Source organism: Nonomuraea sp. K271, from assembly GCF_009908215.1.
Classification (GTDB): Bacteria; Actinomycetota; Actinomycetes; order Streptosporangiales; family Streptosporangiaceae; genus Nonomuraea; species Nonomuraea longispora.
On the sequence record NZ_JAAAHR010000073.1, the window covers coordinates 1 to 41,596 of the forward strand.

The 41,596-nt window shown below is 69.7% G+C and carries 39 protein-coding genes and 1 pseudogene; 28 read left to right on the forward strand and 12 right to left on the reverse strand.

Features of this window, described 5'->3' with window-relative positions; all coding sequences use genetic code 11:
- A partial coding sequence (locus GUY59_RS24280; protein ID WP_161714668.1) for an aldehyde dehydrogenase family protein occupies positions 1–393 on the reverse strand: 393 nt, incomplete at its 3' end.
- A gap of 210 nt (positions 394–603) precedes the next feature.
- Here GUY59_RS24280 and GUY59_RS50815 point away from each other — a divergent pair.
- The 3 genes from GUY59_RS50815 to GUY59_RS24295 are packed head-to-tail and all read left to right on the forward strand — an operon-like array spanning position 604 to position 3,284.
- Positions 604–1,377 (forward strand): IclR family transcriptional regulator, encoded by a 774-nt coding sequence (locus GUY59_RS50815; RefSeq protein WP_252375279.1) that lies wholly within the window; start codon positions 604–606, stop codon positions 1,375–1,377.
- Between the two features lie 15 nt (positions 1,378–1,392).
- On the forward strand, positions 1,393–2,550 hold the full coding sequence (locus tag GUY59_RS24290; RefSeq protein WP_138208724.1) for a CaiB/BaiF CoA transferase family protein: 1,158 nt from the start codon (positions 1,393–1,395) through the stop codon (positions 2,548–2,550).
- Positions 2,547–3,284 carry a citryl-CoA lyase gene (locus GUY59_RS24295; RefSeq protein WP_138208723.1) on the forward strand — a complete coding sequence of 246 codons (738 nt, stop codon included), beginning with the start codon at positions 2,547–2,549 and terminating at the stop codon, positions 3,282–3,284. The genes GUY59_RS24290 and GUY59_RS24295 overlap by 4 nt, the downstream gene beginning before the upstream one ends.
- Positions 3,285–3,327: 43 nt before the next feature.
- On the opposite strand, the gene GUY59_RS24300 is transcribed toward GUY59_RS24295, so the two are convergent.
- Positions 3,328–5,469, reverse strand: coding sequence for an outer membrane protein assembly factor BamB family protein (locus GUY59_RS24300; RefSeq protein ID WP_161714669.1), 2,142 nt, complete (start codon positions 5,467–5,469; stop codon positions 3,328–3,330).
- 175 nt (positions 5,470–5,644) lie between these two features.
- Here GUY59_RS24300 and GUY59_RS24305 point away from each other — a divergent pair, with 175 nt between their 5' ends.
- Positions 5,645–6,586: a ThuA domain-containing protein gene (locus GUY59_RS24305; RefSeq protein WP_138202291.1), complete on the forward strand. Its 942-nt coding sequence runs from the start codon at positions 5,645–5,647 to the stop codon at positions 6,584–6,586.
- Here GUY59_RS24305 and GUY59_RS24310 read toward each other — a convergent pair.
- Positions 6,549–7,145: a M24 family metallopeptidase gene (locus GUY59_RS24310; protein ID WP_212746227.1), complete on the reverse strand. Its 597-nt coding sequence runs from the start codon at positions 7,143–7,145 to the stop codon at positions 6,549–6,551. The genes GUY59_RS24305 and GUY59_RS24310 overlap by 38 nt on opposite strands.
- Positions 7,146–7,174: 29 nt before the next feature.
- Here GUY59_RS24310 and GUY59_RS24315 point away from each other — a divergent pair, with 29 nt between their 5' ends.
- From GUY59_RS24315 to GUY59_RS24330, 4 genes are all read left to right on the forward strand, one after another.
- Complete coding sequence (locus GUY59_RS24315) at positions 7,175–7,333, forward strand: hypothetical protein (protein WP_442939007.1); 159 nt, start codon at positions 7,175–7,177, stop codon at positions 7,331–7,333.
- Between the two features lie 53 nt (positions 7,334–7,386).
- Positions 7,387–7,551, forward strand: coding sequence for a hypothetical protein (locus tag GUY59_RS24320; RefSeq protein ID WP_161714670.1), 165 nt, complete (start codon positions 7,387–7,389; stop codon positions 7,549–7,551).
- Positions 7,539–8,075: an NADPH-dependent FMN reductase gene (locus GUY59_RS24325; RefSeq protein WP_330849200.1), complete on the forward strand. Its 537-nt coding sequence runs from the start codon at positions 7,539–7,541 to the stop codon at positions 8,073–8,075. Before GUY59_RS24320 ends, GUY59_RS24325 begins: the two co-directional genes overlap by 13 nt.
- 80 nt (positions 8,076–8,155) lie before the next feature.
- Complete coding sequence (locus tag GUY59_RS24330; RefSeq protein ID WP_138202292.1) at positions 8,156–9,055, forward strand: hypothetical protein; 900 nt, start codon at positions 8,156–8,158, stop codon at positions 9,053–9,055.
- Between the two features lie 44 nt (positions 9,056–9,099).
- On the opposite strand, the gene GUY59_RS24335 is transcribed toward GUY59_RS24330, so the two are convergent.
- A complete protein-coding gene (locus GUY59_RS24335) occupies positions 9,100–10,050 on the reverse strand; it encodes a sulfotransferase family protein (RefSeq protein WP_138202293.1) in 951 nt (316 codons plus the stop codon).
- Positions 10,051–10,114: 64 nt separating this feature from the next.
- Between GUY59_RS24335 and GUY59_RS24340 the strand changes: the two genes are divergently transcribed.
- The 19 genes from GUY59_RS24340 to GUY59_RS24430 all read left to right on the forward strand — a co-directional run bounded on the left by GUY59_RS24340 (position 10,115) and on the right by GUY59_RS24430 (position 31,902).
- A complete protein-coding gene (locus GUY59_RS24340; protein WP_138202294.1) occupies positions 10,115–11,461 on the forward strand; it encodes a lanthionine synthetase LanC family protein in 1,347 nt (448 codons plus the stop codon).
- 339 nt (positions 11,462–11,800) lie between these two features.
- The gene (locus GUY59_RS24345) at positions 11,801–12,313 is read left to right on the forward strand and encodes a flavin reductase family protein (RefSeq protein ID WP_138202295.1); all 513 of its coding nucleotides are present in this window, start codon (positions 11,801–11,803) and stop codon (positions 12,311–12,313) included.
- Between the two features lie 15 nt (positions 12,314–12,328).
- Positions 12,329–13,108: a glutathione S-transferase gene (locus GUY59_RS24350; protein WP_138202296.1), complete on the forward strand. Its 780-nt coding sequence runs from the start codon at positions 12,329–12,331 to the stop codon at positions 13,106–13,108.
- A complete protein-coding gene (locus tag GUY59_RS24355; protein ID WP_138202297.1) occupies positions 13,105–14,421 on the forward strand; it encodes an NtaA/DmoA family FMN-dependent monooxygenase in 1,317 nt (438 codons plus the stop codon). Before GUY59_RS24350 ends, GUY59_RS24355 begins: the two co-directional genes overlap by 4 nt.
- Positions 14,418–15,584, forward strand: a complete 1,167-nt coding sequence (locus tag GUY59_RS24360) for an LLM class flavin-dependent oxidoreductase (protein ID WP_138202298.1) — start codon at positions 14,418–14,420, stop codon at positions 15,582–15,584. The genes GUY59_RS24355 and GUY59_RS24360 overlap by 4 nt, the downstream gene beginning before the upstream one ends.
- Complete coding sequence (locus tag GUY59_RS24365; RefSeq protein WP_138202299.1) at positions 15,581–16,615, forward strand: LLM class flavin-dependent oxidoreductase; 1,035 nt, start codon at positions 15,581–15,583, stop codon at positions 16,613–16,615. The genes GUY59_RS24360 and GUY59_RS24365 overlap by 4 nt, the downstream gene beginning before the upstream one ends.
- On the forward strand, positions 16,612–17,700 hold the full coding sequence (locus GUY59_RS24370; RefSeq protein ID WP_138202300.1) for an LLM class flavin-dependent oxidoreductase: 1,089 nt from the start codon (positions 16,612–16,614) through the stop codon (positions 17,698–17,700). Before GUY59_RS24365 ends, GUY59_RS24370 begins: the two co-directional genes overlap by 4 nt.
- A complete protein-coding gene (locus GUY59_RS24375; protein WP_138202301.1) occupies positions 17,697–19,295 on the forward strand; it encodes an ABC transporter substrate-binding protein in 1,599 nt (532 codons plus the stop codon). Before GUY59_RS24370 ends, GUY59_RS24375 begins: the two co-directional genes overlap by 4 nt.
- Entirely contained in the window at positions 19,292–20,197 is a 906-nt protein-coding gene (locus GUY59_RS24380; RefSeq protein WP_138202302.1) for an ABC transporter permease, read from the forward strand. The genes GUY59_RS24375 and GUY59_RS24380 overlap by 4 nt, the downstream gene beginning before the upstream one ends.
- 8 nt (positions 20,198–20,205) lie before the next feature.
- On the forward strand, positions 20,206–21,126 hold the full coding sequence (locus GUY59_RS24385; protein ID WP_138202303.1) for an ABC transporter permease: 921 nt from the start codon (positions 20,206–20,208) through the stop codon (positions 21,124–21,126).
- Positions 21,123–22,706, forward strand: coding sequence for an ABC transporter ATP-binding protein (locus GUY59_RS24390; RefSeq protein WP_330849201.1), 1,584 nt, complete (start codon positions 21,123–21,125; stop codon positions 22,704–22,706). The genes GUY59_RS24385 and GUY59_RS24390 overlap by 4 nt, the downstream gene beginning before the upstream one ends.
- Before the next feature lie 431 nt (positions 22,707–23,137).
- Positions 23,138–23,887 carry a GntR family transcriptional regulator gene (locus GUY59_RS24395; RefSeq protein ID WP_138202321.1) on the forward strand — a complete coding sequence of 250 codons (750 nt, stop codon included), beginning with the start codon at positions 23,138–23,140 and terminating at the stop codon, positions 23,885–23,887.
- Positions 23,884–24,111, forward strand: coding sequence for a 4Fe-4S dicluster domain-containing protein (locus GUY59_RS24400; protein WP_138202304.1), 228 nt, complete (start codon positions 23,884–23,886; stop codon positions 24,109–24,111). The genes GUY59_RS24395 and GUY59_RS24400 overlap by 4 nt, the downstream gene beginning before the upstream one ends.
- 14 nt (positions 24,112–24,125) lie before the next feature.
- Entirely contained in the window at positions 24,126–25,499 is a 1,374-nt protein-coding gene (locus GUY59_RS24405) for an ABC transporter substrate-binding protein (protein ID WP_201761282.1), read from the forward strand.
- Positions 25,496–26,260: an ABC transporter permease gene (locus GUY59_RS24410; protein ID WP_138202306.1), complete on the forward strand. Its 765-nt coding sequence runs from the start codon at positions 25,496–25,498 to the stop codon at positions 26,258–26,260. The genes GUY59_RS24405 and GUY59_RS24410 overlap by 4 nt, the downstream gene beginning before the upstream one ends.
- A gap of 1 nt (position 26,261) precedes the next feature.
- Positions 26,262–27,002 carry an ABC transporter ATP-binding protein gene (locus tag GUY59_RS24415; protein WP_138202307.1) on the forward strand — a complete coding sequence of 247 codons (741 nt, stop codon included), beginning with the start codon at positions 26,262–26,264 and terminating at the stop codon, positions 27,000–27,002.
- Positions 27,003–29,705 (forward strand): fumarate reductase/succinate dehydrogenase flavoprotein subunit, encoded by a 2,703-nt coding sequence (locus tag GUY59_RS24420; protein WP_138202308.1) that lies wholly within the window; start codon positions 27,003–27,005, stop codon positions 29,703–29,705.
- Between the two features lie 356 nt (positions 29,706–30,061).
- Positions 30,062–30,694: a carbonic anhydrase gene (locus GUY59_RS24425; RefSeq protein WP_138202309.1), complete on the forward strand. Its 633-nt coding sequence runs from the start codon at positions 30,062–30,064 to the stop codon at positions 30,692–30,694.
- A 200-nt stretch (positions 30,695–30,894) separates the two neighbouring features.
- Positions 30,895–31,902: an L-threonylcarbamoyladenylate synthase gene (locus tag GUY59_RS24430; RefSeq protein ID WP_171055446.1), complete on the forward strand. Its 1,008-nt coding sequence runs from the start codon at positions 30,895–30,897 to the stop codon at positions 31,900–31,902.
- A 605-nt stretch (positions 31,903–32,507) separates the two neighbouring features.
- Here GUY59_RS24430 and GUY59_RS24435 read toward each other — a convergent pair.
- The gene (locus GUY59_RS24435; RefSeq protein ID WP_138202311.1) at positions 32,508–33,539 is read right to left on the reverse strand and encodes a TerC family protein; all 1,032 of its coding nucleotides are present in this window, start codon (positions 33,537–33,539) and stop codon (positions 32,508–32,510) included.
- A gap of 750 nt (positions 33,540–34,289) precedes the next feature.
- On the opposite strand from GUY59_RS24435, the pseudogene GUY59_RS48920 reads away from it, so the two are divergent.
- Positions 34,290–34,519, forward strand: a pseudogene (locus GUY59_RS48920) (IS21 family transposase); the annotation flags it as partial.
- Positions 34,520–34,754: 235 nt separating this feature from the next.
- Here GUY59_RS48920 and GUY59_RS24440 read toward each other — a convergent pair.
- From GUY59_RS24440 to GUY59_RS24475, 7 genes are all read right to left on the reverse strand, one after another.
- Positions 34,755–35,513: an alpha/beta fold hydrolase gene (locus GUY59_RS24440; RefSeq protein WP_138202312.1), complete on the reverse strand. Its 759-nt coding sequence runs from the start codon at positions 35,511–35,513 to the stop codon at positions 34,755–34,757.
- Between the two features lie 87 nt (positions 35,514–35,600).
- Positions 35,601–36,059 (reverse strand): ATP-binding protein, encoded by a 459-nt coding sequence (locus GUY59_RS24445; protein ID WP_138202313.1) that lies wholly within the window; start codon positions 36,057–36,059, stop codon positions 35,601–35,603.
- A 333-nt stretch (positions 36,060–36,392) separates the two neighbouring features.
- Positions 36,393–37,349, reverse strand: coding sequence for an NADP-dependent oxidoreductase (locus GUY59_RS24450; protein ID WP_201761283.1), 957 nt, complete (start codon positions 37,347–37,349; stop codon positions 36,393–36,395).
- Positions 37,350–37,814: 465 nt separating this feature from the next.
- A complete protein-coding gene (locus GUY59_RS24460) occupies positions 37,815–39,722 on the reverse strand; it encodes an ABC transporter ATP-binding protein (RefSeq protein ID WP_138202315.1) in 1,908 nt (635 codons plus the stop codon).
- Positions 39,723–40,736, reverse strand: coding sequence for an MvdC/MvdD family ATP grasp protein (locus GUY59_RS24465; protein ID WP_138202316.1), 1,014 nt, complete (start codon positions 40,734–40,736; stop codon positions 39,723–39,725).
- A 3-nt stretch (positions 40,737–40,739) separates the two neighbouring features.
- A complete protein-coding gene (locus tag GUY59_RS24470; protein ID WP_138202317.1) occupies positions 40,740–41,042 on the reverse strand; it encodes a hypothetical protein in 303 nt (100 codons plus the stop codon).
- A gap of 39 nt (positions 41,043–41,081) precedes the next feature.
- Positions 41,082–41,375: a hypothetical protein gene (locus tag GUY59_RS24475; protein ID WP_138202318.1), complete on the reverse strand. Its 294-nt coding sequence runs from the start codon at positions 41,373–41,375 to the stop codon at positions 41,082–41,084.
- Positions 41,376–41,596 lie beyond the last annotated feature (221 nt).

Below are 41,596 nucleotides of genomic sequence, written 5' to 3' on the forward strand. Positions count from 1 at the left end.
GCCCCACCCCGCCACCGGCAGCACCTCGCCACCGATCATCCTGGCCTCCGCCGCGGCCACGGACAGGGTGTCGGCCACCCGGGCGATCTCGCCACGCCCGTCCTTGAGCGGCTTGCCCAGCTCAACCGCCAGCAGGCCGGCCAACTGGTCGGCCTGCGCGATGGCCGAGGCGGCGGCGCGTTCCAGGATGTCGGCACGGGTGGCCGGCGCCAGCCGCGCGATCTGCTTGGCTGCCTGCCCGGCGAAGGTTCGGGCCGCGGTGATGTCGCCGGGTTGGGCCGTTCGTGCCCGGCTGACGGTTTCCCGCAGGTAAGGGCCCATGCGGTCGACATGCTCGCCGCCGGTCAGCCACTCGCCGGCGACTAAGCACCCGGCTTCGTGGATGGTGTTCATGCTGATGACTCCCGTCGATCCGCGTAGCGGTTCTCAGATTCCGCACTGTGGATTGTCGCCTCACGGTATGAGCACGACTATGGGTCTGGCAAGAGGTCTTGGTAATCCGCTTGACGGAGCATATGGACCGCTTAGCGGACTGGGTGTTAGCGTACGGACCACATGAGAGGGTGAGCAGCAGGTTCACCTTCGACTCATTAGTGAGGATCCGTGCCTTCGAACATTCCCGCAGCGTCGGGGGAGAGCGGGGGTGTGCGCAGCGTCCAGCGTGCGTTCGACATCCTCTCCCTGCTCACCGAGGACCGGCGGATGTTGACGATCCGGGAGGTCGTCGACGAGACGGGCCTGGCCAAGACCACGGCGCTGCGCCTGCTGCAGACTCTGGAGCACATGGGGTTGCTATGGGCCACGTCCAAGGGATACACGGCCGGGCCGGCCCTGTGGCGCTGGGCGCATCTCGCGCGCTCGTCCTGGGAACTGCCGCCCGAGACCGTGCAGCTCATGCGTGAGCTCGGCACGCGGCACCGGGAGACCGTCAACCTCTACGTGCTGCGCGACATCCACCGCATCTGCATCGCCCAGCAGGAGAGCCCGCAGCCGCTGCGCCATGTGGTGCGGGTGGGCGACGAGCTGCCCCTGTGGGCGGGTGCCTCCTCCAAGGTCCTGCTGAAGGACGCGCCGGAGCGGTTGCTCGCGCGAGTGGCCCGCTCTTCTCCCCATGGGGCGGCACACGTGGCCACGCTGCGGGAGTGGATCGACGAGGCCGCGCGGGACGGGTTCGCGGTCAGCCATGGTGAACGCGAGCCCGGTCTGTCCGCGGTCGCCGTCCCGGTCACGAGCGGCTCGCGGGCGACCGTGGCGACGCTGACGCTCAGCGGCCCCACGGTCCGCTTCACCGACGACCGCGTCGAGCAGTTCGCCGCGGATCTGCGCGAGGCCGCCAAGCGCATGTCGGAGCGCGGGTTCGACCATCCTCTGACTTGACTCAATGGAGCGTGCATGCAGCAGTTGCCACTGGACGGCGTCAAGGTCGTGGACCTGACCAATGTGCTGGCCGGGCCCTATTGCAGTTACCAGTTGACGCTGTTCGGCGCGGAGGTGGTGAAGGTGGAGCTGCCCGGCGTCGGGGATCTCGCCCGGCGGCTCGGACCCGATCCGGAGCTCAACCGGGAACAGATGGGCGCCTCCTTTCTCGCCCAGAACGCCGGCAAGAGCTCGGTCGAACTCGACCTGAAGAGCCCCGCCGGGCGGGCCGCGTTCGAATCGATGATCGCCGGAACCGACGTCCTGCTGGAGAACTTCAGAGCAGGGGTGCTGGCCAAGCTAGGCTACGGCTGGGACCGGCTGCGCGAGCTCAACCCCGGCCTGGTCTACTGTGCGATCTCCGGCTTCGGCCAGAGCGGGCCGATGAGCGGGGCGCCCGCCTACGACCAGATCATCCAAGGGCTGTCCGGCATGATGAGTGTCACCGGCACCCCTGACACCGCTCCGCTGCGGGTGGGATTTCCCATTTGCGACACTATCGGAGGGCTGATGGCAGCCCTCGCCGTCTCCGCCGCACTGGCCGGACGTCGCCGCAATGGGCAGGGCTGCTTCCTGGACCTGTCCATGCTGGAGGCCTCCATCTCGGCCATGGGCTGGACCGTCTCCAACTACCTGATCAGCGGGGTCGAACCGGAGCCGATGGGCGACCAGAACGCCACCGCCGCCCCCTCCGGCACCTTTGAGACCGCCGACGGGCCTATCAACATCGCCGCCAACCAGCAGGCCCAGTTCGAGACCCTGTGCCGGCTCACCGGCCGGTCCGACCTGGTCACCGACCCCCGCTTCGCCGAGCGGGAAGCCCGTAAGGCCCACAGGCAGGCCCTTAACCAGGAGCTCAACCAGGCGCTGCGGGCCAAGACCGCGCTTGAGTGGGAGGAGATCCTCTCCTGCGAAGGCGTTCCCGCCGCCCGCATTCTCACCGTCCCGCAAGCGCTGGCACTCGACCAGCTACGCCATCGCGGCTTCCTGACCGAGGTGCCGATCGCGGGATCGGGCGAGCGGCAGGTCACCGTCACCGGAAACGGCGTGGTCGTGAACGGCGTCGCCCTGCGCCCGCGCGGGTCCGCCCCGCTGCTCGGCGAGCACAACGACGAGTTCGAGGGCGTCTCATGAGCGAGACGGCGGACTGGTGGGCCACCGCGGTGTCGAAAATCGAGCCCGACGTCATCGAGCTGCGAGGGCAGCCGGTCCAGCAGCTCATCGGGCGGATCAGTTTCGCCGAGATGATCTGGCTCATGCTCCGCGGCGAACGCCCGGATCCTCGCCGTGCGGCGCTGCTGGAGTCAGCGCTGGTCTCGTCGGTCGATCATGGGCCGCACGCGCCGTCCATCGCCGTCGCCAGGATGGCCGTTACATGCGGGGTGGGGCTCAACAACGCAGTCGCCACGGGTGTCAACCTGCTCGGCGATGTACATGGCGGCGCTGGCGAGCAGTGCGTCAGGCTGCTGGCGGAGGTGGTCGGGGACGGAGACGCGGCCGCGGTGGTCGCCCGCTGGCGCGCGCGTGACAAGTACCTGCCAGGCTTCGGACATCGCTTCCATACGCGCGATCCGCGCCGGGATCCGCTGCTCGACCTGGTATCCGAAGCCGTCGACGCCGGGGTGGTGACGGGCGAGTACCTGCGAGCCGCGATCGAGGTCGAGCGTCTGATCGTGCCGGTGCCGATGAACATCGACGGAGCGACCGCGGTGGTCTACGCCGAGCTGGGCTTCCCGGCGCCCCTGGCGCGCGGGCTCTTCGTGCTCAGCAGATCCGTCGGGATCCTGGCCCACGCCTGGGAGGAGGCAGGGCAGGGGCGGCGCAACAAGGGGCCGATACCGCCGTCCATCCTGCCCACCTGGCTCTGATACTGAAAGGGGAGTCCCGCCGAGCGGCGGGGCTCCCCTTTTCTCAGTAGACGACGATCTTGCCGGTGCTCTGCGGGAAGATCGCGTCGTTGTAGAAGTACTCGCCCGGGGTGTCGAAGGTGTGGGTGGAGGACTGGCCGGGCATCAGGACGCCGGTGTCGAATTCGTACTCGAAGAACGAGACGGCGGCATGTGCATTGGCGTTGTCGGCGGGGTTGACGAAAGTGACCGTCGTTCCCTTGGGCACGCGCAGGTGCTGCGGCGACATGGCGTTCTGGGCCACGGTGTTCTCAGTCGCTCCGGGCTGCTGGTTCGACGCATCCCAGATCCGCCCCAGCGTGATGGTGGTGCCGGTGAGGGCGGCTGCCCTGATGTCGTTGCGCTTCTTCGGCGGCGTCGGGGTGGGTGCGGGCGGGACTTTGCCGCCGAGCTTGAAGGCCCACAGGTGGTCGCCCTTGGGGATGTCCGGGTACGGCAGGCCGTTGCCGCCCGCCAGCACCGCGATGTACTGCTCACCGTCGATCTCATAGCTGATCGGGCTGGTGTGCACGCCGGCGCCGCACTGGAAACTCCACAGGATCGTGCCGTCGGTGTCGTCCATGGCGTGCAGCAGTCCGTCGGGACCGCCCTGGAACATGACCCGCCCGGCCGTGGTGAGGATGCCGTTGCCGTGCGCGAGCGACCACTCCCGGTCCAGTGCCCACACCGGGGTGTTGGTACGGGGATCGACGGCCGCGATGCCGCCGGCGAAGTACTCGCCGAGGGGGCGCGAGGTGTTGACCCGGCCGTCGCGACTGTTGGAGAAGCCGGAGTTGATCAGGCCGTAGCCGATGTAGACCCAGCCCGTATGCGGGTTGTATGACAGGTGCGCCCAGTCCGCGCCTCCACCCGCGCCGGGGAAGATGATCGTCGCCCGGTCCCAGTGCGGCGTGTAGAGCCCACCCCAGGCGTAGAACGGCACCGGCCGGATGGCCTTGCCGAACTCCGGGGCCTGCGGGGTGAACGGCTCTCCGCCGGGGAACGGTTGCGTGGCCGCGGTCTTCTGCTGCGCGTACTGCGGGACGGGACGCTCCTCCATGCCGTGAAGGGGCTCCCCGTTGCGCCGGTCGAGGATGTAGAACATGCCGACCTTGCTGCCGTAGACCACGGCCTTGCGCAGCTTGCCCTTGACGTTGATGTCCACGAGCACCGGTGCCATGACGTTGTCCAGGTCCCAGATGTCGTGGTGCACCGACTGGAAGTGCCACCTGCGCTCGCCGGTCTTGGCGTCGATCGCCACGATCGAGTTGGCGAACAGGTTGTCGCCGCCCCGGCTGGAGCCGTCGAGACGGGGGTAGGAGCCGCCGAAGGTCCAGTAGACCAGCCCCAGGTCCGGGTCGACCGCCGGGTGGATCCACGGAACGGCTCCGCCGGTCTTCCAGGACTCTCCTTCCCAGGTGTCGTTGCCGAACTGGCCCTCACCTGGGCACGACCAGAACATCCAGACGATCTCGCCGGTGGAGGCCTTCAGCGCGTAGGCCCGGCCGCGTGCCCCTCCTGTGCTGCCCTGCATGCCGACGTAGATGAGGCCGTCCCAATAGACGACGGCGCCGGCAAGGGTGCCGGTCAGGCCGCCGCACTGCCCGTTCTCCGGGTCGCAGCCGCCGGTGTCGCCCCCTCCTTCGCCGTCGGTGATGAGCTGCCGCTGCCAGACGACCTCGCCGGTGTCCTTGCTCAAGGCATAGACAATGTTGGCGCCGGAGGTGGAGAAGACCAGGTTTTCGCCGAGAGCGACGCCGCGCATGTTGGTCTTCTCGTCGCCCAGGTTCATTCTCCACTTGATCTTGCCGGTCTTGCCATCCACGGCGAAGACGTTCTGCTGGGTGGTCTGGACGTACAGGACGCCGTGTTCCACGACGCAGGTGCTCTGCTGGGCGGAGGACGTGCTGCCGCCCTCGAGGTTGACGTGCCAGGCGCCGCCGAGCCGGCGCAGCGTGCGGGCGGTGATCTGCTTCAGCGGGGAGTAGTTGTGGTTGCCGAGGTTGCCGCAGACCTTGGGGAAGTCCCTGCCCGTCACGCCTAAAGACACGGGCTGGCGTTCCAGCGGAACCGTGGCGGCCTGGGCGGGTTCGATGATCGCGCCTGTGATCGTGGCTGGGGCGGTCAGCGTGGCTGCCGCACCGAGGAGGAAATTACGTCGTTCCACTGGCACCAAGCCTTCGGTGGTCCACTTGATGGACCTATAGATCCATACGACGGACGCACCATAAATCCGATCAGTTGGCGAAGGCAAGGCTTGTTCTCATCGAAGATCCGTGGTTAGGCTCAAGCCCTTGAATGGACCAATCGATCCGCGTGGTGGATCGCAATGCGAGGTGCCCATGCGCAGCAAACTCTCCATCGCCACCGCCATCGGAGCGGCGGCCCTCCTGCTCACCGCCACCGCTCCCAGTTCCGCCGCCTCCCCTTCGGCGGCGCAAAACCTTGGTGATCCCGACTACGGTGTCTGCCGGGGCACCGATGCCCGCTGCTACCACGACTGGGGCAACTTCGACCCTGCCAACGGCTACAAGCTGCTCGTCTACAGCCGCACTGCCGGTCCCCGTCACGCTCACCTCGGCACTCCGCTCGGCCCTGGGCTCAATCCACCGCCCAACGACGACAACGTGGCCGTCAAGGCGATGATCAAAATGGGGCAGGAGAACGGCTTCACGGTCGACTACACCGAAGACGTCACCCAGTTGTCGTCGGCGGGTCGGCTGCTGTCGTACAACGCGGTGATGTTCCTCAGCACCACCCGCGACGCCCTGGATGACGCTGCCCAGACCGCATTACGCCAGTACGTCCGCGCCGGTGGTGGCTTCGTCGGCGTGCACAACGCGTTCGGCACCGAGTACAACTGGCCCTGGTACGAGGGTTTGCTCGGCAATGCCAACTTCTACGACCACGGCTCCAACCAGCCCGGCACCGTCGTCACGGTGGACCGCCGCGATGTCTCCACTCAGGGGCTGCCCCGGACCTGGGGCTTCACCGACGAGTGGTACAATCTCGTCCCTTACCCGACCCGGGTCCGCGTCCTGGCCGAGGTGGACGAGAGGAGCCTTGCCCAAGGGGTACGCGGCAACCTCGGACACCCCGGCCACGGCGACCATCATCCGGTGAGCTGGTGCCAGTACTACGACGGTGGCAAGGCGTGGCTCACCACTCTCGGTCACGACGTCAAGGCATGGACCGACGAACCCATGGACGGTGACCGATACTTCCTCCAGCACCTGCTGGGCGGCGTCAAGTCCGTGCTCGGGATGACACCGTTCTGCCGCTGACATCGGTCATGCCGGGGATCCCGGGAGGGTCGGTGTGTTGAGGTGGGACCGCGCCTCGCGTGGTGAAGTACCGTCGGCCGGCGACGAGCAGGTCCTCGGCGGGGAACTTGGTGATCACCTCGCAGCCGTCGGCGGTCACGAGGATTTCCTCCTCGATGCGAGCCGCCGACCAGCCGTCCTTCGCGGGCCAGTAGGTCTTCAGGGCGAAGACCATGCCCTCCTCCAGGACCTCGGGATGCTCGGGCGAGACCAGCCGGCTGAAGATCGGCTTCTCCCAGATGGACAGCCCGACGCCGTGGCCGTACTGGAGGGCGAATGCGGCCTCCTCGTCGGCGAAGCCGAACTCTTGCGCGGCCGGCCACACGGAGACGATGTCGGCGGTCGTGGCGCCGGGCTTGACCAGGGCGATCGACTGATCCATGTACTCGCGGCAGATCTTGTAGGTGTCCCGCATGGCGGGGGAGGCGCTGCCGACCGCGAAGGTGCGGTAGTAGCAGGTCCGGTAGCCCACGTAGCTGTGCAGGATGTCGAAGAACGTGGGTTCACCCGGGCGGATGATCCGGTCGGAGTGGACGTGCGGGTGCGGGCGTGCTGCTGGTCACCCACGACGTGGACGAGGCGATCGCGCTGGCCGATCGCGTCCTCGTGCTCGACCACGGCAGGATCGCGGCCGAGCAGCGGCTGGATAGGCCGGGGCGCCACCGAGATCCGATCCGAGCCGTTGCGAGCGCTCGGCGTCACAGGTGAGAGAGCGTGATATATTCATGTAAAGCTAGTAGGAAAAGTTGACTATCGGCGACGTGAGATCGTACATTACCGGCATGAAAGAGGAGCGCGACGTGCCCGTCCGCACGGACCTCCCGGGGGATACGCATTGGTACGACCTCCCGGACGACGAGGCCGAGCTCGAGCTGGAGGAGCAGCCCTCCGCGCCGCGGCGACCCTGGTGGCGGTGGTGGTCGTGAGCGGCGGGAGTGTGGTGGCACTGGTCGGCAACCCCCGGAGCGGGTCCAGGACCCTGACGGTGGCCGTCGAGGCCGCCGAGACGCTGGCCAGGCAGATCGGGCACGACGCTGCGATCGAGGTGGACCTGTCGGGCCTCGGTCCGCACCTGCTCTCACCCTCGCCGTCCCTGGACGTGGAGGTAGCGCTGGAACTCGTCACGGAAGCGGACGTGATCGTTGTGGCCAGCCCCACCTACAAGGGCACCTACACGGGCCTGCTGAAGTCGTTCCTGGATCGGCTGCCCTACCAGGCTCTGGCCGGCACGGTGGCGTTGCCCTTGCTGGTGATGGGCGACGCGCGGCATGCGCTCGCCGTCGAGGTCCACCTACGCCCGCTACTGGTGGAGTTGGGCGCCGTCGTCCCCACGCCCGGCCTCGCGCTGGTCGAGGCCGATCTCCCGCGTCTGCCGGAGGTGCTGGAGCAGTGGCACGCCGCGGTGGCGCCGCAGGTGAGGGCGGCGCTCACGGATGTCGCCAAGGCGTGACGGCGACGGCCTCGAAGGAAACGTTCAAAGAAGGTCATCGTCCGTGCCCAGCCCCTGTCCCGTCGCCTAGGCTCGCCCCCATGTCGATCGACAAGAACGCCGCCCTGCTCCCTGACCCCGATCGCGCTGTGGTCGCGATCGAGCCGCCGGCCGCGGGGGAGGGGTACTGGGCGGGCGCGCCCAGCGCGGTGGCCGCGGACGGGCTGATCTATCTCGCCTACCGCCTGCGCCGCCCGGTTGGGCAGGGCCGCGGGTACGCCGTCGTGGTCGCTTGCTCGGCGGACGGTGAGCGCTTCGAGACGCTGACCAGCGTCACACGCGAGCAGATGGACGCCGAGTCCCTGGAGCGGCCCTCACTGGTACGCCTGCAGGACGGGCGCTGGCGGCTGTACCTGAGCTGTGCCACCGCCGGCACCAAGCACTGGCGGGTGGAGGTGCTCGAGGCGGCCGATCCGGCAGCGTTCGATGCGCGCTCGCGCGTCACCGTCCTGCCGGGCGATCCGAAGACCGGGGTGAAGGACACGGTCATCGTACGGCGGGATGGTATGTGGCACCTGTGGGCCTCCTGCCACCCGCTGGCCGATCCCGACGAGGCCGATCAGATGGTCACCGACTACGCCACCAGCGCCGACGGCTTGGAGTGGACCTGGCACGGCACCGCTCTGAGCGGCCGTCCAGGTCTGTGGGACGCGCGCGGCGTCCGGGTCAGCGCCGTGCGTTTCGACGGCGATCGCGTGCTGGCGTTCTACGACGGCCGGGCAAGCGCGGCGGAGAACTACGAGGAGCGCACCGGCATCGCCGCCGGAACGGAGCCGGATGCGCTCACCCCGCTGGGCGAGGAGCCCGCGGCGCTGTCGCCGCATCGCGGCGGGGGCCTGCGCTACCTGGACATCGTGGACCTGCCCGCCGGCGGAGCCCGGCTGTACTACGAGTACACCCGCCCCGATGGCGCCCACGAGTTGCGCACCGAACTGCGCTGATCGGGCGCACCGGCCGCCCGCGCCGGTCGGCCGGCCCGCGTTGATCAGGATCGGCGTCCGTTGCGCGACTGCCGCTGTCCGGGCGGCCGGGCGCCGACCAGGCCGCCGGAGCGCTCGCGAGGGCGGAGCCAGTCGCCGAAGTCCTCGCCGGTGACGCGCTGGAGCAGCCGGATGTCGTCGGCGAAGTACGGGAGGAGCTGTTGCCGCTGCTCCCAGGACAAGGGTCGGCGAGCCGGGCCCTGGCGCTGGAGCAGAGCCTCCACCGGCATGGCCAGGGCGGCGGGCAGACGCCTGCGCAATGAGGACAGCATGAGGTGCCGGGCGCCCGCGGCCGGGTGCGTCGTCACGTTCTCCCGGGGAACCTCGGTGAGCACCCCCGGGCGCACGCCGAGGAAGGCGCAGATGCGATCCAGCGTCGCGGCAGGCCGGTCGACGATGTCCCGGTAGCGGAAGATCAGCACCTGGTCGCGGGGGAACAGGCCGAACAGATGCTCCAGCTGTTCGCCGTACCGGCCCAGCCCGACGTAGCGCCAGAAGTGCCCCCACCCGTCGGCGATGCGCCGCTGTTCGGCCTCGCACGCGCGCACCAGGTCGCCGATCGGCTCCAACCCGGCCGACCACAGATGCGTCCAGTTGGAGTGGGCCCGCTCGACCGGGTCGCGCAGCGTCACGATGAGCCTGACGTCCGGGATGGCGGCGTGGATGCGCCACTGGGCGGCCAGGTCGTGGAGATAGAAAGGCGTGGACTCGCCGGTCAGGGTGCCCGGGGGCGCCTCGGCGAACAGCGCCTCGTAGTCCGCGCGCCGCCAGATGTGCTCCTGATAGGTCGCGGCGTCGCCGGGACCGCCTCTGTCGGGCGGCGGGCCGTCGGTCAGGAAGAACTTCGGCTCTTTGATCGTGGACATATAGAGCTCCGGATGCTGCTGCAGTGCGCTGTGCAAGGCGGTCGTCCCCGCTTTGGGCACCCCGGCGATCAGGAAATCAGGCAGGGACACTGTGTTCCTCCCGGCGTTCGTCAAGTAGCCCCATTTTCCTACCAAAAGTATGGGATACTCAAGTATGGGTTTGGACAGGACCCGCTCGCCGGGCGAGCGTGCCGAGACACCCCTGACCGCCGCCATCCTGGCCGGGCGGTGGATACGCTCCGCCGCCGTGGACGACGAGGGCGGGAGGTGCTGGAGGGCCAATCCGGATGCCCGGGGCCGGTCGGCGCTCGCCGCCGCCGAACCCGCCTCGCTGTACGCCGGGGCGGCCGGGATCGTCCTGTTCTTTCTGGAACTGGCCGCGGCGACCGGGCACGAGGCGTACCTGGAGGACGCCCGCGAGGGTGCCCGCTACCTCGCCGCCACCTGGCGGGAGCAGGCGGATCTGTCGCTCTATCACGGCCTGAGCGGCACCGTCGTGACGCTCGTCGAGGCCGGGTGGGCGCTCGGCGACGGCCGCTTCGAGGAGGAGGCCGTGGCCGCGGCCGATCGGATCGTCCGCGCGACCCGCCCGCTGGACGGCGGCCCCGGCTGGACGGGAGATCCCGCGCAGCGCGGCGATGGCGGGATTGTGCTCGGGCTGCTGCGCGCCGCCACCGCGCTGGGCGTGCCGGCCTACGAGGAGATCGCGGTGGCGGCGGGAGAGCGCATCGCCGGGCTGTCCGTGCCCGGCCACCGCTTCGGCGACTGCCCGGACCTGCCCGTGGACGCGATCACCCCGGGGTTCCTCGCCGGCACGGCAGGGACGGCGTTCCTGCTGGCCCGCCTGTACGGCCTCACCGGTGAGCGGCGCTTCCTGGAGGCGGCGAACCGGGGCGCCGGCTTCGTGCGCGAGGTCAGCACCGTGACCGACCGGTGCGCCGTCGTGCCGCACCACGTGCCGCACGAGCGCACGCTGCACTATCTGGGGTTCTGCTCGGGCTCGGCGGGCGTGGCCCGCATGTTCTACGAGCTGTACCGGGTCACGGGCGACGCGGGCCACCTGGAGTGGGTGGAGCGCCTGGCCAACGGCATCCTGCAGTGCGGAGCGCCGCGTCGGCGCACGCCCGGGTTCTGGAACGTGGCCTGCCAGTGCTGCGGCACCGCCGGGCTGCTGGAGTTGTTCACGGGGCTGTGGGCGGTTACGGGGAAGGACGCCTACCTGGCCTTCGCCGGCGGGCTCGCCGAGCATCTCGTCGGCTCCGCGAGCGACCTCGACGGCCGAGGTCTTCGCTGGTACCAGGCGTACCGGCGGCTGCGTCCCGGCGAGGTGAGCGCGGACACCGGCTACATGGTCGGCGCGGCCGGCATCGGCGCGGCCCTGCTGCACCTCGATGCCGCCATGCAGCCACGCCACGCACGCCGGGCCATCCTCCTGCCCGACAATCCGTTCCCCGCCATCCCCGTGCCACCTGGCCGGCTAAGTGACGGGATTACCCTCTAAACCAGTAGGAAATGTTGACTTGTCGGAGATAGTGGCTTAGCGTCGTTGGTATGAGCCAGGGCTTCCTCCTGACCAGGCGCTCCCACGTGGATTTCGGCCACGTCGCCAGCGCGCAGTGTCGTTGATCACGGACCCGTAGTCGCCGAATCCCACTCTCGTGCTCCCGGCGTGGCCGGCGCCGTCCACGCCTCCTCCGACGACTCCTGTTTCTCCGCGCTCCCGGCAGCCGCCCGGGCGCCGCGTGAGCATGCCTTCTCCCGTGAGGAACTCTCTCGTGATCGTGCCATCAGTGACACCCGGCCACCCTGTCCGCCTTCCGCATCGCACGGGGGTGCCCGCATGACCGACACGCTGCCCGACCGCGCCATCGCCGCCGACCAGTTCAGGCAAGCGCTCGCCGTGCACGCCAGCGGCGTCGTGGTCATCACCGCGCAGAACGACGGCATTCCCGTAGGGCTCACCGCCACGTCCTTCTCCTCCGTCAGCCTGGAACCGCCCCTGGTCTCCTTCTACGTGGACCGTTCCTCCACCACCTGGCCGCAACTGGGCGCCGCCGACCACTTCGCGGTCAACATCCTGGCCAGTGACCAGGCCGAGCTGGCGGCCCGCTTCGCCCGCAAGGACATCGACCGCTTCGCCGCGCCCACCCGCTGGCGGCCCGGACCGCTGGGCGCGCCGCTGCTGCAGGACGTCTCGGCGCACCTGATCTGCCTGCCCTACGAGAGAGCCGAGGTCGGCGACCACCTCCTGGTGGTCGGCCTGGTCACCGAGGCCCACGTACGGCACGCCGGCCGCCCCCTCCTCTACCACCAGGGCCGCTTCGGCCGCTTCCTGGCCCACCCCGACTCCTGAACCCCGGAGCCGCTTGTGTCCACACCCACGCAGAAGCGGGCCTACGCGAGCCCCGTCGACCACACCGCCTACGGCCACTACGGCCCCGGCCGCCTGCACCTTTCGCCGGACTGGAACCGCCCGGTCTACCCCTTCCAGAGCCGGATCACCGCCGACGGCCCCAGCAGCTTCCGCGCCGAGCCCGGCCGCTACCACCTCTGCGTCGCCTGGGTCTGCCCCTACGCCCACCGCGCCGCGGTCGTCCGCAAGCTCAAGGGCCTGGAGGACGTCGTCTCCCTGTCCTATGTGGACGACGAGCGCGACGGCCGCGGCTGGGCCTTCAGGGAACGCGGGGGCCCGGACCCGGTCAACGGCTTCACCCTGCTGGAGCAGGCCTACGACGCCACCGAGAAAGGGTACGGCGGCCACATCTCGGTCCCCGTGCTGTGGGACCGGCGGACCGGCACGATCGTCGGCTACAACTTCCCCGACATCACGATCGACCTGGCCACGCAGTTCGAGCAATGGGCCGACACATCGATCGATCTCTACCCGGACACGCTGCGCCCGGAGATCGACAAGCTGAACGGGTGGATCTACTACGACGTCAACACCGGCGTGTCCCGCGTGGCCCGTGCCACCACCGAGGACAACCGCGAGCGGTACAACCGCTGCCACCTCGCCAGCGAGCGGGAACTGAGCGACTTCCACTATTTGTGGCCCTACGCCCGCGACCTCCACCAGCGGCCCGCCTTCCGCGAGACCACCAAGGGTCGGCCCGCAACCTGGGACGCACCCCACGGGCGGGGCCGATGACGCGCAAGCAGGTCCATCTGGCTGCCCATTTCCCGGGCGTGAACAACACCACCGTCTGGGCCGACCCGCGCTCCGGCAGCCAGATCGACTTCGCCTCGTTCGTCCACCTGGCCAGGACGGCCGAGCGTGGCAAGTTCGACTTCTTCTTCCTGGCCGAGGGGTTGCGGCTGCGCGAGCTGAAGGGTCGCATCCACGATCTCGACGTGGTGGGGCGCCCGGAGGCGCTCACCGTGCTCAGCGCCCTCGCTGCGGTGACGGACCGGCTCGGACTGGCCGGCACGGTCAACGCGACCTTCAACGAGCCGTACGAGATCGCCCGGCGGCTGTCCACGCTCGATCACCTGAGCGAGGGCCGAGCGGCGTGGAACGTGGTGACGACCTCCGATGCCTTCACCGGCGAGAACTTCCGCCGCGGCGGCTTCCTCGACCGGGCCGACAGGTACGACAGGGCCGCCGAGTTCCTCCGCCTGGCGCGCGAGCTGTGGGACTCCTGGCGGCCGGACGCGATCGCCGCCGACCCGGAGACCGGCACGTTCGTCCGGCCGGGTGCGATCGGAACGGTCGAGCACTCCGGCGAGCACTTCACGGTCCAGGGCCGGTTCACCCTGCCGCGCACGCGGGGACGCCCTGTGATCATCCAGGCGGGCGACTCCGACGAGGGCCGCGAGTTCGCCGCCGCCAACGCCGACGTGATCTTCACCCCGCACGGCAGGCTTGAGGACGGTCAGCGGTTCTACGCCGACGTCAAACGCCGCCTGGCCAAGTACGGCCGCGAGCCCCACCAGCTCAAGATCATGCCCGGTGTGACGTTCGCGCTGGGCGGCAGCGAGGAGGAGGCCGCCGAGAACGCCGCCCACATCCGGCGCCAGCAGGTCGCGCCGCAGACCGCGATCGCGTTCCTGGAGCAGGTGTGGGGTCGTGACATGTCGGCCCACGACCCCGAGGGGCCGCTGCCGGACGTCGAGCCGGACCTGTCGGAAGGCGTCTTACAGGGCCGGGTGCCGATCAAGGACCGCGCTGCCATGGCTGCCAAGTGGCGGGCGCTGGCCGAGGAGAAGGGCCTGACGATCCGCGAGCTGGTGATCGAGGTGACCGGGCGACAGACGTTCATCGGCACCCCCGAGACCGTGGCCCGGCTGATCGACGAGCACGTGCAGGCGGACGCCGCTGACGGGTTCATCCTCGTGCCGCATCTGACGCCAGGCGGGCTCGACGAGTTCGCCGACCGGGTGGTGCCGCTGCTGCAGGAGCGCGGCGTCTTCCGTGCCGACTACACCGGCACGACCCTCCGTGACCATTTGGAGCTCGCATGACGTTGCACCTGGCCGTGGCGCTGGACGCCGCGGGCTGGCACCCCGCGGCCTGGCGGGAGTCCTCGCCGGCCGTCTTCTCGGCGGGATACTGGGCGGCGCTGGTGGCCGAGGCCGAGCACGGGCTGCTCGACTTCGTCACCATCGAGGACGCGCTCGGGCCGCAGTCCACGCTGCCCGACGGCTTCGACGACCGTACCGACCAGGTGCGGGGCCGGTTCGACGCCGTTCTGCTCGCGGCCCGGCTGGCCCCGCTCACCAGTCGGATCGGGCTGGTGCCGACCGCCACCACCACCCACACCGAGCCGTTCCACGTGGCCATCGGCATCGCCACCCTCGACCACGTCAGCGGGGGCCGGGCGGGCTGGCGGGCTCAGGTTTCCCCGCGGGCCGCCGAGGCACGGCACTTCGGCCGCAAGGAGTTCCCGCCGGTCGACCAGATCCTGAACCGGCCGGGCGGCATGGACCTGTCCGCCGATCCCCACGTGCGCGAGCTGTTCGCCGAGGCCGCCGACGCGGTGGAGGTGGCGCGGCGGCTCTGGGACAGCTGGGAGGACGACGCCGAGATCCGCGACGTGGCCACCGGGCGGTTCATCGACCGGGACAAGCTCCACTACATCGACTTCGCCGGGCGGTTCTTCTCGGTCAAGGGGCCGTCGATCACGCCGCGCCCGCCTCAGGGACAGCCGGTGGTGACCGCGCTGGCGCACGCGCGGCTGCCGTACGAGTTCGCCGCGGGGGGCGCCGACGTCGTGTACGTCACGCCGCACTCGGCCGAGCAGGCCCGCGCGATCGTGGAGGAGGTCAGAGGGCTGTCCGGCGAGCTGAAGATCTTCGCCGACCTGCTGGTCTTCCTGGGCGAGGACGCGGGCGGGCGCAAGGCGCGGCTCGACGAACTGGACGGGGATGAGCTCGTCTCCGACGCCGCGATCTTCATCGGCACCGCAGGGGAGCTGGCCGACGTGCTGCTGGAGTGGCGGCGGGCCGGGATCCAGGGGTTCCGGCTGCGGCCCGGCGCGCTGCCGTACGACCTGACGCAGATCGCCCGGGGACTGACCGCGGAGTTGCGGGGGCGTGGGGCGTTCCGGCACGCGTACGAGGCCGCCACGCTGCGCGGGCTGCTCGGCCTGCCGCGCCCGGCCAGCCGCTACGCGGAGGTGTCATGAAATTCCTGCTCATTACGTTGATCGTGCACAACGACGACCGATCGCCCACCGAACGGTTCCGCGAGGTCGTCGAGACCGCGGTGCTCGCCGAGGATCTCGGTTTCGACGGGTTCGGCGTGGGGGAGCGGCACGAGCGGCCGTTCATCTCCTCCTCGCCGCCGGTGGTGCTCAGCCACATCGCGGCCAGGACGTCCAGGATCCGGCTGTTCACCGCGGTCACCACGCTGAGCCTGCTGGACCCGGTGCGGGCGTACGAGGACTACGCCACGCTCGACCACCTGTCCGAGGGCCGGCTCGAGCTGATCGTCGGCAAGGGTAACGGCGCCGCGCAGGCCCGGTTGTTCCACGTCACGGCCGAGGACCAATGGGACAGAAACCGCGAGTCGTACGAGCTGTTCCGCCGCCTCTGGCGGGAGGACAAGGTCACCTGGGAGGGCCGGTTCCGGCCGCCGCTCACCGAGGCCGAGACCTGGCCCCGCCCCCTGCAGCGGCCGGTCCGCGTCTGGCACGGCAGCGCCACCAGCAAGGAGTCGGTGGACCTGGCCGCCCGCTACGGCGACCCGCTGTTCTCCGCCAACGTCACCAACCCCATCGACCCGTACGCCGAGCTGATCGACCACTATCGGGAGCGCTGGGCGCACTACGGGCACGACCCGGCCGACGCGCTGGTGGGAGCCGGGACAGCGGGCTACTACGCGGCCAGGACCTCGCAGGAGGCCATCGCGACCTACCGGCCGATCTACGAGGCACGCATGGCGTTCCAGCGGAAGCTCGGGCTGCCGATCGTCTTCCCGACCCTGGAGGACGCCATCGAGCGCAGTTCGATCCTGGTGGGCAGCCCGCGGCAAGTCATCGACAAGGTGCTGCGCTACCACAAGCTGTTCGGCCACGAGGTCATGCACCTGCACGCCGACGCCGACGGGCTCACCCCGACGCAGCACCGGGACGCGCTGGAGCTGTTCCAGACCGAGATCGCGCCCGTGCTGCGGGCGGAGATCCCCAGCAGGCCGTTCCCCGGAGGTATCGCGTGACACTGTCCATCCTCGACCTCGCCCCCATCACCTCCGGCGGCAACGCGGGTGACGCGCTCCGCAACACCATCGACCTGGCACGCAAAGCCGAGGAGTTCGGCTACCGCCGCTACTGGGTGGCCGAGCACCACTTCGCGCCCGGCGTGGCCAGCTCCGCCCCGGCCGTGCTGATCGCCCTGGTGGCGGCCGCTACGTCCACCATCCGGGTCGGGTCGGGAGCCGTGCAACTCGGGCACCAGACGCCGCTGTCAGTGGTGGAGCAGTTCGGGCTCATCGACGCGCTGTACCCGGGCCGCATCGACCTCGGCATCGGCCGGTCCGGCCAGCGCCGCGCCGAGCCGGCCAAGGACGCCTTCGAGCCCAAGGACGCGAGGGTCGTCGACGGGCTGCTCATCCCGCCGCCGTTCGACTGGTCGAAGCTCGCCAGGCACCCGCACCTCGCCCACTACGCGACCCTGCTCCAACAGCCGGGCGCGCAGACGCCCGACTTCGCCGACCAGATCGACGACGTGCTGGCCTTCCTCAACGGCACGCACGACGCCCACGCGGTGCCCGGCGAGGGCGCGGACGTGCAGGTGTGGATCCTCGGCAGCAGCGGCGGCCAGAGCGCGCAGGTGGCGGGGGAGCGGGGGTTGCCGTTCGCGGCCAATTACCACGTCAGCCCCTCCAGCGTGCTGGAGGCGGTGGAGGCGTACCGGGAGGCGTTCAAGCCGTCCGACGTCCTGGAAGAGCCCTACGTGATCGTGTCGGCGGACGCGGTCGTCGCCGGCGACGAGTCCACGGCCCGCGAGCGGGCCAAGGGGTACGGGCTGTGGGTCCGCAGCATCAGGACCGGCGCGGGCGCGATGCCGTACCCCTCGGCGGAGGAGGCCGACGCGCACGTCTGGACCGCCGCCGATCGCGAGCTCGTCAAGGACCGGCTCGACACGCAGTTCGTCGGCTCGCCGGAGCAGGTGGCCGAGCGGCTGCGTGTGCTGCGCCGGGTGAACGGGGCCGACGAGCTGCTGGTCACCACCATCACCCACGATCATGTCGACCGCGTCCGCTCGTACGAGCTGCTCGCCCAAGCCTGGGACCGCCCGTGAAGCGCCTGACCCCCGCCCTACTGGTTCTCACGCTCGCCGCCTGCGGCGCGCCGACCGCTCAGACCGCCCAGAGCACCTCGCTGACCTGGGCCATCGAGACACAGCCGATCACCCTGAACCCGCAGCTGTGGGCGCAGAACAAGGTCAGGCTGCTGGTGTTCGACCAGTTCGACGCGCTGCTGTCGAAGGCCGAGGACGGCACGTTCCGGCCCTGGCTCGCCGAAGCGTGGCAGGTGTCAGACGACGGACTGACCTACACCCTCGACTTACGGGACGACGTGACCTTCCACGACGGCACGAAGTTCGACGCCGCCGCCGTCAAGGCCAACCTCGAGCAGTTCAGGGTGCCCGGCTACAACCCGTCGGTGGCCGCGATCCAGCTCAAGGCCTTCGACAAGGCGGAGGTCGTGTCGCCGTACCAGCTGAAGATCACACTCAAGGAGCCGGACGCGCTGTTCCTCGACTTCCTCGCCTCACCGAACGCCGGGCAGGTCTCGCCGAAGTCGCTCAAGAGCGCCAAGGACCTCAAGTTCGGCGGGCCCGACCTGGTCGGCACCGGGCCGTTCATCCTCGACCGGTACATCCAGGGACAGGAGAACCACTACCGCCGCAACCCCTCTTACAAGTGGCCGCCCGCCGGGGCGGCCCACCAGGGCCCCGCCCACCTGTCGGAGATCACCTACCGGTTCCTGCCCGAGGCCGCCGTCCGCGTCGGCGCGCTCACCTCCGGCCAGGTGCAGGTCATCGAAGGCGTCCCCGCCACCGAAGTCAACCTGATCAAGAAGGACCCGGACCTGGCCCTGCAGACGTCGCTCAACTCCGGCACCGCCTACTCCTACTACTTCAACACCTCACACGCCCCCTTCGACGACCAGCGCGTACGGGAGGCCTTCCGCCAGGCGGTGGACGTGGACGCCGTGCTGAAGTCCGTCTACCAGGGCACCGCCACCAGGGCGTGGAGCATCGTCGGCAAGAAGAGCCCCTTCTACGACGCCACCCTCGAAAACACCTACGGCGGCGATGTGGCCAAGGCCAACGCCCTGCTCGACGAGGCCGGCTGGAAGCAACGCGACGCCGAGGGGTTCCGGGTCAAGGACGGCAAGCGGCTCACCGTACGGGAGGTCGCCTCCGCGCCGTTCGTCCGGGACCGGCGGGACATCCTCGCCCAGGCCATCCAGGCGCAGGTCAAGCAGAGCGCCGGCATCGACTTCCAGGTCAAGATCGTGGACCAGGGCACCGCCCAGAAGGCTCTGGACGAGAACGAGTACGAGCTCTTCGGCAACTCACGCGGCGACTCCGACGTGGGCGCCGCGCTCAACCTCATCCTGTCGGCGAAGGCCGCCATCAATCGCACCCGCTTCGCCGACCCGCAAGTGGACAAGTGGCTCGCCACCGCCTCGGCCACCTCCGACCAGGCCGAACGCAAGGAGCTGTACGCCAAGGTGCAGCAGGTGGCAGTGCGGGAGAAGGCCATCGTGTTCCCGCTCTATGTGCCGGCCGACCAGATCGCCGCGCATAAGAGCGTCCAGGGACTCGGCTTCGACCCCTCCTCCGGCACTCCGGCGAGCGCGTACGACGTGCGGATCGGCACATGATCAAGCGACTGGGCACCGGGCTGGCCGTGCTCTGGGCCGCGGCGACCGCCTCGTACGTGGCCTTGCTGCTGGCCCCCGGCGACACCGTCGACATCCTGGTCGGCGACGGCCCCGACACGCCCGAGATCAGGGCCGGGATCGTCGCCGAGTGGGGGCTCGACCGACCGCAGATCGCCCAGTACCTGTCCTACCTGTGGCGACTGCTCCACGGCGACCTCGGCCGCTCCTACCAGCAGCAACGTGGCGTCGGAGAGATCCTCGCCACCCAGCTCGGGCCGACCGCCCAGCTCACGCTCGCGGCGGCGGCCACCGGTGTGGCGCTCGCGGGGGTCATCGCGGTCGTCACGGCGGGCAGAGGGCGGTGGCTGCGCGGTGCCGCCTCCGCGGCCGAGCTTGTGTCGGTGTCGGTGCCGCCCTTCCTCATCGGGCTCGTGCTGCTGTCGGTGTTCTCGTTCACGCTCGGCTGGTTCCCGGTCTCCGGGGCGCAGGGGCCGCAGGCGCTGGTGCTGCCCGCGCTCACGCTCGGCCTGCCCATCGCCGGCGTGCTGGGACAGGTGCTGCGCGGCGGGCTCGAACGGGCGCTGGAGCAGCCGTTCGCGGTGACGGCGCGGGCGCGCGGGCTCACCGAGCGCGCCCTGGTCGCCCGGCACGCCCTGCGTCACGCGCTGATCCCCGCCGTGACGCTGGCCGGGTGGTTCACCGGGACACTGCTGGGCGGCGCGGTCATCACCGAGGTGTTGTTCGGGCGGCCCGGGCTCGGCCAGGTGGCCATGCAGGCGGTGACCGGCCGGGACATGCCTGTGGTGATGGCCGTCGTGCTGCTGTCGGCCGTCGTGTACGTCACCGTCAGCACGCTGCTCGACCTGGCCTACCGCGTCATCGACCCGCGGATACGAGGGTGACCCGGGCGATGCGCGTACTCACCCGCAGGGAATCCCGCCCCGACCGGAAGATCCTGCGTCCTCGGCACGCCACCCGCTCGAGCCCGGCCCGGCCCACCCGGCCGGCCTCGAGCCGGTCAGCCGCGGCGGACCTCCTGCGCCGGCTGGTGCCGGTGGCCTTCCTCGGCCTCCTCGCCGCGGCCGTCGCGGTGCCCGGGCTGCTCACGTACGCCGACCCGCTGGCCGCCGACCCGCTGAACGCGCTCGCACCGCCCGGCGGCGCCCACTGGTTCGGCAGCGACCACCTCGGCCGCGACGTGCTGGCCAGGGTCGTCCATGGAGCCCGCCACTCCATCAGCATCGGCGTCGCCGCCACCGCTCTGGCCGTCACCTCCGGCGTGCTGCTCGGCCTCGCCGCCGGGCTGTCGCCGAAATGGCTGGACGAGGTGTTGGCCCGCTCGTTCGACGTGCTGTCCACCCTGCCCGAGCTGCTGCTCGCCCTCCTCGTCGTGGCCATCACCGGCCCGGGCACCGGCAACGTCATCTTCGCCATCGCCGTCGCTCAGCTCCCCAACTACGCCCGCGTGATCCGCGCCCAGACCTTCGTCGTCCGCCACTCCGGATACGTCGAGCAGGCGCTCACCTTCGGCCGCTCCCGCCTGGCGATCATCGCCGGGCACGTGCTGCCCAACGTGCTCGGCCCGATCCCCGTGCTGGCCACCATCGGCCTCGGCCAGGCCGTGATCGCCAGCTCCGGGCTCAGCTTCCTCGGTATGGGACCTCAGCCGCCGGCGGCCGAGTGGGGCGCGATGCTCTCCGAAGCCCGCAACTACCTGCGGGTCGCCTGGTGGGAGGCACTCTTTCCGGGCCTGGCGATCACGCTCACCGTCGTCTGCCTGACCGTCGTCGGGCGCCGCCTGCAACGCCGCTTCGAGGGGAGAACATCGTGACGTCGCTGGTGACCGTCGAGGACCTGCGCGTGAGCTTCGGCGATGCCGAGGTCGTACGCGGTGTCTCCCTGTCGATCGCGCCCGGCGAGTGCGTGGCGATCGTCGGCGAGTCCGGTTCCGGCAAGAGCGTCACCGCACGAGCGCTGCTCGGCCTGGCCGGACCCGGCTCGGCCGTGCGGGCCTCGGCGTTCCGCGTCTCCGGCAGGGACGCCCTCGCCTTCACCCCGGGCGACTGGCGGCGGCTGCGCGGCGGGTTCGCCGGACTCGTCCTGCAGGACGCGCTGGTCTCGCTCGACCCGCTGCGTACCGTGGGCGCCGAGATAGCCGAGGTGCTCACCGTCCACGACGTCGTGCCCCGGGCCCGCCGCGCGGACCGGGTGCTGGGGCTGCTCGACGCGGTGGGCATACCGGATCCGGCGACCCGGGTCAGGCAGTACCCCCACCAGCTCTCCGGCGGGCTGCGGCAGCGGGCGCTGATCGCCTCCGCCATCGCCGCCGACCCCGAGCTGATCATCGCCGACGAGCCCACCACCGCACTCGACGTCACCGTTCAGGCCCAGATCCTGCGGCTGCTCGCCGAACGCAAGGCCGCCGGGACCGCGATACTGCTGATCAGCCACGACCTGGCGGTGGTCGCTTCGATCGCAGACCGCATCCTGGTCATGCAGGACGGGCAGGTCGTGGAGGAGGGGCCCGTCCGGGAGGTGCTGGCCGCACCCGCGCACGACCACACCTGCGCGCTGCTGGCCGCCGTGCCGTCCGCCGCCTCCCGCGGCACCCGCCTCACCACCGGTACCCCGCGCACCCGCCCCTCCCTCGGCTCCTCGCTCCAAGTTCTCGCCGGAGCCGGGCTCACCCGCTCCTACGGCCCGCGCCGCGTCGTGGACGACGTCTCCTTCGCCCTCGACCAGGGCGAGACCTTGGGCGTCGTCGGCGAGTCCGGCTCGGGCAAGACCACGCTGGCCCGCCTCGCCCTCGGGCTGCTCGAACCCGACAGCGGCCAGGTCACCCTGCATCAGCGGCCATGGAGCCACCAGCGCGAACGCGCCCGCCGCCCGCTGCGGCCCCGCATCCAGCTCATCTCCCAGAACCCCCTGGACTCCTTCGACCCCCGTGACACCATCGGCCGTCTGATCGCCGAGCCGCTGCGCCTGCCTCGGGCGGAACGCCGGGAACGCGTACACGACCTGCTCGCCCGCGTCGGCCTGCCGCCGGAGACGGCCGCCCGGCATCCCCGTGAGCTGTCCGGCGGCCAGCGCCAGCGCGTCGCCATCGCCCGCGCCCTCGGCCCCCGCCCCGACGTGCTCGTCTGCGACGAACCCGTCTCCGCGCTCGACGTCTCCACCCAGGCCCAGGTCCTTGACCTGCTCGCCGACATCCAGGCCGAGTACGGCACCGCGATGGTGTTCATCTCCCACGACCTGGGCGTCGTCCACCACGTCGCCGACCGTGTCCTGGTCATGAAGGACGGCCGCGTCGCGGAGGCAGGCGACGTCGAGCACGTGTTCACCCGCCCCCGCCACCCCTACACGCGCGCGCTGGTCGCCGCCGTGCCCCGCATGGAAATCTCCACAACATAGGTAGGTTAGGGAAACCGCGGCAGGCGACGGCAACAAGCCGGTCTACGGCGGCACTCCGACGCTATCTGGAGCATCAGCATGTCCACTGTCGCCAGGTCTTCGGCCAGCCGCAGCGGATTCTCCCAGCCCAGGGGATGACCGCCGTGCCCGGCTTGCGCAGCGGTTGCGAGGACAGCGGCATGCGTGTCCCTCCTTAGCCCTGTATTCCTACCCAAGATAGCGGGGAATCGTCGCACTGAGATGTCGAGGGGCTAGCACATGGTGCGGTGGGGCATTTCGCTGCCGCGGGGTGGCAGATCTTGTGCCGTCCGGAGATTAGCCGCTGCTCGCAGGCGGTGAGTGCGTAGCGCAAGGTGGCGCAACCTTACCGTTATCCCACTTTACCTACCCAATTGCTAGGTTATTGCCTGTGTCCAGGTGGTGAGGTGGAAATGGGACAGATGGCGGCCGCGCGGCGCCGTGCTGACCGGGCCAGGCAGGTGGCCGATCTGCTCAGGCGCCAGATCGTGCACGGGATCTTCCCCCACGGCAGGCTGCCGCCGGAGGCGGCGCTGGCGCGTGAGTTCGGCGCCTCGCGTAACACGGTGCGCGACGCGATGCGCCTGCTGCATGAGGAAGGGCTGGTCGAGCGCTGCCCCGGAGTGGGTACCACGGTCGCGGGCGAGAAGTACCCGCACGGCCTGCACCGGCTGCTCGGTCTCGCCGAGACGCTGCACGAGCATGGCCACGTGACCAACCAGGTCAGGACCATGACCGTGATCGAGCCGCCCTCCGCCGTGAGCACCCGGCTCGGGCTGTCCTCGGGCGAGCCGGTCATCTATCTCGAACGGCTCCGCCGTCTCAACGGCCTGCCGCTCTCGCTGGACCTGACCTACCTGGTCCGGGACGTCGGCGAGCCGCTGTTCGACGCCGACCTGGAGAACAACGACATCTTCGTGCTGCTGGAGGGGATCGCCGGCCAGCCGCTCGGCATGGCCGAGCTCACGCTGGAGGCGGTCAACGCCGACCCACATACCGCAGCCGTGCTGGAGGCGCCGCGCGGCGCCGCGCTGCTCATGGTGGAGCGGCTCACCCACCTGGCTGACGGCCGCCCCGTCGACCTGGAGTTCATCCGTTTCCGGGGCGACCGCCTGACCATGCGCGGACACCTGAACCGCGCCACTGACGAGGAGGACCGATGACCCTGATCAACCAGCGGGTCGAGGTGCCCGTGACCATCGATGAGGCGCTGTGCATCGACGGCTGCACGCTCTGCGTCGAGGCCTGCCCACTGGACTCCCTGGCGATCAGCGACGAGACCGGCAAGGCTTACATGTACGTGGACGAGTGCTGGTACTGCGGCCCCTGCGCGGCCAGGTGCCCCGTGGACGCCGTCACCATCAACATCCCCTACCTGCTGCGATGAAAAAGGAAAGCGCCATGCGCGTCGTTCTGGCGGCCCTCGCTCTGCTCGCCGCGGCCGGCTGCTCGGTCGTCGGGGCCGCGGGCGGCGACACGGGCAAGACGAGACTGGTCGTCGGCTACCAGTCGAAGACCATCAACACCGTCACCGCGGGCACGCTGCTGCGCTCGCTCGGCTACCTGGAGAAGCGGCTCGGCGACAAGTACACCGTCGAGTGGCAGGACTACGACACCGGCGCCCCCATCACGGCCAAGATGGTCGCCGGCAAGATCGACATCGGCTCGATGGGCGACTATCCGCTGCTGATCAACGCCTCCCGCACCCAGAACGTCCCCGCCGCCCGTACGGAGCTGATCTCCACCACCGGCTACAACCTGCGCGGCGGACTCAACATGGTCGTCGTCCCGCACGCCTCGAAGGCGGAGACACTGTCCGACCTGAAGGGGACCAAGGTGTCCGCCAGCGTCGGCTCCGCCGGGCACGGCACCCTGGTGCAAGCCCTGGAGAGGGCCGGGGTCACCGGGGTGGAGGTGGTCAACCACCAGCCCGCCGTCGGCGCCTCGCAACTGGAGTCGGGCGGCGTCCAGGCGTACGCGCAGTTCGTGGCCTGGCCCGGCCTGCTCGTCTTCCAGAACAAGGGCCGCCTGCTCTACGACGGCTCCGCGCTGGACGTGCCGACCTTCCACGGCGTGGTGGTGCGTCAGGCGTACGCGAAGGAGCACCCCGACGTGGTCGACGCCTTCCTCAAGGCGCAGATCGACGCCACCCGCTACCTGCACGAGCACCCGCTGGCGGCGGCCGAGTCCGTGGCGAAGTCCACAGGCCTGCCTCCCGAGGTCGTCTACCTCTACAACGGGCCCGGCGGCATCTCCACCTTCGACGTCACGCTCAAGCCGCAGCTCAAGGCAGCGCACGAGCACGACGTGCCGTACCTCAAGCGCATCGGCACCGACTTCGGCGGCGTCGACGTCCCCGCCTTCGTCAACGACTCCTACCTGCGCAAGGCGTACGGCCCGGCGTACGACAAGGATGTGGCCTCCACGGCGAACCCCGCCGCGATCACCGGCACCGACCCCGTGTGCGGCCAAGCGGTCCAGGACCCGAAGACCGCGTCGGAGCTGTGGCTCGACGGCGCCGTCACGACGCAACCTGCGGCCACGCCCACCTGCCTGCTGCGCCAGATCGCCGCCGCCAAGTCCAAGGCGCGCGCCGCCTACGTTCCCGACACCGTCACCGGCACCCGCTGGTTCGCCGACCACGCCGTGTGGCTCCGGGAGGGGGCGAGCTTCCTGCCCTTCACCACGAAGGACGGCGCCGACGCCTACCGGGCCGGCCATCCGAAGGCGGAGCCCGTCACGTACGAGGCCGCGCTCAAGGAAGCCGGCGCATGAGCAGGAGATGGATCATCAGGGCGGCCTCCGTCCTGGCGGCGGCCGGGCTGTGGCAGGCGCTCACCGCCGCAGACGCCCGGCTGTGGCTCAGGTTCGACAGGCTGCCCACCCTCGACGAGATCGCGGGTGAGGCCGTCCGGCAGCTCGTCACTCCGGTCTTCGCGCTGGACCTGCTGCAGAGCCTGATCCGCATTCTCACCGGGTTCGGCCTGGCCACGATCGCGGGCATCGCCGCCGGCGTGGCGCTCGGGAGGTCGCCGCACGCCCGGGACGTGCTACTGCCGCTGCTGGAGGCGGTCCGCCCCATCCCGGCGATCGCGCTCGTCCCGGTGGCGATCCTGATGTTCCCGACCGACGAGCAGGGCATCGTGTTCATCACCTTCGTGGCCGCATTCTTCCCGATCCTGGTCAGCACCCGGCACGCCGTCCGGGCGCTGCCCACCCTGTGGGAGGACGCCGTCAGGACGCTCGGCGGCCGGCGCCTGCACGTGCTCTGGCACGTCTTACTGCCGGGGATCCTGCCGGGGGTGTTCGGCGGGTTGTCGGTCGGCATGGGTGTGTCGTGGATCTGCGTGATCTCGGCAGAGATGATCTCCGGCGAGTACGGGGTCGGATACCGCACGTGGCAGGCGTACACGCTGGTGGACTATCCCGGGGTGATGGTCGGGATGGTCACCATCGGCCTGCTCGGCTGGCTGACATCGGCCGCCGTCGAGCTGATCGGGCGCCGGTTCACCCGCTGGCTGCCCAGGGGAGCGTGACATGACCACACTGGCACCACCCGATCAGGCGCAGGCCGGGCTCGGGTTCACCCTGGAGAGGTTGTCCCTGGGCTACGGCGGCGACCTCGTCGTACGCGAGGTGGACCTGCGGATCGTGCCCGGTGAGGTGCTGGTCGTCGTGGGCGCCTCGGGCTCGGGCAAGTCGACGCTGCTGCGTGCCCTGGCGGGGCTGCTCCCGCCGGCGGGCGGCAGCGTCCACGCTGGCGATGCCGAGATCACCGGCACCTCGGCCGAGCGTGCCATGGTCTTCCAGGACGACGGGCTGCTGCCCTGGCGCAACGTCCAGCGCAACATCGAGCTGCCCCTGCGCATCCGCAAGGTGGGCCGGCGCGAGCGCGCGGCCGCGGCGCAGGAGTGGATCGAGCGGGTCGGCCTCGCCGGGGCCGAGGACAAGCTGCCGCGCGAGCTGTCCGGCGGCATGCGTCAGCGCGTGCAACTCGCCCGCGCCCTGGTGGCCGCGCCCCGCGCGGTGCTGATGGACGAGCCGTTCGGCGCGCTCGACGCCCAGACCCGCGCCCAGATGCAGCGCGTCCTGCTCGCCGTGCTGGGCGACACCCAGGCGACGGTCGTCTTCGTGACGCACGACGTGGACGAGGCGCTGCTGCTCGCCGACCGGATTGCGGTGATCGGCGGCCACGGCGTCCGCGCGGTGTTCGACGCACGCGGGACGGAAGAGCACGCACGCGCCGGGTTGCGCGACAGGATCGTGAAGGAGCTGTAGATGGAGATCCCCTTGATCGAGGACCGCCTGCACCTGGAGTGCGAGGTTCTGGTCGTCGGCGGAGGCACCGCGGGCACGATGGCCGCGATCACCGCGGCGGAGCGGGGCGCGCGCGTCCTGCTGCTGGAGAAGGCGCACGTGCGCCACAGCGGCGCCCTGGCCATGGGCATGGACGGCGTCAACAACGCGGTCATTCCCGGCAAGGCCACGCCCGAGGACTATGTCGCCGAGATCACCAGGGCCAACGACGGGATCGTCAACCAGAAGACGATCTACCAGACCGCCACCAGGGGCCACGACATGGTCCGGCGGCTGGAGCGCTACGGCGTCAAGTTCGAGAAGGACGAGTACGGCGAGTACGCCGTGCGCCGCGTTCACCGCTCGGGCAGTTACGTACTGCCCATGCCGGAGGGCAAGGACGTCAAGAAGGTTCTGTATCGGGTGCTGCGCCGCCGGGACATCCGGGAGAAGGTTCGCATCGAGAACCGGGTGATGCCGGTCAGGGTGCTCACCTCCGGCGGCCGGGCGGTCGGCGTGGCGGGCTTTGACACCAGGTCCGGGGGGTTCGTCACGGTGAGTGCCGGCGCGGTCATCCTCGCCACCGGCGCGTGCGGCCGCCTCGGCCTGCCCGCCAGCGGCTACCTGTACGGGACCTACGAGAACCCGGCCAACGCGGGTGACGGCTACGCCATGGCCTACCACGCGGGTGCCGAGCTCAGCGGCATCGAATGCTTCCAGATCAACCCGCTGATCAAGGACTACAACGGCCCGGCCTGTGCATACGTGGCCAACCCCTTCGGCGGCTACCAGGTCAACAACAAGGGGGAGCGGTTCGTCGACTCCGACTACTGGTCGGGCCAGATGATGGCCGAGGTCGCCGCCGAGATCGCCTCGGCGCGCGGCCCGATCTACCTCAAGCTCACCCACCTGCCGGAGGAGTCGGTCTCGGCGCTGGAGAACATCCTGCACACCACCGAGCGGCCCACCCGCGGCACCTTCCACGCCGGGCGCGGCCACGACTACCGCACCCACGACGTGGAGATGCACATCTCCGAAATCGGCCTGTGCGGCGGCCACTCAGCCTCCGGCGTGTGGGTGGACGAGAACGGGGCGACGACGGTGCCGGGCCTGTACGCGGCCGGCGACCTGGCCTGCGTTCCGCACAACTACATGATCGGCGCGTTCGTCTTCGGCGACCTGGCCGGCGCCCACGCCGCCGCTCACCCCGGCGTGCCCGGCGAGCTGCCCGAGGAGCAGATCGCCGACGCCCACGAGCTGATCCATCGCCCGCTGCGCAACCCCGACGGGCCGCCCCAGCAGCAGGTCGAGTACAAGCTGCGCCGCTTCGTTAACGACTACGTCACCCCGCCCAAGACGGCCGCAAAACTGGACATCGCGCTGGAGTCCTTCGAGCGGATGCGCGAGGAGATCGCGGCGATGGGCGCGCGCACCCCGCACGAGCTCATGCGCTGCGTGGAGGTCGACTTCATCAGGGACTGCGCCGAGATGGCGGCCCGCGCCTCGCTCACCCGTACGGAGAGCCGCTGGGGCCTGTACCACGAGCGGGCCGACCTGCCCACTCGCGACGACGCCACCTGGCTGTTCCACCTGAACCTGCGCAAGCGCGGCGACGGCGCGATGGAATTCGTCAAGCGCCCGGTGGATCCCTACGTGGTGCCCGTGCCCGAGTTCGCCCCTGCCGCCGCCGAACCGGTGCTCCTGGGCGCGCACACCGCCACCACCGTGCGGCGGGCCGCCGCCACACGTGCCGACCGGGCCGCGGTCGGCCGCTCGCCCCGCATCCTGGAGCTGAACCGGCTGGCCGAGGAGCAGCCCACCGCGGCGCAGCTCACTCCCTACCTGTCTGATCCCGACCCCAAGGTCAGGCGGGCCGCCATCGCCACGCTCACGGAGGTCGTCCCCGAGGGCGCGGGAGCAGCGCTGGCCGCCGCGCTCGGCGACACCCACGGCACGGTGCGGCGGGCTGCGGCCACCGCGCTGAAGGAGCTGGTCGAGGTCCTGCCCGCCACTCCCGAACTCGGCGCGGCCCTGGCCGGTCAGCTTGGCGGGCAGGACGCCGTGGTCCGGGCGTGCGCGCTCGACGTCCTGCGCGCCCTTCGGCTCGGCGACCGGCAGACCTTCGCCGCAGGGCTGGCCGACACCGACCGCCGGGTGCGCATCGAGGTGATCCGCGGGCTGGTGTCGCTGGACGAGGCCGACCTCGTGGCCGCGGCCGCCACGGACCCGTCGCGGGAGGTCCGGGTGTGGACGGCCAAAGGGCTGGGCCTCATCGGCAAGCCGTCCGCCGCACTCGCTGCCCTGGCCGCCGACCCTGACCCGCTCGTGCGCGCCGCCGCGCTGGAGGCCTCCGGCGCGACAGGCGCCCCGCTGGAGGCCCAGGCCGCGCAGGCGATCCACGACCCCGACTGGCAGGTACGCGTGGGAGCGGTCCGCTGCATGGCCGCCGCGGATGCGGACGTCGCGTCGGGGCCGCTCGTCGGCGCGCTCGCGGACGCCAACCTCGACGTACGCAAGGCGGCCGTGCTCGCACTGTCGCCCTGGGCGGGTCGGCCCGAGGTGGCCGCCGCACTGCGTGCCGCCCTGTCGGACCCGGACGCCGACGTCCGCGCCCACGCCCGCAGCGCGATCGCTGGCGGGAGCGGATCCCGCGCTGCGGGAGCGTATCCGGAGGACCGGCGTTGACGGACCGGTCATGCCCGATGACCGGCGCCTTCATGCCCGCCACGAAGCCGGGTCACGTTGATCAGAGGCGGAAGGGCGTGTTGGAGGCCATGCCCCAGCCCTGCGCGTAGTGGACATCGCCTGCGGCCGCCGATCAACAAGGCGTTCATCTTGGCTTCCCCGATCTCGTGGAGAAGCCGACGATCACCGCCTGGGCCGAGCTGCTGGGACGATCGTCATGACGGGGACTCCGTGGCGCCTCGGACCAGACTTCCGGCATCGAGTGGCCGCGTTGGTGGAACCCGAGCGCGGGGGCGCGTGCGGCCGGCGTCGGGACGGTGCGTGGGCCGTAGCCTGATACCCAGTAGCCTGCGGCCATGACTGGGATCCTGAGGCTGACGCCCGATGATGCGTTGGCGATGCTGCTGGAGGGCAACCAGCGCTTCGTCGCCGGTACGCCGGAGCACCCCAACCAAGATGCCGCCCGCCGCGCCGAGACCGCGCCGGCGCAGAGCCCGTTCGCGGTGCTGTTCGGATGCTCCGATTCCCGGCTGGCCGCCGAGATCATCTTCGACCGGGGCCTGGGTGATCTGTTCGTGGTCCGCACGGCCGGGCACGTGGCCGGCACCGAGGTGCTGGGCAGCATCGAGTTCGGGGTGAGCGTGCTGGGCTGCCCCCTGGTCGTGGTCCTGGGCCATGAGTCGTGCGGAGCCATCGCGGCGGCCTGCGCCGCCGCCGACGGCGGCAGCACCCCGGCCGGGTTCGTCCGTGACGTCGTCGAGCGGGTGATGCCGAGCGTGCTGGCGGCCCGCGCCGCCGGACACGATCAGGGCGACCAGATCCTGCATGAGCACATCCGGCACAGCGCAGGCCTGCTGCTGGAGCGCTCGCGCGTGCTGGCCGAGCGGGTGGCCGATGGCCGCCTGGCGGTGGTGGGCCTGTCGTATCGGCTGGCTGATGGCAGTGCGCGGCTGGTCGCAGCGCATGGCCTGAGCATGGCTGCGGTCTAGACACGCGTGCGGGTGGCGGCCCGGATTGCCTGGGCGAGCACGGCATTGCACGTGCTCGGGCAGGAGGGCTGGGCCCCGAATGGGTGGTGGCGCTGCCGGCTGCTCCACCTTGCGCGGGCGGGGCACCGGAGCGTCATTGATCACGGTCGCGTCGCTGCGCACGGAATGCGGCGGCAAACAGCAGTGGAAGGATGGCGAGGATGACGGCAAGACCAGGTGACATCGACAGTGCGGCCGTGGACAGGGCGGCCATCGACAGGGCGGCCGGGGTGCTGCGCGGCGGAGGTCTGGTGGCCTTCCCGACCGAGACCGTCTATGGGCTGGGTGCCAACGCCGCCGACGGCGCCGCCGTCACGCGCGTCTTCCAGGCCAAGGGGCGTCCGCCCTCCCACCCGCTGATCGTCCACCTCGCCGACGCGGAGCAGCTGGGCGGCTGGGTGGCGGACGTGTCCGCCCCCGCGCGGCTGCTGGCCGAGCGGTTCTGGCCGGGGCCGTTGACGCTGGTGCTGCGGCGCGGCGGCCGGGTGCCCCTGGAGACGACCGGCGGCCTGGAGACGGTGGCCGTGCGCGTGCCCGCCCATCCTGTCGCGCTCGCGCTGCTGGCGGCCTTCGGCGGCGGCATCGCGGCCCCGTCCGCCAACCGCTTCGGCTCGGTCAGCCCCACCACGGCCGGCCACGTCCGCGCCGAACTCGGCGACGCCGTCGACGTCGTGCTGGACGGCGGGTGCTGCCAGGTCGGTGTCGAGTCGACCATCGTCGACGCCACGGGCGAGGCCCTGAGCATCCTGCGGCCCGGTGGAGTGACGCGCGAAGACCTGCAAGCGGCACTGGGGCGCCCGCTCGCGGTCCCCGCGACAAGCCACATCCGGGTGCCCGGCCAGCATCCCTCGCACTACGCGCCGCGGGCCCGGGTCGTCCTGGTCGAGCCCGACAAGGTGATCGCCGAAGCGGAACGTGCGCAGGAATCGGGGCGCCAGGTGGGCGTCCTGATTCCTCCCGCCTTCGCCGACGCCGAGGTGAAAGCGCACGCCGTGGTGGCGCTGCCCGCGTCGATGCCCGCCTACGCGCGCGAGCTGTACGCCTTCTTGCGCGAACTCGACCAGCGAGGCTGCGACCTCATCATCGCGTCCCCGCCGGCGGAGCAGGGGATGGGAGCCGCGATCGCCAACCGCCTGCGCCGGGCCGCAGGACCTCGGCCCGCCGTGTGAGCGGCACCGCCGCCCCTCTGTATGACAATGACCGGCTGGGCAGACGTAGACGGGGTGTCGGGACTCTACTCACGAGTACCAGCGCTAAGCCCGGGTGGATCCCGCGTGGACGGCCTCCAATCCCGGTCCGGCGTGGATATCCAACAGGCGTTGGTATCCACGCCACGAGGGCGCGCCGGGAGGAGCGCCGAGTCCGGCCCAGGCGTTCATCGTCCTTGTCCTGCGCCCCCATACGCGGGCAATACGGGACCCGTGCTCTGCCACAACCCGGAGCCATGGCTGTTAACCAAGCGCACGAGTCGCTGCCGGACGGGTCCCGGATATTCGTAGCGGGCCACCGCGGTATGGTCCGATCCGCCGTCGCCCGTCGCCCGTCGCCCGTCGCCCGTCGCCCGTCGCCCGTCGCCCGTCGCCCGTCGCCCGTCGCCCGTCGCCCGTCGCCCGTCGCCTGAACGCCGACGGTTTCGGGGTAGTCAGTGGGGGCCGTGACCAACTGGACCTGCGAGACGCGGCTCGCACGCAGGTGTGTCCGCGGGATGCGCGCCCGCAAGCGGTGGTGCTCGTCTTGAATGGCTTCGGATCGGAAACCGGGGCGCCACGCGGGGTCAACCGTCCGGGCGTGAGCTGGTGACACTTCGGACATCGCGGCGGGCGTCGCGGCGGTTGGCGTGCACACTGGTGATCGTGACGGTCGTCAGGACCACGATGATGACGCCGAGTGAGACCAGGGTGGGGATGTCTGGGACCGCAGGCCAGATGCCGTGCGCCCAGTGCAGGAGGAGTTTGACCCCGATGAAACCGAGAATGACGCCGAGCCCGTGGTTGAGGTGCCGTAGCTTCTCCAGCACGCCCAGCAGCACGAAGTACAGCGCTCGCAGGCCCAGCAGGGCGAAGGCGTTGGTGGCGAAGACGAGGAAGGGGTCTTCGGTCACGCCGTACACCGCGGGCACCGAGTCAACCGCGAAGACGATGTCGGTGGCGAACACGGCCACGATGGCCAGCGCCAGCGGGGTCAGGGCGCGTCGGCCCTGCTCGTGGACCATCAGGCGAGGGCCGCGGTAGTCGCCGGTGACCGGCATGAAGCGCCGCAGCAGGCGGACCGAGCGCATCGAGGAGATGTCCACCTCCTTCTCCTTGCCGCTTGGCGCGTCGGCGAGGATCTTCCCCGCGGTGACGATCAGGATCGCGCCGAACAGCAGGAACGCCCAGGTACCTCTCTGCAGCGCTGCCGCGCCCAAGGCTATGAAGACCGCGCGCAGCGCCAGTGCCCCGATGATGCCGTACAGCAGCACGCGCTGGGCCAGCTCGCGGGGCACCGCGAAGGCCGACAGCAGCAGCATGAACACGAACAGGTTGTCCACCGACAGCGACTTCTCCACCACGTACCCGGTGTAGAACTCCACCGACGCCTGCGATCCGAACGCACGCCACACATAGACGCCGAACAGCAGAGGAAGCGCCAGGTACAAGACCGACCAGCCGACCGCCTCCCGCATCCGCACCTCATGCGGCCGCCGCGTCACGAGGAAATCCGCGCCCAGCAGCAGCGCGAGGCAGCCAACGGTGATTGCCCACAGCTGCGGCGATCCGATCGTCTCCAGCGGAGCAGCCGTCATCAGACTGGTGGGGGCGGGCATGGAACCTCCTCGAACGCGACAGGGCTGTCCGAGGTCTCCTTCACCCACGACCGTGCGGGGCGGCCGCCCGGGGACGAGGTCACGCCCGTACTGACCGGGCCGGCTCTTGGGAAGTACTCCCCTCGCCCTTCCAGGCTAGGCGAACCCCCTGGTCAGCTCCACTTCGGCGGCTCCCATGGTGATCGTCAAGCGTTTGACCGGCGCCGCGAGCCGGGCCGATAGTGGAAGGAGCACGCAAGGGGAGTACCCGCCATCCGGCATCCCGGTCGTCATCACGGTCTGCACGCCTGGACAGGCCCGGCGGGATGGCCCTCTGCCATCTTGCTCGCGGCCTGGCCGACGCGGCTGCAGAGGCGGAGGGTGCGGGAAGACCTTCGTCCTCATGGCCGCATCTCCAGGCGAGGCCGGGGGGGGTCCTTATGTCGATCGGCGTGCTGCTTGAGATTTTGGTGGGTATCCTACTGATCTTTTCAGTGATCATCAGCGCCGCTGCGCTGTGGGTTCCACCGCGACGGTCCCACGCCGCCGTCCGCCGCCGCGCCGCCTCCCGCAGCCAGCCTGTCGAGGACCGCCCGGATTGGCCGGGAAGGCGTGGCTGAGAAGAACTCCGAGCCTGTCAACCTGGCGAAGTGCCCACCGGACCGCCAGCAGTCGGGGGCGGGAACCTCTGCAGCTACTGACGCGAGAAGATAACCCTGGTCACAACAGCACACACTTCGCGCCAGAGCCGTAAAAGTCCCCACAGATGGCCGGTTAGTGCGGTTCGCCAGCAACCAGTGCGGCGCGACCACGCTGCGATGCTGGCTGAGTGCTTCGAGACGCTCGGCGGAGTGCCCAAGGCAGTGCTGGCTGACCGGATGGGTTGCCTGAAGGCCGGTGTGGTGGCCTATAAGGTCATCCCCACCGGCGACTATGTGCGTTTCGCCACGCACTACGCCTTCCGGCCGGACTGGTGCGAGGGGGCCGATCCGGAATCGAAGCCTGCTAGCAGCCGTCGCCACAGAAGGCTCGCACCTGTCGGTTGGGCGATTCGAGGGCATCCCGAGACCGGATGGGCAGGAGGTGACTCATCGGACAAAATGCCAGCTCGATGGTCCCTGCTCGGGGAGGCTGAAAGTGGTGAAGGTCTGTCAATCCCCATATCTCAGGCCAGATCGAAATTGGGACGAACCCCGACAATCAATCATCAGATGCCCACTCAAAACTGGCTCTCCCTCAGCCAGCGGGGACCGTCTCGCCGAGGAATCGGATCAGCAAGTCAGTTACCACCGCAGGTCGCTCCAGGCTGGGCAGGTGGCCAGCCCAGGGCAGTTCGAGGTGGCGGGCGCCGGCGATTCGTTCCGGCAGGCCGACGGCGATCTCTCGGAAGTCAGCGAGATCGTGCGCTCCCGACACAGCCAGGCAAGGGGCTGTGATCCGCGCCAGGTCGACCGGCGCGGCGGTCGAGGCGAACTTTGCTGCCGCATGCGTCTCGACCGCATGCCGGTACATCTGCCGGACCTGTTCCCGAACTTCTCCGCTGGCTTCAGGGCCCAGCCACGTCATGACGTTCAACTCGACGGCCCCAGCGATGTTGCCCGCCGCCAACAGCGCGTTCTTCCGCTCGGTGAACGACTGCAGTTCAGGGCCCGGCACGTGTCCAGGCATCGCGGAACAGAGCAATGCCACGGCAGTGACCGCCTCCGGCCGTGTCGCCGCCACCTCCAGCGCGATCTCGCCGCCGTGGGAGGACCCGACCAGGGCAACTCGTTTGAGGCCCAGATGGTCCAGGAGGTCGGCGACGTCTGCGGCATCGCGGTACGGCCGGTCCGCCACCGGGGAGTCGCCAAACCCCCGGAAGTCGCACCACACCACGTAATAGCCCGCGTCACGCAGGGCCGGCCATTGCGGGGCCCACATGTGCCGATCGCACACCGCCGAATGCAGCAGCACCAGAGCAGGACCATCCCCCGACGAATCGTAACAGAGAGTCATCTAGTGCACGGTAGCCGGACCGGCCCCGATGGACTACCGACACGCTGACACGAGCAGCTCCTCAGCGCCGAGCCATTAGCCCGTCATTTATCCAGCTTGATACGGATTCGTGGCCCCACTTTGCGGTGGGCATATCGAACCCACAAGCGGTGCGATGCCCGCTCCGTCGTCGAGTACCTCGAGCACGGCCTCGCTGTTGCGTCGCTCGGTGACGATGACGGTGCTGTCGGCATGCCGCTCGGCGTTGTCCAGCAGGTTGGTGAGCATGCGGGCGAGCCTGTGCCGGTCGCCCGTGACGACCACTCCGGGTTGCGGGCTGGAGACGATCTTCTTTGAGCGCGGTCCGGTGGTTTCGGAGGTGACCAGTTCGGCCAGGTCGACGGGCTCGCGCTGCCCGGGTTCGCTCGCGTCGAGCTTGGTCAGCGTCTGCAGGTCGGTGAAGATGTTCTGGAGCCGGTCGAGGCTGGCCATCAGTTGCTGGCCGGTCTGGCGCCAGTTGGTCTCGTTGGGAGCGTTGTGCAGGGCGGCCTCGAACTCGGCGCGCATGGCCCGCCCACGTCTTCTCCCTATAGCGGCGCAGGGCCTGTCAAGGCGTCAGCCCCAGGTCACGCAGTTGCGCGGGCCGCGGCGGCCGATCAGCGGTCCATCACTGTGGCGCACTGGTCGGGGGTGAACACGGAGTGCCGGTAGGTCACCGAGTTGCGCCGAAGTGCCGCCCAGCTTGGAGAAGAGACGGTAGAGGTGGGTGCCGACGGTGGGCTGGGCCAGGTGGAGCGTTGATCGATCTCGCGGTTGGACACCAGCAAGTCTGCGGCGGCCAGGCGTGCGATCGTGCACGGATGAGATTGCGGTAGGGGCCAATGTTCCCGGGCGCCGCGGTCAGCTCTGGACGATCACGGTGAGGACGGTCTTGCCGGTGGCGCTTCCGCTGTCGATGTACCGGTGCGCCTCGGTGGCCTGTGCCAGCGGCAGTTCCCGGGACACGCTGATTTTCAGTTGCCCGGAGTCGGCCAGCTCGGCCAGGTGTTCCAGGCCGCGGTAGTCGGGCTCGACGATGAGGGGCGCCACCCGCAGGCCGCGCTCGGCCGCCTCCTGCGAGACGTCCAGCCCGCGCGGCAGCGGGATGAGCAGTCCCCCTTCGGCCAGCACCTCCAGCGAACGGCGGCGGGTCTCGCCACCGACGAGGTCGAGCACCACGTCCACGGCCTCGACGGCCTCCTCGAACGCGACGGCCGTGTAGTCGACAACCTCATCGGCTCCCAGTGAACGCACGAAGTCGTGTTTGGCGGCGCGGGCGGTGCCGATCACGTACGCGCCCCGCGCCTTGGCGATCTGCACCGCCAGATGGCCGACACCGCCCGCCGCCGCGTGAATCAGCACGCACATGCCGGGTCCCACCTGAGCGGTGTCGACCAGGGACTGCCAGGCGGTCAGTCCCGCCAGCGGCAGCGCCGCCGCCTCCGCGTGCGACAGGCGCGCGGGCTTGCGGGCGACCTGCCGCGAGCGCACCGCGACGAACTCGGCGTACGTGCCGGCACGGTGCGGGAAGTTCGGCATGCCGTACACCTCATCGCCCGGCTGGAAGCGGGTCACGCCGTAGCCGATCTCCGCCACCACACCCGACAGGTCCCAGCCGGGGATGAACGGCGGCCGGCCCACTTGGGGGGCGAAGCCGCCGCCGGCGCGGGTCTTGCCGTCGATCGGGTTGACCCCGGCGGCATACACCCGTACCAGCACCTCGGTGACCCCCGGCTCGGGCCGGGAAACCTCAGTGAGCTGCAGCACCTCCGGCCCGCCGTAGGCGTGCTGGAGGATCGCCCGCATGGTCGCCGTCATGACGTACTCCTTCTTCGGCCCTTCGGCCGAGCCGAATCGAGGTGCGGGTGGCGATCCCGCACCGGCCCGCTTCCGATCGGTGTGGGGGAAGTGGCAGGGCTCAGCCGCCATTGATGTCGCCCAGCCCGGACGCCCGGTGCCGATCGTCCACCCGCATGGACCAAGAATTCCACGGGAGCGTGGACACACCCCCGCCATATCCTCCGTGTCTCGGGAAGTGACTCTCCCGGGTGAGCCCAGCATTCCGAACGTTGCCGAAGGCCCCGCCTCGGGCCGTGACACACGGGAATCAGGCGGTCCGGGTGGGCGCGGATTCACTCACCGCGCTGGCTTCCTTCGCCCGCAACCTCCGCCGGGATCTCGACGTTGTCCGCAACGGCCTGACACTGCCTCACAGCTCGGGCCCTGTCGAAGGGCACGTCAATTACTCGCCCATTACGCCGAGTCCGAGCGGCACACCCCACATCACCCCGAGTCCCGAGGCTGAGAATCAAGGTAGCCCGCGGCCTGGAGGGTGAAGAGCTCGGCGTAGCGCCCACTCGCGGACATCAGCTGGTCGTGCGTGCCGTGCTCGGCCACCTGGCCGCCATCGAGTACGTAAATGTGGTCGGCCATCCGTACGGTGGCGAAGCGGTGCGAGATGAGCAGCACCGTGCGCCCGGCCAGCAGGGTGCGCAGCTGCTCGAAGAGCAGGTGTTCGGCCCGAGCGTCGAGGGTGGCGGTAGGCTCGTCCAGAATGATGAACGGGGCCTCCCGGAAGAAAGCACGCGCCAGGGCGACACGCTGCCACTGCCCACCGGAAAGGTCGATGCCGCCGGCGAACTCGGGTCCCAGCAGCGACTCATATCCCTGGGGCAGCGCGGCGAGGAAATCGTGGGCACCGGCCGCCCTGGTCGCCTGCGTCACGGCGGCACGATCGTCAGCCTTCTCCCAGCGGCCCATCCCGACGTTGTCGGTGGCCGAGAGCAGGTAACGCTGGAAGTCCTGGAACAGTACCGCGATCGAATGGCGCAGCCGATCTGGGTCGGCTGCGGTCACATCGACGTCGTCGTACAGGATTCGCCCGGACTGCGGCCGATAGAGGTGCGACAGCAGTTTTGCCAAAGTGGTCTTCCCCGAGCCATTCTCACCGACCAGGGCGACGACCTGGCCGACGCCGATCTCCATGCTGACATTTCGCAGCACGGGGTGTCGGCCCGACGGGTAGCGGAAAGTCAAGTTCTCGACCCGGAGCCGCCTGAAGCCGACCGGCTCCGGTACTGCCTGCGGGGCCTGCGGAGCCTTCCCGAGTTGCGGAAGGTTCGGCGACTGCGGGGGCAGTGATGATCCGGGGGCAAACGCGACGAATCCCTGCAGATCCTGCAGGAACGGAGCCGCCTCGAAGAGCTGGTCGGTCCCCGCAGCGGCGCCACGCAGCCGTACGCCGAGCAACAGGATCGCCGTGGCGGCGGCACCGGCGTCGGCAACGGCCATCCCACCTGTCACAGCCATTGCCAGCACCAGGCCCAGAACCGATCCCAGCGCGACGCCGCTGGTGAGGCGGGCCAGTATGGTGATCCGCAGCCGCCGCCACGCGGTCACCCTGATCTCGGCCAAGCGCTCGTCGGTGCGCCGTTCCCACCGTGATCGCAGATAGCCGGCTAAGCCGAAGGCGCGGACCTCCTTCGCGGCACGGCGGGTGGTCAGGACGTCGAGCAGGTAGCTGCGTTCGCGTTCGGCGGGTGTAAGCCGAAACAGCGCGTCGAAGAGCACCCGTCCACTTTTGAGGCCCGCGAACCACAGCGGCACCCCTGCGAGAAGGGTGGCCGGGACCAGCAGGGGCTCGATGGCGGCCAAGGCGAGTGCGATCCCCACAGTGCTCATCGCCGCGCTGGTCAGCGCGGCGAGCCCCTGGGTGAGTTGGTGCGGGCGGATCCGGGCGCTCATCGAGGCGCGTTCCAGCCGGTTGTGAAACTCGGGGCGCTCGAACTGCTCCAGCTCGATGGTGCAGGCGACGTCCAGGACGCGTCCCAGAGCGTAGCGGTTCAGCTGCTCGCTGAGGACGTCGTCGCGGGAGGTCGCCACGGCGGTGGCGAGGCCGATGACGCCGAGCAGGCCGAGGATCAGTGCGCCCTGTAGCAGCATCCCGGCCAGCGACAATCCCGCTTCCGCCACCAGAAGCTTGTCCAGCAGGTCACGGCCACCGAGGATGGGCAACACCAGACCAAGTCCGCCAACCGCCTGCAGCGCTGTGATCAGAAGGAACTCACGGCGGGCCGCGGCCAAGGTGAGCTTGAGCGCGCCGCCCAGGAGCCCCGGGAGCCGCCGCATTTCGACCTGCGGCGGCTCCGTGAACCCAGCCGCGGTGACCGGCGAAAGCGCGGGATCGCTCATTCAGTAGCCGACCTGTTTCACCTCGCCGCGCTGGAAAGGCCCTCCCTCCATCAGGAGATCGGATATGCAGTCGCTCATCGGGAGTTCCAGGTCATTCTGCATCCACATGAACTGGCCGGTGGGATTGGCCTCCAGGAAGACGTATTCACCATCTGGTGTAACGATGAAATCCAGTGCGCCATAAACGATTCCGAGTCCGTCCAACAATGCCTGTGTCTGCTTGACGATCTGCTCGGGAAGCGGCCGATAGTCGCCGTAGTGCATTTGATCCTGCGCGGCCCGCCAGTCGACATGGGTCGTCTCATTGCGCTGCGAGTCGATCGTCACGGGGAAATAAGTGTTCCCGATGACGGTGAGCCGCACCTCGTACGCCTTTTCGATGTACTCCTGGAACTGGCACATCGTATGGCGCACCCGGCCCAGATGCTCATGGATCTCATCACCGACCACGGTGGTGAGCAATCCGGACGGAAAGGCGCCGGGATAGTGGATCACGCCCCCGCTCAAGGATTTGTAGACCAGTTTCCCTTCATCGCCTTCCAGCACCTTGGCGACCTCGTCCGGGTCATTAGTCAGCAGTGTCCGGGGCACCCGTATTCCGAACTTCTTCGCCATCGCGAGTTGGTACGGCTTGAGATCGGCGACCGCGTCGACATCGGGACGGTTGATCCACAGGCAGTCGGTTGCGCGGAGGATCCCGCCGACGCCGTGCAGTGCCTCGTAGTGGGCGAACTGCCGCTCAGACTCCCCCATCTCGTCGCCGAACTCGAACGTGGTGGGCCGGCGGTACCAGACGCCGGACATCGCGCTGAGGTCGAGTTCGGAGTCGCGGTGTCTGAGCACCTGCCGCCCGCCCTCGAAGTCGGAGGTGGTGAAACTGAGCTTTTGTGGAAAGTAGCTGATGTCGACCCGGACGACCCTCGCCCCTTTTGACTTGAGGCTCCGGACGACCGGGTCGACGGTGGGATCGAAGTCCTGCGTGAGTATCAGGACCTCAGGTGATCGTACGGCCATGTCTCAGGCGCAGATGTCGTCGAGGATGTGATCAATATTCGGGTAATTCGTCGAGGTGTACGAGCTGTATCCGGCTGTGATGTCCCCCTCCGGGGCAACCCACGTCTGGGATTCAGGGTCGTAGTGACCGGCCTGGGGGTCTGGGCCAGGGGCGACGACCGGATTCCACAGCTCGGCGTAGGCGTAGGCGAACGGCTGCTCGTCGCCCTCAGGTCCCGGTATCAATGACGGGTCGATGTTGGCGTGGGCCGGGGACAGGAAGGAACGGCTGGTACGGATCGGGGTCTGGGCGATGACGTTGGACATGGGCCACCTTTTCGTGTCTCGCACCGACTACGGGGATTGTTATCTCAATGTGGTTGGTTCAGTGATTCCAGTGAGCCCTGACACCTCTCCGGAGAAGGACCAGACCAGATGGGTCGCGTCGTAATGGCCGACGGCCAGCCTCAGTTCGTTTTCCGGCTCGAATTCGGAGCCGATTTCGTACAGATACGCGAGCGGCGCCGCACGGCTCGCCTTGCAGCGCGCACGCGACCTCGTCGGCTTAGCAGGAACGACGAGATAGCCGCCGTGCACCTCTGGACGGTCGAGTCGTAGAAACGTCGGCCAGCGATACAATTCAGCCTCGCGTCTGATCATGCCTCCCGAAGATCACTGAATTTCCTGAGAAAGATGACACAGATAATGCATGTCTGTCAATGGCCATCAAGCCTTGGCCCTGACACAAAGCTTGTGGTGTGGTCACCGACGGTGTTGTGACGCTGATGACCGCAGAGGATGATTTCGGAGAAGATCGAAACGACAAGACCTCGCGGTCTGGCACGACCTCGGACACCGACGGGCGGGTGCTGGGCGGGGAC

Bases quoted from the DNA above. Each gene is read 5' to 3' on its own strand.
- GUY59_RS24355 (WP_138202297.1), top strand. From the start codon at position 13,105: ATGACGCGCAAGCAGGTCCATCTGGCTGCCCATTTCCCGGGCGTGAAC.
- GUY59_RS24305 (WP_138202291.1), top strand. From the start codon at position 5,645: ATGCGCAGCAAACTCTCCATCGCCACCGCCATCGGAGCGGCGGCCCTC.
- GUY59_RS24330 (WP_138202292.1), top strand. From the start codon at position 8,156: ATGTCGATCGACAAGAACGCCGCCCTGCTCCCTGACCCCGATCGCGCT.
- GUY59_RS24290 (WP_138208724.1), top strand. From the start codon at position 1,393: ATGCAGCAGTTGCCACTGGACGGCGTCAAGGTCGTGGACCTGACCAAT.
- GUY59_RS24340 (WP_138202294.1), top strand. From the start codon at position 10,115: ATGGGTTTGGACAGGACCCGCTCGCCGGGCGAGCGTGCCGAGACACCC.
- GUY59_RS24380 (WP_138202302.1), top strand. From the start codon at position 19,292: ATGATCAAGCGACTGGGCACCGGGCTGGCCGTGCTCTGGGCCGCGGCG.
- GUY59_RS24395 (WP_138202321.1), top strand. From the start codon at position 23,138: ATGGGACAGATGGCGGCCGCGCGGCGCCGTGCTGACCGGGCCAGGCAG.
- GUY59_RS24345 (WP_138202295.1), top strand. From the start codon at position 11,801: ATGACCGACACGCTGCCCGACCGCGCCATCGCCGCCGACCAGTTCAGG.
- GUY59_RS24445 (WP_138202313.1), bottom strand. From the start codon at position 36,059: ATGCGCGCCGAGTTCGAGGCCGCCCTGCACAACGCTCCCAACGAGACC.
- GUY59_RS24430 (WP_171055446.1), top strand. From the start codon at position 30,895: ATGACGGCAAGACCAGGTGACATCGACAGTGCGGCCGTGGACAGGGCG.
- GUY59_RS24450 (WP_201761283.1), bottom strand. From the start codon at position 37,349: ATGACGGCGACCATGCGGGCGATCCTCCAGCACGCCTACGGCGGGCCG.
- GUY59_RS24410 (WP_138202306.1), top strand. From the start codon at position 25,496: ATGAGCAGGAGATGGATCATCAGGGCGGCCTCCGTCCTGGCGGCGGCC.
- GUY59_RS24365 (WP_138202299.1), top strand. From the start codon at position 15,581: ATGAAATTCCTGCTCATTACGTTGATCGTGCACAACGACGACCGATCG.
- GUY59_RS24475 (WP_138202318.1), bottom strand. From the start codon at position 41,375: ATGATCAGACGCGAGGCTGAATTGTATCGCTGGCCGACGTTTCTACGA.
- GUY59_RS24405 (WP_201761282.1), top strand. From the start codon at position 24,126: ATGCGCGTCGTTCTGGCGGCCCTCGCTCTGCTCGCCGCGGCCGGCTGC.
- GUY59_RS24360 (WP_138202298.1), top strand. From the start codon at position 14,418: ATGACGTTGCACCTGGCCGTGGCGCTGGACGCCGCGGGCTGGCACCCC.
- GUY59_RS24460 (WP_138202315.1), bottom strand. From the start codon at position 39,722: ATGAGCGATCCCGCGCTTTCGCCGGTCACCGCGGCTGGGTTCACGGAG.
- GUY59_RS24465 (WP_138202316.1), bottom strand. From the start codon at position 40,736: ATGGCCGTACGATCACCTGAGGTCCTGATACTCACGCAGGACTTCGAT.
- GUY59_RS24295 (WP_138208723.1), top strand. From the start codon at position 2,547: ATGAGCGAGACGGCGGACTGGTGGGCCACCGCGGTGTCGAAAATCGAG.
- GUY59_RS24470 (WP_138202317.1), bottom strand. From the start codon at position 41,042: ATGTCCAACGTCATCGCCCAGACCCCGATCCGTACCAGCCGTTCCTTC.
- GUY59_RS24400 (WP_138202304.1), top strand. From the start codon at position 23,884: ATGACCCTGATCAACCAGCGGGTCGAGGTGCCCGTGACCATCGATGAG.
- GUY59_RS24435 (WP_138202311.1), bottom strand. From the start codon at position 33,539: ATGCCCGCCCCCACCAGTCTGATGACGGCTGCTCCGCTGGAGACGATC.
- GUY59_RS24425 (WP_138202309.1), top strand. From the start codon at position 30,062: ATGACTGGGATCCTGAGGCTGACGCCCGATGATGCGTTGGCGATGCTG.
- GUY59_RS24420 (WP_138202308.1), top strand. From the start codon at position 27,003: ATGGAGATCCCCTTGATCGAGGACCGCCTGCACCTGGAGTGCGAGGTT.
- GUY59_RS24385 (WP_138202303.1), top strand. From the start codon at position 20,206: ATGCGCGTACTCACCCGCAGGGAATCCCGCCCCGACCGGAAGATCCTG.
- GUY59_RS24415 (WP_138202307.1), top strand. From the start codon at position 26,262: ATGACCACACTGGCACCACCCGATCAGGCGCAGGCCGGGCTCGGGTTC.
- GUY59_RS24440 (WP_138202312.1), bottom strand. From the start codon at position 35,513: ATGACTCTCTGTTACGATTCGTCGGGGGATGGTCCTGCTCTGGTGCTG.